Raw genomic sequence first — 57,671 nt, forward strand, 5'->3', positions numbered from 1 at the left:
CCGCTTTCAACCACGGGCGAAGAACTCACTCCCTATCAATACATCACCAACTACAACAACTTCTACGAATTTGGCCCCAACAAGGACGACCCGGCAAAGAATGCCGGGAGGCTGCAGACGCGTCCCTGGACAGTGACAGTTGAAGGACTCGTGAAGAAACCGAAGACCTTCGATATTGATACGCTGCTGAAGCTGCGCCCGCAGGAAGAACGCGTTTACCGCTTCCGCTGCGTGGAAGCATGGAGCATGGTGATTCCCTGGGTCGGCTACTCACTTTCGGAATTCATCAAAGAATGTGAGCCTCTCGGCAATGCGAAGTACGTCCAGTTCCTCACATTAGCTGACCGCAAGCAGATGCCGGGTATCGGCGAGGTGAATATTAATTGGCCCTATTCCGAAGGGTTGCGCATGGATGAAGCGATGCATCCACTTACCTTGTTGACGTTCGGTCTTTACGGAGAGATCTTGCCAAATCAAGATGGCGCGCCGATTCGCGTCATTGTGCCGTGGAAGTACGGTTTCAAGTCGGCAAAGTCAATTGTGAAAGTACGCTTTGTCGATAAGCAGCCGCACACAGCATGGAACGACCAAGCTTCGAATGAGTATGGTTTCTATTCAAACGTGAATCCCAATGTTGATCATCCGCGATGGAGCCAGAAATATGAGCGCCGCATTGGCGCTCCCGTACTTAAGCAGCGGCGGCAAACACTGATGTTTAATGGCTACGGCGATCAGGTGGCGAGTCTCTATAACGGCATGGACCTGCGCAGATATTATTAATGTCAAATCGCTCGATTGTTTTCGTCAAAGTGCTGGTGCACGTTGCCTGTCTTGCGCCTGTTGCGTGGCTGGTCTTTCAGTTCTGGCGTGCCACCACGACGGTGCCCGACGCACTCGGCCCCGATCCAATCTCCTTCGTTACGTTTTTCACCGGCAAGGGTACGCTGCGCCTGCTGGTGATCTCGCTGGCCATCACGCCCGTGCGGCGCATCCTTCCGAAACTCTCGTGGCTGATCCGCTTCCGCCGTATGCTCGGGCTCTACGCTTTCTTCTATGCGTGTATTCATCTGAGCATTTATGTCTGGCTCTACTCCAACTTCAGCTGGAGCGCCATGGTCGATGACATCAGCCAGCGGCGGTTCATTACCGCAGGCCTCACGGCGTGGCTGCTACTGCTGCCACTGGCGCTCACGTCAACGACATGGTCGATTCGCAAGCTCGGCGGAAAGCGCTGGCGCGCGCTGCACCGTCTTGTGTATCTGGCCGCCGTTGCCGGAGTGGTGCATTACTGGTGGGGAGTGAAATCAGGTGTCCGTACGCCGCTTGAGATCACGATCGTCCTTGGGATTCTATTGCTGGCACGGCCTGTGCTGAGTCTTGTTTCGCGGCGATCCGGACCCCGTACTTCGCCTTCGGCTCAGGGTGCACCCTAGACCTCGTCTCGCGTAAATTATCGCAACAAATAATTACTTTAGGCGCGATAATCGCGCAACAAGTTGCAGGCCCGTTGCAAGTCTGCATCGCGCTTGGCAAAGCAAAAGCGGAGGATATTTTCGCCACGGCCTCCAGTAAAGAAGGCGGTTCCTGCCACGCCTGCGACTCCAGTACTTGCCAGCAGATTGCGAGCTTTCTCCTTAGCCGTGGCGCCGGGAACGGAACTCACATCAGCCAGCACATAGTACGCCCCCGGCGGAATCGATGGAGTGAACCCGGCATCCTGCAACGCACCACAAAGCAAATCGCGCTTCGCCTGATATTCGACGGCCATTTCATTGTAGAACGTGTCCGTCATCTCCACCAAACCAGCAGCAGAGCCGTATTGAAACGGCGAGGGAGCGCAGACATAGGTCAGATCGTGAAAGTATCCGATCGATGCCAGCCAGCGCTTGTTCGCCGTAAGGTATCCAATACGCCACCCGGTAATGCTGAAAGTCTTTGAAAGCCCGGAAATCGTAATCGTGCGCTCAGCCATTCCCGGCAGCGACGCCGGCGAGATATGCTTCGTGCCATCGAAGAGAAAGTATTCGTAAATCTCATCCGTCAGAATAAAGAGATCATGTTCTTCCGCCAGAACCGCTATCTGTTCCAGCTCAGAGCGGGTGAAAACCTTGCCGCACGGGTTCGATGGCGAGTTCACGATGATGGCACGTGTCCGTGGAGTGATGGCTGTACGCAATACATCGAAGTCAATCTCCCATGTGTGCATGGCCATGGGCACGGCTATGGGCTGAATACGCAGGCTTAAGAGCGTGTTCACGTGATAGCCATAAAACGGCTCGAAGAGCACCACCTCATCGCCGGGATCGAAGAGCGCAAGGCACGCCGCATAGAGTGCGCCCGTCGCGCCCGATGTCACCAGCACCTCAGAGTCGGGATCGGCCTGGATACCGTTATAGTGCGCAAGCTTACGCGCTATGGCCTCACGCAGTGGCGCAATTCCATCGAGGCGGGTATAGATATTATGACCATCATGGATTGCCTTGATCGCGTTTTCAACCACGGCCGAAGGTACTTCTGTATCGCATACACCCTGCGCGAGGTTGATTCCACCAAGGCGGTCGCACTCCACCGTCATCGAGCGAATCTCAGACTGCATGATGCGGGGGGAAATCTGGCTCAGGCGCAGTTTTTCCGTTGCAGTTTCCATGCCCTACATCTAATCACGAGTACGGTAAAAATAGACAGCGGTTGTAGTCCTCTGCATCTTTTCCAGTTAGTCATTAGTCTGTAGAACAAGTACGAGGAGACTTTCATGAACCTGAATCGTCGGCAATTCAGCGTGCTGGCAGGCGCGGCACTCGCGGCACAATCTCTTCCAAACCTCAGGGCGCAGGCGGAAGACCGCCGCATCGGCTACTGCATCGTCGGCCTCGGGCGCATATCCATGGATCACTTTATGCCGGCGGTAAAGTTATCGACTCAATCAAAGATCACCGGGATCGTCAGCGGCCATCCCGACAAAGCCCGCAAGATGGCCGCGCAGTACGGCGTACCGGAAAACTCCATTTACAGCTACGAGACCTGCGACCAGATACGTGACAACAAAGCGATCGATGCCGTCTACATTGCGCTACCCAACAACATGCATGCCGAATATACGATTCGCGCTGCGAAGGCGGGCAAACATGTGCTGTGCGAAAAGCCAATGTCGACCAGCGTGGCCGACGCGAAGGCGATGATCGAGGCCTGCAAACAGGCGAATGTAAAGCTCCTGATCGCCTATCGCTGCCAGTACGAGCCGACGAATCTGCGTGCTATTGAACTCATTCGCAGCGGCAAGCTGGGCACTGTGCAGGCCATTGAAAGCGCAAACGGTTTTAATATTCGCGCTGGCGAATGGCGCCTGAATAAGAAGATGGCCGGAGGCGGTCCGCTGCTTGATGTGGGAGTCTACTCATTGAACGCCTGCCGTTATCTCACAGGCGAAGAGCCGGTAGAGGTGAAGGCATACTCTTCGACCATTGACCATGATGGCCGATTTAACGAAGTCGAGGAGAACACCTCGTGGGCGATGAAGTTTCCCTCCGGCATTTTAGCCAGCTGTAACACAACCTATGGAGCCAACATGAATGGCTGCTATCGTGTGCATGGCTCGAAGGGCGTGATCGATGTGGAATCAGCCTTCGGCTATCAGGGGCAGTATCTCAAGGCGAGCTTCGATGACAAGACGAGCCTGGACGAGCCAAATCCCGCCAAGGACCCCTCGCATTTCATCCGCATGGGCGACTACTTCAGCAATTGCATTTTGAAGAATGAAACACCCAAGACAGCAGGCGAAGAAGGCCTGCGCGACATGGAATGGATGAGCAAGATTTACGAATCGTGCGGGCTTAGTTTGTAGCGGACAGTGAGGCGTGGTATTGGTCAACGGTCGCCAGAATCCGTTCGGCCATGCTCTCCGCCTTGCGAACAAACAGGTTGGCTGTCTCCGTAGGGAAAAGCCCTGAGGTAGTCTGCTTCCAGATGGCGAGCCAGCGATCAAAATGTTGCAGGCCAAGACGCGGCAGCATCAGATGCACCATCATTGGATTGCCTTTGTACCGTCCGCTCGTAAGCATCAGTGACGACCAGAAATTGCGCATCGTTTGAAGGTGCGGGCCCCATTCATCACCAACAGCATCGGCAAAGATCGGACCAAGGAGCTCATCCTTGCGCACGCGGGTATAGAAACGATCGATTAATAATGAAATCGACTCTTCGTTCACCCCGTCCGGCTTTAAGAAAGATACAAGCATGCCTATACGATGATACTTCGTCCGCGCGGATGAAGTATTTTTGATATCGGCTTATTCACTGATTACAACCATGAAGCAAACCCGAACCTTTCTTATCTCGATTCTGATGCTGCCGCTTCTTGCCGGCACGCTACATGCGCAAGTCCAGCACGAGCAATTGGTCTGGAGCGATGAATTTAACAGCACATCATCACCAACCCCGCCGAATTCATCGAACTGGACATTTGAGACCGGCGGCAATGGCTGGGGAAACCATGAACTCGAGACGTATTGCGCGTACGACTCTTCCCAGCCGCCCTGTGATGCTGCGAAGCCGAATGCTTTTGTCGGTGGCGACGGCTATCTTCACATCGTGGCACGCAGCGATGCTCAGGGGCAGTACACTTCAGCGCGGCTGAAGTCTGAAGGACTGCAGAGCTTCCAGTACGGGCGGATCGAATCGCGTATCAAAGTCCCTAAAGGACAGGGGTTCTGGCCTGCTTTCTGGATGCTTGGCGACAGCGAGACGACCGCCCACTGGCCAGCGTGCGGTGAATTGGACATCATGGAGAACATCGGCAAAGAGCCGGCAACAATTCACGGCTCGATCCATGGAATCGGCTTCATCGGAACGCCAATCAGCCTGACTTATACGCTGCCAAAGCAGCAGGCATTCGGCGATGACTTCCACATCTTCGGGCTGATCTGGTCGCCGGGGAAGATTCAGTATTATGTGGACGATCCCGCGAATATTTATGCGAGCTTCACCCCGGCAGATCTACCCAAAAACGCAGTGTGGCCATTCGATAACGGAAAGTTTTTCTTTCTGCTGAATTTTGCCATTGGCGGCGACTGGCCAGGGAATCCGGATGCGGCGAGCAAGTTTCCGCAGGACATGCTGGTGGACTATGTGCGTGTCTATGCGATGAGCAAAAAATAAGCCCCACACCCTGCGTGCAAAGTGCGGAGCCGGGAGCCGTCTCTAAGAAAGCATAATTGCCAGCTTGCTCACAGACATAGGGGGCACCCTGAAACTCACTGTCGATCCGTTCGCCGTTGCCTGGGCTGATTTCGCCCGCACCGCGTCCGGCTGCTCGAAAGTATTGTGCGCGTGGATATCGCCCGCAGCCAGCACGGTCGCCGTCACCGACGCAGTGCTGCCTCCGCGAATGGCGATTTGGGTATCGCGCTCATCGGTTAAATGCGGATTCACGACGGTCAGCGTCAGCTGCTTGCCCTTCACCGATGCCGACCCCATCAGGCCGGTCAGATCCCGCTGTACGGAATGCGGGCCTCCGCCGCGTTGTGGCCCCCAGCGATCCGGCTTCTGAATGTCGTTGAAGCTAATCGACGGCGCAGCGATCTCAGTGCGTACGGCCTGCGCTCCCTGATGCGCCGCATACATTTCAAAAACATCGAAGTTCGGCGTCGAGATGAACTTATCTTCGTGCGCCAGGAAGAGCGAATCGATGCAGTTGATAAGCTGCGCGCAATTTCCCATGCAGACTTTTTCCGCATGGCGGTTGAAGATATCGAGAGTAAACGCGGTAACAATGGCGTCGCGCATCGTGATCTGCTGACCGAAGATGTGCGTGGGATCGACCTCGGTTCCCGCGCCGTACCATGGGCCATATTCATCGACGACCAAGCGCGTGTGATGCTCGCGATCAAAGACGCCCATCGCGATCCACATGTTCTGGATGATCTGCTCGGTCGATGTTCCCTGATAGAAGAGTGAGTACGCATCCTGATCGTTGAAATTCAGGGCTTCGAGCTGGTTGGTATAGTTGTGCACTGACCAGCCAAAGGGCGGATGAATCGGCCGGCGATGCAGGATGTCTTCGAAGAACTGCGTAGTCCAGTCCACGTCGTCCTGGTTTGGTCCCGATGCTACGTACTTTAGACCGACGCCATATTCCGGCACCCAGGCGGTAAAGCGACGGTATTCGTTGGAATACTCTTCTGGCGTAAACGTTCCCCCGCAACCCCAGCTCTCGTTGCCAATGCCCCAGTAGCGAACGTTATAAGGATCAGGCGAACCAGCCGCGGCGCGAATGTCGGCATAGGTGGTGCTGTGCGCGGGCGAGTTGCAGTATTCCACCCACTGATCGAATGAGAGCGGCGGCAGGCTGCGCAGATTTGCTGCGACATACGGCTCCGCATTGCTCAGCTTGCAGAAACGGACGAATTCATCGGTACCAAAGGTGTTCGGCTCAAATTTCTGAACCGAGTCGTTTGGCAGCTTGCGCGCCTGGCCATCGTCGACCCAGAAATTTGTGCGGCGCGGACGTTTGTCACGCGGGCCGATGCCGTCCTTCCAGTCGTAGCTGTCAGCAAAGCAACCGCCCGGCCAGCGAACGACCGGAGCCTTGATCGCTTTCAGCTTCTCGACGAGTTCTTTGCGGATTCCGCCGATATTGGCAACCTTCGATTTTTCCCCTACCCAGACACCGTCGTAGATCACCCCCCCAAGATGTTCTGTAAAGTGCCCATAGATTTCCGGCGCAATCGTGGCAATCGGCTCGTTGACCAGGACCTCGATATGCGCATCGGCCGTGGCGGCAAGGGCTCGATTGCGAAGCAAAAAGTAGGCAGAGCCAGCCAGAGCGCTGGTTTTCAGAAACTCACGTCGTTGCATGCATCCCTCAAGTGTGGCGGTGGGCTCGCGAAGAGCCTGCCCGAGAATGAGAAAACATTTACTTGAATTTCGTCAATAGCTCTTTCTCGTCCATTTCTATCCATCCTACCGAACGCTGCCGGCAACAGTTGTTTTTTGCTGGAATTCTACTCGGGAATCCATAACCGAACGGAGCCGTAAACGCGCCACCCGCTCCCAACACTCGCTCGCCGCATGCTTACGTGAAGAGTAGACACGCGGTCTTGCATCGAAACGCAGTCTGGCATGCGCATTCTTTCGGCCCATCGCCCCAAGTAAATGCGGGAGAAATTTCAGATCTCCGTAGTAGCAGAAATCGGCCTCACTGGCATCGTCCGCGCCGAAGCTGATGGCAGACGCGCTGACAGCGGATTCAGCCTCAACCGCTGGCTCGAAGAGGAAGGAGTGAAACGGCAGCAGCGTGGAACCGTCTGTGCTGGTGCCTTCCGGAAACAACACTACCGTCACTCCCTGCCGCAGCGCGTATTCAATTTCAATGGCCGTTTCGGTGGCGCTCGATCGATTCCCTCGCTGGATGAAGATTGTTCCTCCGTATTCTGCCAGCCGTCCTACAATCGGCCACGCGCGGACATCCGACTTAGAGACGAAAATACGTGGACCCGCTGCGGCATGCACCAGGATGTCCAGGTAGCCGAGATGATTGGAGACCACCAGGCCAGGCGCTGCGGGAGGGTCTTCTATACTGACTGAAATCGCAAGGCGGCGAAGCATCAGAGAGCACGATGCGCTCATCCAGTGGGCGCGGTCAGCAAGCGTAAGGGAGCCTTTCCGCAAGCGCAGCCAGCCAAAACGCAAAAATAACTCGCCAAATGTCACTAATAAGGCAGCCAGGCGCAAACCACTGCGACAAAAGCTTCTTATTGTTCTCCGTCCGGTAGAAATCGGTTCCTCGCAGCGGGCGTCAACTGTCGCAGATCCAGCAGGGTCAGAAAGTCGATGGTGCCGAATTCCCTGTCCCAGGCTGGCTCCCCGCAGATACGCGCTCCGACACCAATATACGTCTTCAGCAGTTTAGGAATCTTCGAATTTTGTGGCTGGCCGCTCCCGGTCGGTAGTCGGTATCCCGGCGTTGGCCAGGTGCAGAACTGCGAAGAAGCAAGAAAAGGCTGCAGCTGGCCGTAAACGGCCCACCCCTCCGCCGGATCCTGCGAATTCAGGGAGGAGCAGCCAATCAGATAACGGAGCCCGCGATATCTGCAATACTGCGCAATCCCTCGCCAGAGCAGCGTCAGCACTTCGCTGGAGCGATGATCACAGTCTACCGACGCCCGTCCCAACTCCAGCACCTGTTCCCGCAATGGCTCATACGCGGCAAAGTCAAACTCACGCGCACTGTAATATCCGAAACTTCTCGCCGCTTCGCCGCCCGACTGCATGCGATAGGTGCCGACGACCTTCCCGGAGGACCGATCTTCCACGATCAGATGGTCACATACATAGTCAAACTGGTCTTTATCTATTCCGGTCGAATAGGAAGAGATAAGCCCCTCTCCAAGTTCAATATTAAAGACCTTGAATCGGAGGCGACACGCAGCTTCGCGTTCCGCTTCAGACGCCGCGAGCCGGATGCCATATCGTCCCAGTTCACCGGAAATATGAACCGGAGACGTGACGGCTATCGCCGTATCTGCGATCAATTCCCTCGGATACTCCGGAGAAATGGAAGTCGGAGCTGTGGCGTTGCCAGTCTGCGAAGGGCGCGGATAGGTGAGCACGCCATCATCATGCTACGCAAACAAGAAATCAACTTTACAGATCAGAGAAAAGCCTGCGAATTCCTGATAAATGTCCCACCAAAGCCATGATTGAGCGACGTTGTTTCCGTTCAGAATGGGCCGTGTTGTGCAACTATCTAGGTCGCAGAAGCAACTCAAAGTTATACCTGAAGACCGGCGAACTTAGGGAAAACCAATCACGTTGGGTAATATGGATGAAGGTTTCCCAGCCTGTACTTGAATGACTTCTATCGAGGATAAGAGAAAAAATGACAAGAGAAGAAATTGTTGCTGCAATTGACGAAGAAATCCAGCGCCTGGAGAAGGTGCGCGCGCTTCTGCAAGGCTCCGCCAGCAGCAAGATATTGGCATCGGGCGCAATCTCGCCCGTCCGCAAAAAGCGCCAATTGAGTCCTGACGCGCGTAAGCGCATTGCCGACGCTCAAAAGCGCCGCTGGGCCAAGCAAAAGAAACAAGCCAACTCGGCTGCGAAGTAGCAAGGGAGTAAAAACCTGCACCGATGATTAAGGTACAGCTATTGCACCCCGATGCACGCGTTCCCAGCGTGAACTATGCCGGCAGCGACCTGGGCTTCGATCTTTACTCGATTGAGGACATCACACTCGAGCCAGGCGTACCGGTGAAAGTTAGAACCGGTATTGCTGTCGAAGGTCCTGAAGGACTCGGCTTCGTTCTCGGCGACCGCTCTTCGATGGCGGCCAAAGGCGTTACCTATGCCGGAGGCCGCATCGATGCTGGATACCGGGGAGAAATCCTGGTCTGCCTCGTCAATGTAAACCAGCCGAAATATTCGCTCGATCTGGTCCGCGACGCACAGGGCGCTGTCACGGATGTGGAACTCAGGCGGACAGATGCCAGTGTTCCGATCCGCAAGGGCGATAAGATCGCGCAAATGTCCCCTTTCCAGTCCATGACGCATCTGGAGATTGACGCAGTCGAAACCCTCAGCGATAGTACGCGTGGCGCAAAGGGCTTCGGCTCAAGCGGCAGGTAAGTTACTTTCGCAGATAGGCATCGGTTCCCTGGATCCAATCCGCTCGTGGCGGGGCAAATACGTCGAGGTCGATCGTATCTTCAAGAGCCTCGGCGCTATGCTTCACGTGGGGAGGAATGACAAGCATTTCTCCCGCAGCCACAGTCACAACCTCGTTGCCGTTAAGAATAAAACGGAGCGCTCCTTCGAGAATGTAGCTGATCTGTTCATTGAGATGACTGTGCTCAGGAACGATGCATCCTTTGCGCAGCAGCAGCCTCGCCAGCATCGCCTGTTCCCCATGAACGAATTGCCGCTCAAGTAGCGGGTTCAGCTGTTCGACAGGCACGGTTGAAAGACTCGCATGCTTCCATCCACTTGATGACATTCAAATGCTCCTTGGTGGCTATTCCGCCCCCATCTTACTTGAAGCTCCGATAGTATAAGAGCCACATGGACACAGGACTGAAAGACCGCGTCGCCATCGTTGCCGCATCGAGCCAGGGCATCGGCAAAGCCACAGCTCTAGCCTTCGCCGCAGAGAGCGCTCATCTGGCCATCTGCGCACGGCAAAAAGAGCCACTCGAAGCAGTCGCGCGCGAAGCTTCAGAACGCTTTGGCGTAAAAACATTCACGGCTGCTTTTGATGTGAGCAACGACGCTGCCGTCCGCAGCTTTGCGCAGGATGCTCATCATCACTTCGGCAGGCTCGATGTCTGTGTCACAAATGCAGGCGGGCCTCCAGCCAAGCCATTCCTCTCCACCACCATGGATGAGTGGGAGCGCGCCTGGCAACTGAACCTCCGCAGCATCGTTTCTTTCGCGCAGGCGGTATTGCCTTTCATGCAGCAGCAAAAGTGGGGACGCATCGTAACCCTCACCTCTTACACCGTGAAGCAGCCGGTACCGGAATTAGTTCTCTCCAACTCCATCCGCGCCGGCGTCATGGGCCTGGTGCGCTCGCTTGCCGGCCAGTTCGGTCCTGATGGAATCACTGTGAATAACGTAGGACCCGGCTTCACTGCGACCGACCGTTCCCGCGAAATCATCGAAAAAAGAGCGGCAGCCAAAGGAATCACTTTTGAAGAAGCTGAACGCGCCATGGCGCAGGAGATTCCTATCGGCCGCATGGCAACACCGGAAGAAGTGGCCGCAGCCATTGTCTGGCTGGCATCGGTACCTGCAGCCTCAGTCACCGGCCAGACGTTGCTCGTCGATGGAGGCTCGTATCGCGGTCTCTAGTTCTCGTTGAGAATCACTTAAGTATCTGCTTCGCCGCCCGCAGCCCTGAACCCAGAGCGCCGTGCACTGTTCCCCAATGCCCGGTGATGTCGGTGTGTTCACCGGCAAAATACAATGTTCCCTCCACTGGAGCAGTCATCGCCTCGGATGCACCCAACGCGCCAGCAGGGGCATAGCTGTACGCACCCAGGCTGAAAGGATCGTGCTGCCAGTCATGCGTGTGCCAACCGACTAACTCCGCTCGCAAATTCGCCTCCGGCATATGGAAGATAGTCGCAAGCATCCGCAACCCGGTCGCAGCAAATTCCTCATCGCTCATCGCAGCCGTATTTAAAGCTGAAGTGCCGCCCGCCCATCCCGTCAGTATTGGCGCTCGATTCGGCGCAGGAGTCCACCACACGCGCGGCAAGCCCTCGTCTGCAAACAAGAAGCCCATTCCATCTGCGCGATCTTTCCAGAAAAGGTCGCGGAAAACATATGACACCCGTCGGGCACGCCCCATCGCAAGCTGGGAAGCTGAATCGAAAATCGGCTGCGGGACAGGATCAAACACCACGCTGCCCGCCTGCAGAACACCGAGGGGCAGAGTCACCACGCACTTTCGCGCAGAAAATTCTTCCTGTGCCACACGAACGCGAACCGAGCCCCCCTGCCAATGAACAGCTTCTACCGCGCAGGAAAGACGAAGCTCCCCGCCTGCTTCTTCAAATTTCTTCAACAGGTACGCAGGCAGTGCTGCGTAGCCATCAAGAATACGAAAGGCGCGGTCTCCCTCGATTGCATCTTCCGCCTTCTGCTGGCGCGCAAGCGCCGCCGTGCCGATCTTTCGCGCATCCGCCGCGTTGAATCCTTCAACGAAACCGATCGCTGCTTGTATGGCTTCCTCGGGTAAGTGTTTCTCAGCAATCCAATCTGTAAAACTCATGTCTGGGGCGTTCTCAGAAAGCTCTTCGAGAACATCAAATGTTCCCTCGCGCGAGCATTCTGACAACGCTCCTTCTTCAAAGCACATCTGCTTGCCACCCAGCTCGTAGGTGGCCAGACCGGCTTCATCAATCAGCGACCACAAATCATCACTGCGCCCATGCACAAACTCCGCGCCGAGCTCCACCGGCAGCTCGCTCTCGCTCAGGCGTTCGGTGAGGATGCGTCCACCAACCCGCGAACGGCCTTCGAGCAGCAGCACACTCTTTTCCGCCTCGGCGAGTGCGCGTGCAGTGGCGAGTCCGGCCACGCCCGCACCGATCACAATCACGTCATATCTTTTCAATTCGAACATGCAGAATAGGATGCGGCCATCTCAGGCATCTACTGTCGGTTTGCGCCCGGCTGTCTTCTTCTTTGCCGCAATCCGTTTTGAACCGGCTTTCGATAAAGCACTCTCTTTTACCTGTGCCGATTCCGCCAGCTTCAGGTGCTTCTCCATCACTGCGCGTGCCTCATCTGCATTGCGTGAACGGATAGCACGGTATATCTCGCGATGAATCTCCGCAGCCTGCTTCAAACTCTGCGACCGCTCCACTGTTCTTCTGCGTTCCTCATATAGCGCGGCCGTGATCGTTTCCATCAGTACGGCGAGAATTGGATTGCCGGCAGCCTCTGCAATGGTGCGATGAAAGCGCATGTCATGGATCAGATATTCCTGCGGCTCATGAAATGTGGCATACATCTCCGTCACCTCTTCCGCCAGCGCGGTAAAGTGCTCGTCCCGGCCGCGCTCAGCGGCCAGCGCCGCCAGATGGCTCTCAAGAATGAGACGCGCTTCAAACATCTGCCATGGCTTGAACCCATGCAGCACACTCAGCAGCGCAAGCGGCTCTGTTCCCAGTGTTGGAGGACCGTCGGCAACGAATGTCCCCACACCGTGACGCACATTCAGCACACCCATCGCCGCCAGATGCCCGATACCCGCCCGCAGGCTTGCGCGGCTGATCTTGAGCTTCTTCGCAAAATCGCGCTCCGGCGGAATCTTGTCCCCCGGGTGCAGCGTTCCATCTTCGATAAGCGAGCGGACGTGGTTGACCACCTGCATCGTAAGGTGTGTTTCGCTGTTACGGTATGCGTGGTTCGCCATATCGCCCATCTGCATGCAGCAGCTTAGCACTTCTCCGTCTCATTTACGCGCCTCTTTGCTTGACCAACAACCCTCTCGCGGCGATAGACTCAAGCGTGGTGGTCGGACCACGCCCACCATGACCCATTTCAGGAGATTCCGTGGCCATTCTTCACCCAGACCGGCTCTTTCCCGCCGACCCGGATATGCGTTCCATCGCGCGCCGTCTTTACGATTCCATCTGCGACCTGCCCATCGTCAGCCCGCACGGCCACACCGAAGCAGGCTGGTTCGCGAAGAATGAGCCTTTCCCCGATCCGACCCAGCTGCTGATACTGCCCGATCACTATCTCTACCGCATGCTCTACAGCCAGGGCATTTCTATGCAGGACCTCGGCATTCGCCAGACCGGATCCATCGATTCCCGTAAAATCTGGCGCATCTTCGCCGAACATTATTACCTCTTTCGCGGCACGCCCACGCGCATCTGGCTCGATTACGAATTTGAAATGCTCTTCGGTTTGGACCAGCGGCTCTCCGCGGCGACTGCCGATCATTATTTCGACGTTATTGCAGAGAAATTGCACCAGCCCGAGTTTCTTCCACGTGCGCTTTACGAACGCTTCCGTATCGAGGTTCTCGCCACAACCGATTCGCCGCTCGACTCGCTCGAAGATCATCGCGCTCTTCGCGAATCTGGATGGAAAGGCCGCATCATCCCAACTTTTCGCCCTGACTCTGTTGTCGATCCCGCCTTCCACGGCTTCCGCCAGAACATCGCAAAACTCGGCGAGCAGACAGGTGAGGATACGACAGCATGGCCCGGCTATTTGAATGCGCTGAGCAAATCACGAGCCCGCTTCAAGGCCCTTGGCGCTACCGCCACCGATCACGGCCATCCAACCGCGAACACTGCCAATCTCAGCACCGCCGAAGCCGAAAAACTTTTCGCCACGGTCCTTTCCGGCAATGCAACTGCCGCGCAACAGGAACTCTTCCGCGCGCAGATGCTCACAGAAATGGCGCGTATGAGCGTCGATGATGGACTCGTCATGCAACTGCACCCGGGAAGCTTTCGCAATCACAATCAGAAAGTCTTCGAACTCTTCGGACGCGACTCGGGAGCCGATATTCCCACTGCAACCGATTACGTCCACGTCCTCAAGCCTCTGCTCGATCTCTTCGGCAATGAGCCGTCTTTCACCTTCATCCTCTTCACACTCGACGAATCCGCCTATAGCCGCGAACTCGCGCCGCTCGCCGGACACTACCCATGCCTGCGTCTCGGGCCTCCGTGGTGGTTCCACGACAGCCCCGAAGGCATGCTGCGTTTCCGTGAAATGGCAACTGAAACCGCGGGCTTCTACAACACCGTCGGATTCAACGATGACACCCGCGCCTTTCTTTCCATACCTGCGCGCCACGATGTCGCCCGCCGCAGCGATTGCGCTTTCCTCGCGCGTCTCGTTGCCGAGCACCGCCTGAATGAAGATGAGGCCTTCGAGCTGGCGCAGGATTTGACCGTAAATCTCGTCCGCAAAGCATACCGCCTGTAGAGACGTACACCGCATTCGTCTTGTCTACGTGTATGCGGCGCAGATATAACCAAGCGGAAGCTATTTTTTGTACAAGAAGCTGATAGACGTCTATGACTGCCTCCGGCAATTCGATCAATCAACAATACGTCGCCGATGATCCTTTGACTTCGCGGCCACAAAAGAGCCACGTGCGCTGGACTGTCTGCGCCATGCTCTTCGCCGCCACCTCGATTAACTACATGGATCGCCAGGTGCTCGGCATTCTCGCTCCCGTGCTACAGCACAGCATCGGATGGACCGAGGCTCAATACGGTTACATCGTCAGCGCATTTCAGTTCGCCTATGCCATCGGCCTCATCCTTGCCGGGCAGATGGTCGACCGCTTCGGCACACGCATCGGCTACGCCATCGTCATGGGCATCTGGAGCATCTCGGCGATGTGTCACTCTCTCGTGAACACCGCGCTTGGCTTCGGCGTGGCGCGCTTTTTTCTGGGCCTGGGTGAATCAGGAAATTTTCCCGCAGCGATCAAGTCCACGGCGGAGTGGTTCCCGCAAAGCGAACGCTCTCTTGCCACAGGCATTTTCAATTCGGGCACAAATGTCGGCGCTATCCTTGCCCCTGCCATCGTCCCCTGGGTCACGATTCGCTATGGATGGCGCGTTTCCTTTCTCATCACAGGGGCTTTCAGCGCAGCCTGGATCATCTGGTGGCTCACGCACTATCGCAAGCCGTCTGAGCATCCCAAGGTCAGCCGCGCCGAGCTTGAGCTGATCCATCGCGATCCGCCTCAATCAGCTGCAAAGCTTCCGTGGAAGAAGATCATCGGCTACCGACAGACCTGGGCGTTTTCGCTCGCAAAATTTCTCACCGATCCCATCTGGTGGTTCTATCTCTATTGGCTGCCGAAATTCTTCGATGCCCGCTTTCATCTCGGCCTATCGCATCTCGGCCTGCCCCTGATCATCGTCTACAACGCATCGGCAGTCGGCAGCATCGGCGGCGGATGGCTGCCCTCTTTCATCCATCGCAGCGGCATGTCAATGGTGAAAGCGCGCCTGCTCACCATGCTGCTCTTCGCCTGCGTCGTCACCCCGATCTTTTTCGCCAGCCGCACCAATTCCGAATGGGTCGCCGTTGGCCTGCTCAGCCTCGCCGCCGCCGCCCACCAGGGCTGGTCGGCGAATCTGTTCACCACTGCATCCGATATGTTTCCCAAGAGCGCCGTCGGCGCTGTCGTCGGCATCGGAGGCATGGCAGGCTCTGTGGGCGGCGTGCTCTTCTCGCTCAGCACTGGCTGGGTGCTCCAGGTGACGCACAGCTACTCGTCCCTGTTCGGAATCGCAGCCAGCGCGTACCTTATCGCATTGCTGGTGCTTCGCATGCTCGCGCCGGGATTGCAAAAGGTGGAAGTTCCTGCGTGAGCGGGATGGTCTGACCACGGCGTGCGAGCGTAAACTGGAAAAAAGCTATCGTTCATGAGCCTCTATCTCAACACCGGCAGCAGCACGACCGAACTCACGCCGCAACAACTGCATGACCTGCTTTTTCAGGCACTCGCTGCGCTCGGGGAACGCAAGCGCGTCCTCATCGTGCCTCCAGATCAGACGCGCGCCCACTCCCGCGCAGGTGAGCTCGCCCGCTATGCCTATGAGTATTACGGAGACAATCTCCAGGCCATCCTGCCCGCGCTCGGCACCCATTCCGCCATGTCACCATCAAACCTCACGCGTATGTTTGGGAATGTGCCGCACTCGCTCTTCCGCGTGCACAACTGGCGCACCGATGTGGAAACACTGGGCGAAGTTCCGGCTGAATTCATTCACGAGAAATCGGAAGGCAAGCTCAACTATCCGTGGGCGGCACAAGTCAACAAGCTGATTGCCCGCGGCGGATTCGATCTTGTGCTTTCCATCGGGCAAGTGGTGCCGCATGAAGTCATCGGCATGGCCAACTACAACAAAAACATTCTTGTCGGCACCGGTGGACGCGAAGGCATCAACCGCAGCCATTATCTTGGCGCAGTTTATGGCATGGAACGCATCATGGGACGCGCCGACAACCCCGTCCGTCAGGTGCTCAATTATGCATCCGATCACTTCCTGAAAGACATCCCCATCGTCTACGTGCACACCGTTGTTGGCCGCAACGCACAGGGCAAGCTCGCCGTGCGCGGACTTTTCATCGGTGATGATGCCGAGTGCTTCCATCGCGCCGCTAACCTTAGCCTCGAAGTCAACTTCGAAATGCTTGACCGGCCTATTCAGAAGGCAGTTGTTTACCTCGAACCCGGCGAATTCAAAAGCACCTGGCTTGGCAACAAGGCCGTCTATCGCACTCGCATGGCGCTTGCCGACGGAGGCGAGCTGATCGTGCTCGCGCCCGGCGTCAAGGAATTTGGCGAAGACAAAACCATCGATGCCCTCATCCGCAAGTATGGCTATCTCGGCACCCCCGCAACCCTCGCGGCAGTCGAAAAACATCCCGATCTTGCATCCGATTTGAGCGCAGCAGCACATCTCATTCACGGTTCCTCGGAAGGCCGCTTCACCATCACCTACTGCCCCGGCTCGCTCACGCAACGGGAAATTGAAAGCGTTGGCTTCCGCTACGCCGACCTCAAAACAATGTCTGAGCGCTACGATCCCGCAAAGCTGAAGAACGGTTACAACACGGTGGATGGCGAAGAAATCTTCTTCATCTCCAATCCGGGCCTTGGCCTCTGGGCCTATCGCGGCAGGTTCACAACATGAGTCTCACTCTACCCAGATATTCCATCGGCGTCGGCGACCGCTTTGCCCATCAAGCCAAGGCGCAGCTTCGCGCTTGCATGCTGGCGGCAGAAGCCGGTATCGAAGTCATCCCCGTCTGGAACAAGTCGAATCGCGAGCATACCATCATCGGCTCCGAGCCATCTTCGACGCGCACGGCAGCCGACGTAGCAGTGAAAGCTCTCGGCTGGGAGAAACCTTATTTCTGCGATGCCGACCATATCGGCATGGCAACAGTCGATCGCTTTTTGCCTGCGTGCGACTTCTACACCATCGACGTAGCCGACTTCATCGGCAAGGTCGCCGAAGCAGTCGCAATCGACGCTTTCATCGAGCGCCATCCCGAGTTACAGAAGCCAATCGAGATCGAAGGCATCGCATCGCCTCTCCATCTCACACAGGAATTTGCTCGCAGCACTGCGAATAAATTCCTTTATGCCGTTCAGCAGGCGGCCATCATCTATCGCAAAATCGAATCGGCAAAAGGGCGCGGCAACTTCATCACTGAAGTATCCATGGACGAGACCGACTCGCCGCAAACTCCCGCCGAGTTGCTCATCATCCTCGCAGCAGCCGCCGATGTAGGTATCCCGCTCGACACCATAGCGCCAAAGTTCACTGGACGCTTCAACAAGGGAGTCGATTACGTCGGCGACCTGGCACAGTTTGAAAAAGAATTTTCTGCTGATGTGTCCACGATTGCCTACGCCATCAAATTCTATGGCCTGCCGCAGAATCTCAAGCTCAGTGTCCACTCCGGCAGCGACAAGTTCTCCATCTATGCCCCCATACACAAAGTGGTTCAGACATCGAACGCGGGCGTACACCTCAAAACCGCTGGAACCACATGGCTCGAAGAACTGATTGGGCTCGCCGAAGCAGGCGGCGATGGCCTCGCTTTAGCAAAAGAGATCTACGCGCAGGCCTATGATCACCGCGAAGAACTCTGCGGCCCATACGCAACTGTTATCGACATCGATCCGACCAGTCTGCCCGCTCCAACAGAAGTCGAGCAATGGTCCTCGGACCAATTTACCTCGGCTCTGCGCCACGATCCGCGTTCGTCCGCATATAACAGCAGCCTGCGTCAGCTTCTGCACGTCGGTTTCAAAGTCGCGGCAAAAATGGGCCCGCGTTATCTCGACTTGCTCGAAGCAAATGAAGCCGTCATCGCCCGCAACGTCACAGAGAATCTATTCGACAGACATATCGCGCCTGTATTCCTCGGGCGCTCTCAACAAGAGAAAGGTCAGTTGCATGAGTCATCCACTCAGCCTTGAAGGAAAAACAGCCGTCATCGTCGGTGGAACCTCCGGCATTGGGCGTGCCCTGAGCCTCGGCCTCGCCGACGCAGGTGCGGATGTCGTCGCCTCGGCTCGGCGTAAAGAGCAGGTCGAAGAGACCGCCGCCGCGATCGAAGCCAAAGGCCGCCGCACACTACGCGTCCCCTCAGATGTAAGCGACCGCGCCTCGCTGGAAAATCTCCTGGCGCAAACAGTCGAACAATTCGGCAAAGTCGATATCCTCATCAACTGCGCAGGCAAGATCAAGCGCGCTCCCACACTCACTTTCCCGGAAGATGAGTGGCAGAGCATCATTGACACCAACCTCACCGGAACTCTGCGCGCCTGCCAGATTTTCGGCAGGCACATGCTAGACCGCGGCTATGGGCGCATCATCAACATTGCTTCACTCAATACTTTTGTCGCGTTTTCTGAAGTTGCGGCCTACGCCGCCAGCAAAGCCGCCGTCGCATCGCTCACGCGCTCGCTTGCCGTCGAGTGGTCGCGTCACGGCGTCGTCGTCAATGCCATCGCACCCGGCGTCTTCCGCACCGCGCTCAATGCAGAACTTCTCGACAGCACCCCACGCGGCAAAGAGCTGCTGATGCGCACGCCCATGGGCCGCTTCGGTAAAACGGAAGAAGTCGTTGGCGCAGCCATTTATCTTGCATCCGACGCAGCTTCCTATGTCACCGGACAGGTTCTCGTTGTCGACGGCGGTTTCCTGGCCAGCGGCGTCAATCAATAACGGTCGTTCTCGTAACATCTATAGTCCATTCGATCCATAGCATCTGTGCATGTAATCGCTTACCATTACTGCATATCTGCGTTTTGGAGTGGGTCCGTGAAATCAGCAGGGTGGTCTTTCAGCCGTCGTACATTTTGCAAGCAGTTCAGCGCTGCCGCATTCCTGGCCACCAACGCACGCGCGTTCTCATTTTCTCCCGTAGCGGCTGACACCACCCCACAGAGCGTCATCGGCAATCGCAGCCTGCTCGCCGCCAATGCCTTTGACATGTTGCCGCTCGGAGCAATCCGACCTGCTGGCTGGCTGCGCGCGCAACTCGAAATTCAGGCCAACGGCCTCGGCGGCCATCTCGACGAAACATGGCCCGACGTCGGCCCCAACTCCGGCTGGCTCGGAGGCACAGGTGAATCCTGGGAGCGCGGACCTTATTTTCTCGACGGCCTCATTCCACTCGCGTATTTGCTCGACGACGTACGCCTCAAATCCAAGGCGCAGAAATACATTGATTGGACACTCAACAACTCCCAGCCTAACGGCATGTTCGGCCCGCGCTCGAACGATGACTGGTGGCCGCGCATGGTCATGCTCAAGGCGCTCACGCAGTATCAGGAAGCGACCGGCGATCCCCGCGTCATTCCGATCATGCAACGATACTTCGCATATCAGCTCGCGCAGTTGCCCACACGTCCGCTTCGCGACTGGGGCAAATTTCGCTGGCATGACGAAGTCGTGAGCGTCCTCTGGCTTTACAACCGCACCGGCGATCCCAGGCTGATCGAACTCGCAAAGCTTCTTCACCAGCAAGGCTACGACTGGCAAGCCGAATTCTCTGACTTCAAATACACGCAACGCATCACACCGGAATTCATCAAGCTCAACGAGCACAATGGTCTGAGCGACACCGCGCTCGCGACCCACGGTGTCAACAACGCCATGGCCCTCAAAGCGTCTCCCGTCTGGTCGCTCCTCAGCGAAAATTCTTCAGACCGTCAGGCGCTTCTCCACCAACTCTCCGAACTTGATCGCTACCACGGCCTGCCCACAGGCATCTTTTCCGCAGATGAGCACCTTGCCGGGCTCAATCCATCGCAAGGCACGGAACTATGCACTGTAGTTGAAGCCATGTACTCGCTCGAAGTGGCCCTCTCCATCATGGGCAATCCGGAGTTAGGCGATCGATTCGAACGCATCGCCTACAACTGCCTCCCTGGAACATTTACCGATGACATGTGGGCGCACCAATACAATCAGCAGCCCAATCAGGTTCAATGCAGCCTGAACCACAAGCCCTGGACGACAGACGGCCCTGAATCAAACCTATACGGCCTCGAACCAAACTTCGGCTGCTGCACCGCTAACTTCCACCAGGGCTGGCCTAAGCTCACAACGAGTCTCTGGATGGCGTCCGCCGATCATGGCCTCGCAGCTGTTGCATATGCTCCTTGCGAAGTCCACACGATTGTGCGCGACACTCCAGTGCGCATCACAGAAGAAACCGACTACCCATTTCGCGATACGATCCGCATCACCGTGCACCCTGAAAGACCATTGAGCTTCCCCTTGCAACTCCGCATCCCCGCATGGACAAAAAACAGCAGCATCCGCGTCAACGGCCAGCGTCAATCTGAGCCACAGCCCGGCAGCTTCGCCCGCATCGAACGCACGTGGAAACCCGGCGACACAATCGAAATCACGCTTCCCATGGAACCTCGCGCCAGCAAAGGCTTCAACGATTCCATCGCCATCGAACGCGGGCCGCTCGTCTTCTCCTACCCGATTGGAGAAGACTGGCTGAAGCTACGCGATCGCGGCATGACAGCAGACTGGCAGGTCTATCCCACCACGCAATGGAACTACGGATTGAATTCCGCTTCCATCAAAGCCATCGAGAGCTCAGTTGCGCAAGGCCCCTTCACACTCAAGGGAGCGCCCGTAAAGATCGAAGTGAAAGGCCGAAAAGTACCTGTCTGGATGGCAGAAGACGGCGTTGCGAATCCAGTGCCGCAAAGTCCCATAGTCAGCGATCAGCCGGAGGAAACAGTTGAACTCGTTCCTTATGGCGCCGCAAAGCTGCGCATCACATCTTTTCCGGAATTAAAGAGCTGAAGTAGCGAACCTGTTAGTCCTCAAGCATCGTCCGCAAAGTATTTTCGAGCAGCGCCGTAATCTCTTCGGCGGATGCGTTCCTGTCGATCTGCATAGGCTCGCCAACGCGGATCGACAACCTGCCCGAACGAAACCAACTCGCTTTGCGCTGTTTCAGCTCGCCAAGCCCGCGAAGAGCAACGGGTAGCACTCCTGCTCCTGACTCCTGTATCAGCAAGCCAATGCCGGAGCGAAAATGCTCCAACGTGCCCGCAGAGCGGTGCCCCTCCGGAAAAATCAACACGTTATATACGCTATCGAGCGCCTTACCCATATGCGCGAAGCTGTTGCGGAACCCCGCACCACGTGGCAGCGGAAACACATTAAACAACGCCGTGATGAGCCAGTAAGCTGCGGGAGCCAGAGCATTCAAAGCCCAATTCCCCTGGCCACGCGCATGGCGATAATCGTCGAGCATATTTGCGGCCATCGCAATCGCAACACGTCGGCGCATCCTTCCCGGAAGCGCATACAACACCAGCGCGCCATCATACGCAGTCACATGGTTAGCAATTATCAGCATCTGTGCATGCGACATCGTCTCTGGATCAACGCGCTCAACGGTGGGTGCAGCCAGCAGCCAAACCAGCGGCCGCATCGCGCATTCCACAAATACAACGCGCATTGCCTGTACAACCGCAGACCACGGCCAGCGAGGATAAACAGCATCTTGCACCTGAGCCGGACTGGAAACCGCTTTCGCAATCCCCGGACTGCTAGTGCTTGACGCAGCTGAAACAGAGGCGTCGAATCCTATCACTCCGCGCAGATCGCCGAGTGTCTCCAGACTCGCAAATGTAACATCATCGATTACAATTCCCATGCGCTGCTCAATTTCACTCTGCAATTGCACGCGTCCTAAGCTGTCGAGATAGAAATCTTCATCGAGACGCGCATCGTCGCTTACGCTCGCAGGCGTGGTGCGTGCGATCTTTGCAATAAGCTGCACAAGCGCGTCGCTGCTCGTCTCCCGCTCACTGTTTGCGGCCACGTGTGCAGCCGCCCACTGCGCAACTTTCCCACGCTGAATCTTTCCCGTCGACGTTCGTGGAAAATCCAGTTCCGGCCACACTCTCCAATAGCGAATCTTCTGATACTCCGCCAGCGCAGCATTCGTCTGCCGTATCGCCGCTGCAGCATCTGCTTCGGACCCCTGAAAGAGAAGCACGGCCATCGCTTCGGTTCCACCCGGCATATGCAACGGCACGACAACCGAGGCGCGCACTCCAGTCTGCCGATTCAGTTCAACTTCGATATCTTCCGGATGAACATTCAGTCCGGAAGCAGTCACAATAACCTGGCTCTTGCGCCCAAGAAACTGCAGTTGCCCCTGATCGTCACTGCGCGCCAGATCGCCCGTCGCCAGCCACGTATCTTTTGACTGTTGCAGGCGCCCCTGCTGCCACGTCGCAGTCGATACCATATCGCCGCGCACCAGAATTTCGCCATCATCGCCGATGCGTACCTCCCGCCCCGGCAGCGCCTTGCCGATCGTGCCCTTGCCAATCTTGAACGGATGATTCAACGTGATGAGCGCCGTCGTCTCCGTCATTCCATAGCCTTGAATCAGGGCAAAGCCAAGCGTATTCCAGAAGCTCTCAAGGTCCGGTGGCAGCGAGGCGCCCCCACAGACAAACGCCCAGAATTTATAACCCAGCAGCCGGTGAATTTTCCGGAAACGCCACCATCTGCGCCACACCGATTCGCCCTGCGCTTTCTGTATTTCGTCATCTAGCTTCGGATAGAGACCGAGCAGATGCGATCGCATCAGATCAAGTACACGAGGCACCGAGGCCAGAACAGAAATCCGCTCACGTCGTATCAGCGCCTGTAGGCGCGGAGCCTGCAGGCGCGATTCGAAATGCACTTCCGCTCCAAGCAGCACCGGCAGCCACAATCCCATGAACTGTCCGAAAACATGACTCAGTGGAAGCGTATGCAAAAAGCGCAGTGGATGAACGAACCGCTCATAGCGCAGATATTTCTGCATCTCACGCTCGATCGGAGCTACGCTTGCCAGTACATTGCGATGCGTGTGCACCACACCCTTCGGCTCAGCCGTCGTGCCCGAAGTGAAAAGAATCTGTAATGGGGTATCGAGACTTGGAGGTGAAACAGGTCTGCCAATCCCCACGGACTCAGGTAGCCGCGCAATCTCATCAAGTGTCATCGCAGGAATGGAACCGGCAAAATGGGCAATCAGCGATGGATCGCCAACAATAAGCTTTGGATTCGTTTCCGCAGCAACCCGCCTGGCAAATTCCACACCACCACCTGCGTCAAGCGGCACCACGAGAACACCTCGCAGAACACAGCCAAAAAATGCGCCGATCCACTCTGCGCTATTCTGCCCCCACAAAAGAAGACGTTCACCTGCTACGATTTCGCGCCGTTCCAACTCCGCAGAAAAGTTCTGAGCGAATACGGCGATTTCGCCGTAACTTGAAACAACGCGCCGGTTGCCGCGATAGGTAACCACGGCCGTGGCATTCCCGAGGCGGCGAAAATCATCGACGAGCGTACCAAGATCGGGGCGCATAGTGGTGGACGCTAGCTCCGTGCGAAGTCGATGTATCCGCGTTCGGGATCAGTGCGCACCAGCGTGACGTTGATTTTATCGCCTACATCTACGCCCTTCTGTCCATGCACCAGCATGCCTTCCACCGCAGGCTGAATCGTCCTCACAAAAGAACCGTGCTCATTCACGCCCGTAACGATAGCGGCAAATGTCTGCCCAATCCGGCTTTGCATCACTACAGCCGCAATGCGCTTTCGCATATCCCGCTCTACCTTGCGCGCCGCGTCTTCCTGCTTCGTGCATTGCTTCGCAATCGCAACCAGATCATCATCGGAATAGGACTGCTTCTGCTTTGCCAGCATTGCCTTGATCAATCGCTGTGTCACCAGATCCGCATAACGGCGGTTTGGCGCGGTCGAATGCGTGTAATCCTGCACCGCCAATCCAAAGTGGCCCTCGCTGGTTTCTCCTGCACGCTCCAATACGTATTCACCCGCGCCCAGCAGCTTCACAATGGAAAGCGAAAGATCAGGAAAATGATCTGGATCGACCGCACGTCGATTGCAGAGAAACTCCTGCAATGCTTTGGAATCCGGCGTCATCGGCAACTTCGTTCCAAGCTGCGCCGCAATCTCCACAATGCGGTCCCAGCGTTTCGGAGTTCTCACTACCCTGCGTATCGAAGAAAAGCCAGCGCTCTCCAGACTCTTCGCCACTACTTCATTCGCGGCAATCATAAAATCTTCGATCAGATCGCTGGCTGGGCTCCGCTGCTGCCTTTCAATATCGACCGGCTGCCCGTTCACCACGAGCGGGTGCGTTTCCACCGTTTCAAGATTGAGCGCACCGCGGCGATACCGCTCTTTGCGCAAGCTCTGCGCAACCTGGTTCTGTAGGAGCAATTGATCTTGTAGCTCGTGTGAATCGGTAATCTTCGCAGGCGCATTTTTTTCTGAAGCGAGCCACGCGCCAACAGATGGATACGCCAATTGTGCCCTGTTTACTACGCTCGCCTGATAGATATCGTTTGCGTTCACGCACCCATTTGCATCCACTGCAAACTCGCACACAACCGCAGCCCGTTCTTGCCCTTCAAGCAGCGACGTCGCCCCTGTCGACAACTCCTCCGGCAGCATGGAAAAGTTATGCACGCCCGTATACACAGTCACCGCCTGCTCCGCGGCATATCGATCTATCGCAGAACCGGCCGGCACATAAGCATCTACATCCGCGATTGCAATCTGAACCCTGACGGTTCCCTCCGTCAACTTCTGGGCATATTCAATCTGATCAAGATCGCGCGATGTATCGTTGTCGATCGATGACCAAAGAAGAGATCTCAGATCGCGCGATGACACAGGCGGATGCGATTGCAGCGACCCTATCTCCCGCTGTACATCTTTCGGGAAATCCGGATGAAAGCCGTGTTCCAGCATTGACTGACGTGCGGCAGCTTGCAGATTTACGGAGTGAATGTCGTTCATAAGCTCCAGTTCAAGGTACAGACATATTCAAGGTACAGACATAGGATGCCATCGCGCAAAGGCATTGATTATGAATAGAATCCGGGCATCGTCTTGCCTCGCTCACGCTTCCAATGAATGCATGCCACTGCCCAAAATCAAGTTGCCCGTTGCGTCCGACGACCCTTCCGCATCGGTACAACGCGATCTCGACCGCCCCACCGCCTCCGAGATTTATCAGCAGGTTTCGAAGAATGCGCGGCGCGAACTTTCCCGCACCAACCTGGCATTGGCCGTCTCCGGCATCGTTGGCGGACTCACCATGGGACTCACCGGCCTAAGCGTTTCTCTGGTGCGAACGCAGCTCGGGGGCGGAAGCATCGCTGAATTTATCTCTTTGTGTTTTTATCCCATGGGCTTTATGGCGGTCATTCTCGGCCGTAGTCAGCTCTTCACAGAAAACACGCTATATCCGGTCGCATTGATGCTGACCGAACGCCGCCACTTTTTGAGCACCGTGCGGCTTTGGGCCGTCGTATTCGCCGCCAATGTCATCGGCGCATTTCTCTTCGCCATGCTCGCCGTCAGGACGGGCGCGCTGCAACCCGAATACGTCAGTACGCTTTCAGCTCTGGGAATGCAGGCCGTAGGTTTTCCCGCAAGTCATATCTTTTGGAGCGGCGTGGTCGGCGGTTGGATCATCGCCATGGTGGCATGGTTGGTAAGCGGCAGCCATTCGATCACCGGATCCGTCATGCTCATCTGGTCGCTCACCTTCGTCGTCGGCCTCGGGCACTTCGCGCACTGTATTGCTACCAGCGGCGAGATTCTGGCCGCTGTGCTTCATGGCCAGCTCGCGGCCTCACGTTACTTTTTGTGGCTCGGCCCAGCCGTGCTCGGCAACATCACCGGAGGCGTGCTCCTGGTAACGCTGCTCGAATACGGCCAGGTCAACCTGGAATAACTCTAAGCAGATTTCCCCTGCCGCTCTTTGAGATCTCGCAGCAGGCCTTCGATCCGTTCCTCGCGCTCGAGCAGCGCGAACTTGTCTTCCAGCGAATCGCCGCCCAGCAGCTCATGATGCGCAGCATTTTCCGCTTCCGCCCCAGCCACGCGTAGCTTTAGCCGGTCGATGCTCGCGCCCTTTTGCGAAGCATCGATCTTCTGCCGCGCCTGGTTCGCTTTACCCACAATACGGGCGCGTCTATGCTGCGCAATCAGCATCTCGCAGCGGCTGCGTGTCTCCGTCAGTTTTTGCTCCAGCTTTCGCAGCGCAGACCGCAGCGAATCAGCCTCATGCGTCTGGTCTTCAATCTGCTGCGCAAAGCCGGTTGTCATCTGTTCGTGACTTAGAGCGCGCTCCAGCGCAGCGCGCGCCAGGTCATCTTTACCTTTGCCTACCGCCAACTCTGCTTTCTTATGCCACTCCTCGGCAGAGCTTTCATGTTCTTTTCTCTTCTTCTCCAGAAGATGCTGATCGGCAATCGCAATTGCCACTTGTGTCTTTACCTGTAGCAGCTGGTTCTCCATATCGAGTACCAGTTGCTTCAGCATCTTTTCCGGATCTTCCGCTTTATCGATCAGGTCATTCACATTCGCACGCAGCAGAGCTGAAACGCGTTCCAGGAGTGCCATATCTTCCTCCTTATTTTGAAAAAAGTTAGTGGGCGGAGCCGCAAAGCCCCGCCCTGAGTAAAAGTTTCGTTACTTGCCATCGACAGTCGCAGCGCCATTCGGACGCGCGCGCATCCCCTTCACATTGCTCATCAGCTCGTTCATATCCATACCAGAAAGCGCTTCAAACAAGGCAGGAACCTGCGCAGCGATCTTAGTGATGTCGCCAGTCAGCTTGTTTACCCCAGCCGCAGAATCGTTTCCGGTAGACACAATCGTGATCTTGTCCACCTTCGACAGCGGCTCACACATCGCCCGCACCACATCCGCCATGTTGCTGATCAGCCTATCGACCACCGCAGCCTGATTCCAGTCCTGGTAAGCCTCAGCCTTCACATTCATCGCCTTGGCTTCAGCTTCACCCTTCTGGAAGATAACTGCAGCCTCAGCCTCGCCTTGCACGCGAATCGCAGAAGCGCGACCTTCAGCCTCGATCGTCAACCGCGACTTCTCCGCCGACGCAAGATTCTCGATCCGCTGACGCTCAATCTCAGCCTGTTTCAACACGGTGGAGATCAGCTCTTTCTCATGGCGCAGAATTTCTGCCTCTTGCACCTTGATCTGCTGTTCTTTCTCCACCTGCTGCACCTTTACCTGTTCGGCCACTACCTGCTGCTGCATCACGTTTGTCTGCAGCTCGTAGGCTTTGTCGGCCTGAGCTTCCTGCTTGCGGCTCTGCTCGGTAAACTGCGCTTTCTGGATATCGAGATCGCGCTGCGCCTCTGCCTGCTTCGCCAGCGAAGCCGTCTCCGCTATCACGCGGTCCTGATCTGCCGCTGCCTTTGCAATCGCAGACTCGCGCAGCGCATTCGCTCTGCGAATCGCCGTGTCGCGCTCTGCTTCCGCAGCAGCTACATCAGCATCGCGTCGAATGCGCACAATATCGGGCCGCCCCATGTTGGTGATGTATTCGTTCTTATCGCGCACCTCCTTGATGGTGAACGAAACCACCTCAAGACCCATCTTGCTCATATCATCGGCACATGTGCCGCGCATGCGGTCGGCAACCATCTCCGGCTCTTTTACGATTTGCTCCACCGTAAGCTGTCCGATGATGCCGCGCAGATGGCCTTCCATCACCAGCCGAATCAAGCCCTCGCGCTGCGGAGGCGTCTTCGTCAAAAACTGCTCCGCTGCCGTAAGAATCGATTCCTGATCTGAGCGCACCTTGATCTGCGCCACAGCTTCGACTGTCACAGCGACACCTTGCTTCGTGTAGAGGTCCTGCTGCGGAGCCACATCAAACGACATCAGCTCCAGGGAAAGCTGGCGGCAGCTTTCCACCATGGGAAAGATCACCGTGCCGTGTCCCTTGATCACGCGCGGCCCGCGAAAACCGTAAACAATCAGCGCCTCGTTCGGGCCGGCCTTGCGAAACATCTTCGCCAGCAGTCCGGCAAGAACAATAACGGCCAATAAACTCAATCCAACAATGATGATGATCGTGTTCGTCATAGTGATCCCAGTCCTTTCACCGGGAAAACTCTTGTAAGTGAGAACTTCAAGCAACGCCGTGGACTTACTTCAAATCGCCAACGACTTCATCCCAGCGTCGCACCCAGGCAATGCCCTGCTCATAGCGCATCACCACAACTTCTACATCACGCCCGATCGGCAGGCCGTTTTCGCTGCGTGCGGCAGCAAAGCGGCGGCTGCCATTCTGCGAAAACAAAATCTCGCCCGTGCCGTGACCGCGAATCACACCGCTCACCCGCCCAATCATGCCAATCGTCGCCGTCTCTTCCGCGGTCAGCGCATGCTCATGCGGAGCCAGCACGCGTGCCATGAACCAGAACAGCGCCGATGCCCCGGCAATCCCCGCAATCGTCGACAGCAGCAACACTACCGGCACTAAAAATCCGCCATACCGCTCCAGCAGATATCCGGCACCGCCAAACCAGCAGAGAAAGATCACCAGCGTGAATCCGTTGATCGGACTCATCGTGTTCGTATTGCCGCCGTGTGCATGTCCTGTGTGCCCCGCATGCAGATGAATGTGGCCGATATGAAAATGCGAAAAGCCACCGACAAATGCAATTGCGCTGAGACAAAGCCCAAGGGCGAAGCAAAACAGATAGAAACCTTCCCAAGTCATTTACGCCTCTCCTTTCCGGATTTGCTTCTTCGGCGTTGGCTCCATCGCCTTCAACGATTCCGCCGGCGCGGGCCTCAATACTTCCAGCAGCCGATCCACAAGTCCCGGCGTCTCCATCACGGCCTCCAGCATCAGCAGGCACTGTCGCGTATCCTTGTGCCGCGCCAGTGCCAGCAGAGCCCGGCGAAGCGCAGGGTCACGCCGGAAGCGTTCCGCGCCGCTCACCAGCCAAAGGTCCAGCTTGTCTTCGAGCGTGCGTGCATCACTCAACAGCTCCGAGTGGTAGCCTTCCGGATCATCCACCAGGTATCCCGGATGCACCTTGAAAAATTTCGCCAGCAACTGCCTGGTCGTGTTCGTCAGGTGCGGACGCGCGCCGCTCTCAATCTGCGACAGGTAAGACTGGCTCATCGGAGCTCCAAGTTCGGATCGAATCGCCTTCAGCAATTCCTGCTGCGTCATGGCCCGGTTCAGGCCCCGCAAATTGCCTTCGACTTCACGCAGATAATGGATTTTCTCGCCAAGTTTCATATTGCAATCCGCAATATTTATATCGCTGATTGCGATATATGGCAACAAAAATCGGCGAGACCCTGTGCAAATCCGTTTATATGGCTGATTTTGGACTACTTAAAAAGCTGGTTGACGCGCTGAATCAACCCCTGCGCGTCGAATGGAGCGCGCACTTTGGCGTCATTGTCAAAGTAAACATACACATCGCGCTTCTCGCGCTTCTTCGCGGGGAGATCGCTGGCGCGCTCCTCACTGGCAGGCTCGTCGCCCTGTGCCCATGCCGCTACGCGGGAAGCCCATGCATCCAGCGCTTCATCGTCGTAGCCACTCGAATACAGCACCTCGGAGCCGTGCAGCCGGCAATAGACAAAATCTGAGGTCACGTCCATCAGCCGCGGCCACTCCACCGTATCGGCGCACACCATTGCCACGTCATAACGCCGCAGCAGCGCAATAAATTCCGGAGTTACAAAACTTTTATGCCGGATCTCCATCGCATGGCGCACCTTTACCTTCACCTCCGGCTCAGTGAAGGCTCGCTCTTTCATCCACGGTTCATGGCTCTTCGCCAGCATCCCAGCTTGCATAGAGTCTCGCGGCAGAAGCGCAAAAAATGATTCCACCAGTTCATGGTCGAATTTGAAGGTCGCCGGAAATTGCCAAAGGATCGGCCCAAGTTTTCTGCCCAGCTTCAGAAGTCCTGATGCAAAGAAGTTCGCCAGCGAAACCTCAACGTTACGCAACCTCTGGATATGCGTGATGTAGCGCGATCCTTTGATCGAGAAGACAAAATCCTTAGGCGTCTCCTCTGCCCACCTCGTGAAAGACGCAGGCCGCTGTAGAGAATAGAACGTTCCGTTCACTTCAATGGAAGGGAATGTCTTCGCCGCATACTCCAGCTCGCGTTTCTGCGGCAATTTCTCCGGATAGAACACGCCTCGCCACGGCTTGTAGTTCCATCCCGATATCCCGATGCGCACTGTACCGTGCATCACTTCTCCCGTAGGCTACTGCAGACTGCGATAAAGGTTGCCTTCTACCTGATTTACTTATTTTCAAGTGCAGCAGTCATAAGATGCCACTTATCCGCATCCTAGAGTACGTGTTAGTAAGCACGTCTCTTCCCAGGAGTAAAGAAAACCATGAAACACTACAAGCAACATAAATTGCTGGCGGCATCCGTCACCGTGCTCGGCAGCGCACTGCTCATCGCCGGATGCAACAGCAAGCCCGCCCACCCGGACGAAAAGGCAGCTGTTACCAACGCACTCAATAGCAGCAATCTAAGCAACGTCAGTGTCTCGCAGGATCAGGACAAGGGCGTCATGACTCTGACAGGAAACGTTGCCTCGGCTGACCTGAAGAGCCAGGCAGAAGCTGCGGCAAAGCAGGCAGCACCGGACTATACGATTGCTGATGAGATTGGTGTGCAGCCACCGGGTGCCGAAAGCCAGGCCAAGGCAGTCAGCTCCAACCTTGACAGCGGCATCGAAGACAACTTCAAGGCATCGCTGAAGGCGAACAAGCAGCTCGACGATCAGAGCATCGACTACTCCGCCAAAAACGGCACACTGGTTCTTAAGGGAACCGTGAAGACTCCGACGCAAAAAGCAGAGGCAGGAAAGCTGGCGAAAGAAGTACCGAATGTTCAGCAGGTCGTAAACGAAATCGAAGTAAAACCCGGCAAGCACTCCACTGCAAAATCCTAATCCGTTTCAGTCAATACATGAGGGCCCGTCACCGGGCCCTCATGCTCTTTCATCATCATCCCTTTCCGCCCAATACGCATCTCACACACAGATATGCAAGGTCGTTCCCAAACAATTTGTTGGTGGAAGGTGCGGATTAGATGAGCCATCTAAAAGGCAAAGTCGCCATTGTTACCGGATCGAGTTCCGGAATCGGTCAAGGTATAGCAAAACGTCTCGCATCGGAAGGCGCAAACGTCGTTATCAATTATTCAAAACATGGCGACGGCGCAGACGAAACTCTCAAAATGGTTGACTCTGCAGGTTCCCAGGGGCTGATTGTGCAAGCCGACGTTTCGAACGTCAGCGAGGCTCAATCCCTTATAGAACAAGCATGGCAGAAATTCGGCTCCGCCGATATTCTCGTCAACAATGCGGGAGTCGAAACAGAAAGCTCTTTTCTCGACACCAAAGAAGAAGATTTTGACCGCATCATGAACGTCAACCTCAAGGGCCCCTTTTTCGCCACGCAGGCAATGGTTCGTAAACTGACTGCAGCGAAAAAACCCGGACGCATCGTCAACATCAGCTCCGTGCATGAAGATATGGCCTTTCCCGGCTTCGCTACCTATTGCGCCAGCAAGGGGGGCCTGCGCATGCTCATGCGCGATCTCGCCGTTGAATTGGGCCCGCAGGGAATAACCGTCAATAACATTGCGCCCGGCGCCATCTCAACTCCGATGAATAAATCGCTGCTCGAGGACAAACCAAAGCTGGATGCGCTGCTGGAGAAGATTCCCCTTCGCCGCCTCGGAACAGTAGAGGACGTGGCAGCTCTTGTTGCTTATCTGGCCTCAGATGAGGCCGCCTATGTGACCGGTGCAACTTACTATATAGATGGCGGGCTCTCTCGCGATTACCACGAACAATAAAAAGGAAGAGAACGATGGGGCATCGCTTCAAAGTCTGGGCGCCGAAGGCGGAGACTCTCGGCGTTACGATCGATAACACCATACATCCAATGCAACAGACTGTCGGAGGTTGGTGGCAGGCTGACGTCGAAGGCGCACGCGCCGACACGGATTATGCTTTTGTCATCGACCGCAGTGAGCCTGCCGTGCCCGATCCTCGCAGCGCATCGCAGCCACAGGGCGTGCATGGCCCTTCGCGCGTCCTAGATCACGCATCCTTCCAGTGGACAGAAGCACAGTGGCAGGCTGCTCCGCTTCCGAGCGCCATCATCTATGAGCTGCACATCGGCACATTTACGCCGGAAGGTACATTCGACGCTGCGCAACAGCATCTTGCATATCTCAAAGATCTCGGCGTCACCCACGTGGAGCTGATGCCGGTGAACGCATTCCCCGGCAATCATGGCTGGGGATACGATGGCGTCGATCTCTTCGCCCCGCATGAGCCCTACGGTGGCCCTGAAGCGTTAAAGCGTCTCGTCAACGCCTGTCATGAGCACGGGTTGGCGGTACTGCTTGACGTCGTCTACAACCACCTCGGCCCATCCGGAAATTACCTCGGTAAATTCGCACCCTACTTCACACATCTGCACAACACCCCGTGGGGAGACGCCGTTAACCTTGAGGACGCGGGCAGCCATGAGGTGCGCCGCTTCTTCTGCGACAACGCCCTCATGTGGCTGCGCGATTACCACTTCGACGGCCTGCGCCTGGACGCCGTGCACGCCTACATGGACCGCTCTGCCATCCATTTCATGGAGCAGCTGTCGAAAGAAGTACGCGCGCTCGAAGCCGAAACCAGCCATCGCTATGTCGTCATCGCCGAAAGCGACCTCAACGACCCGCGCCTCGTCACTGCGCCGGAAGCCGGCGGCTACGGAATGGACGCGCAGTGGAGTGATGATTTTCACCACGCGCTCGTCACCGTGCTCACCGGAGACCGCAGCGGCTACTACTCCGATTTCGGCACCATCGCCGATCTTGCCAAATCGCTGAAATCAGTCTTCGTCTACGACGGAATTTATGCGTCCCACCGTGACCGCATCCACGGTCGCCCCGTCGAAGGCTTACCGGCATGGCGCTTCCTCGGCTATGCGCAGGATCACGATCAGATCGGCAACCGCGCAAAAGGCGAGCGTCTCAATCACCTCACCAGTGAGAGCCGCACAAAAATCGCCGCCGCTCTTGTCTTCACCGCGCCCTTTGTTCCTATGCTCTTCCAGGGTGAAGAGTGGGCCGCAAGCACGCCTTTCCAGTACTTCACCGATCACGAGGATAAAGAGCTGGGCCGCCTCGTCTCAGAAGGCCGAAAGAAAGAATTCGCTGCCTTCGGCTGGACCCCGGATGAAATCCCCGACCCGCAGGATGAACAGACGTTTTTGCGCTCCAAGCTAAACTGGCAGGAGATCTCCGAGCCCGCGCACGCACAGATGCTCGACTGGTACAAGCAGCTCATCGCTCTACGCAAATCTCATCCCGAGCTGACAAGCGGCTCTCTTGAAGAAATAAACGTCGAATACAGCGAAACTGAAAAGTGGCTGCTACTGCATCGCAAAGATCTCCAGATCATCGTCAATCTCGGCGGCAAAGAACTGAAGCGTGAGATAAAAGGCGCACAGATGCTGCTCGCCTCCGATCCCGCAATCTCATTCGCACAGACAACCCTTTCCCTGCCACCAGATTCCATCGCAATTCTCAAAACCGCAAAATAAAAACAGGCAGAAGCATCCCATGGGTCCCCCATCCTGAGCCGCAGGCGAAGGGTGGGATAAAGCCGGAGCGAATCATGCCGGGTGCCCCATCCTTTCGCGCACTTTGCGAAAGAGTGGGAGACCACAACTCTTTACCACAAAAAGTCGAGACACCTTCCAGAAAGAAAAGCAGGGTAGAAGCACCGGGCTTTAGCCCGGTGAAAATGCCACGTCCAAATAGAAGGGGCTTCAGCCCCGGCCCTCCCACGAAGTTCAGGGAAGAAATGTTGTACGCTGGTTCTGCCACGATGCATACGCTTGAATTTTCAGGTTGGATATTCCTAAGCTCGATACTCGCCGGACTCCTCGGAGCACTCACTGGCCTCGGTGGCGGCGTTGTCATCGTTCCCGTGCTCACGCTGCTCTTTCATATCGACATCCGCTACGCCATCGGCGCATCGCTCGTCTCCGTCATCGCAACCTCATCCGGAGCAGCGGCAGCTTATGTACGCGAAGGCTTTTCCAACGTCCGCATCGGCATGTTTCTTGAGATTGCAACCACCTTTGGCGCGCTCCTCGGTGCATACCTCACAATGATCGTCTCCACGCATGCCATCGGCTTCATCTTCGGCGCCGTGCTGCTCTACTCTGCATATGCGTCGTTGCGAAAACATCCCGACGAAACTCACAAAGAGCCGAACCAGCTAGCGCTGAAGCTCCGGTTACATGGCAGCTACCCCACCCGGAACGGCCCCGAAAGCTATGTCGCGCAGAATGTCCCCGCAGGCTTCAGCCTCATGTTCGTAGCCGGTGCGCTCTCCGGCCTGCTCGGAATCGGCTCCGGAGCTGTCAAAGTGTTAGCCATGGATCAGGCCATGCGCCTGCCCTTCAAAGTCTCGACGACGACCAGTAATTTCATGATCGGCGTCACTGCCGCCGCCAGCGCCGGAATTTATCTCAGTCGCGGTTACATTTCACCTGCCCTCGCCATGCCGGTCATACTGGGTGTGCTTCTCGGATCACTTACCGGTTCCCGCATGCTGGTAAAAGTAAACGTAAAGACCCTGCGTATGATCTTCGCCGTAGTCATCGTTCTGCTCGGAATCGAAATGATCTACAACAGCTTCACAGGAAGGCTCTAAGAATGAACGACCAGAAAATGGAAGTCATGATGGGCTACCTGCTGCGCACCGGAGTACTCATCGCCGCAGCCGTCGTCTTCATCGGCGGCATACTCTATCTGAATCAGAATCGCGGCCCACGACCCGACTACTCCACCTTCCACGGCGTAGCCGCCGAGCTGCGCAGCCCCGGTCAAATCATCAGGCAGATTCCCACCGGCAACACGAACGCCATCATCCAACTCGGACTTCTGCTATTGATCGCCACGCCGATCGCTCGCGTTATCTTCGCCGCCTTTGGCTTCTTCGCGGAAAAAGACAGGCTTTACGTCGCGGTCAGCCTCATCGTACTGGCAGTGCTGATGTACGGCCTGCTCTACCATCACTGAGCCGGAACAACTCGGTTATCATCCTCAGCGCAGAACGGAATGAAGCCGAAGGACTTGATTTTTCCTTCATCCGAAGTCACGGCAAATATCCAAAGAATGAAAAACGTCATTCTGAGCCGCAGGCGAAGAATCCCCAACCACCTTCGCGTGAGATTCTTCATCCCTTCGCTACTCAAAATGACGCCGTTCTTAGCTGAAACGAAAATCAGCCGATCCCGAAACCACCAAACCTACTGAGCTGGAATCACCAGGTACTGCTCCAGCCTCCCATCCGGCATCGTATAAGTCGTCACGCGCACCCGCTGCGAACTATTCTTAAAAGTGACCGCAAATACGCGAAATGTCATCCCGCCGCGCAATTCCTCCGCCAACTGGTGAAAGCTGGCCGTCTCACCCAGCGGCTTCAAGCTCGAAGAAAAGTCGCCAAGCCCCTGCGCATCGAAATAAGCATTGCAGTTATCCGTAAACAGCGAGCGGTCAATCTGCCCCTGCTGCAGCCCCTTGAAGATCACAAGCCCCTGCCCCTCAGCCTGCGATGCCGACTCCGCATCCATACCCAGCACCATCGGAGTCAGCTCGCGCCCAATCGCTGCCGCCGCCGGAGAAGCATCCTGATTCGTCAGCACCACAATCGCCGCCTTGTCATCCGGAAACACAATGTTCTCCGACACAAAGCCCGACACCTCGCCCGAATGCTCGAGCGCCGCATGCCCTGACCTCGGCGTCGTAAACATGCCCAGCCCGTAGCCGCTGTCCGCGCCATCTTTCAGCTTTACTGAAGTAAACATCTGCTTATACGAATCAGCCGAAAGCAGCGAGCGGTTCATCACGCTGATGTCCCACAGCGCCAGATCATGCGCCGGCATCGCCAACTCGCCCGCCGCAAACATCCAGCCCGCGCCTTCTTTCGGAGCAGGCCGCAGTGGCCCCAGCGCATAGCGAATATATCCGCTGGCATCCGTGTCGCCCAGCTTCGCTACATCCGTGTTGTAAACCGACTTCATATCGAGCGGAGCAAACACCTTCTCCTGCAGCTGCCGCATCAGCGGCTCACCGCCCAGCTTCTCAACAATCAATCCGGCAATCACAAAGTTCGTATTCGAGTACTGCCACTTCGTTCCCGGATCAAAATCGAGCGGCTTCTTCGCCCAGGTATCCACAATGTACTGCGCCGTCGTCGCCTTCCGCATCGGAGGCATCAGATAATCCTCCGGCCAGTAATCCTGGTAGCCCGATGTATGCGACAACAGCATGCGGATCGTCACCTCGTCGCCGCGCGTCAGCCCCGGAATATACTTCGAAACCGGGTCGTCAATCGAAAGCTTGCCCTGCTGCTGCAGCAACAGAATCGCAGCCGCCGTAAACTGCTTCGAGATCGACCCAATCGAATACCGCATCTCGGGCGCAGCCAGCGTCAGCGGCTCCAGCCGCGCCTTTCCGTAAGCATGCGTGTAAACAATCTGCCCCTTCTGCACAATCGCAACCGAAGCCGAAGGCACTCCCGTGTCCTCAAGAACCCTGTTGGCAGCCGCATCAATCTTGCCACGCAAATCGGCGGATATCGTATTGACTGTCTGCGCACTCACAAACATCGCAGACGCAGAAACAAAACACACAAGAAGCAAAGCAGAAATAGAGCGGCGCATCGTGCTCAAAGAGTAGCAAAGGAAATCGCAGTTGCGACAAAATTTGAAGTGGCCTTTCAGGTAGAAGCCCCGGCCGTTTCTCCAAAGCCGCCAGAGCCGGGTGCCCCATCCTTTCGCACCTTGCGAAAGGGTGGGAGAGCGAAAATCTCCACTCCCACATAAGCAAATACCCGGGTGCCCCATCCTGAGCCGCAGGCGAAGGGTGGGATAAAGCCAGAGCAAAACCCATGCCGCCAGGACCGGATGATATGCTGCCACCAATGACGACCCGCCGCGACTTCCTTTCACGCAGCGCAATGACCGCAGCCAGTCTCAGCGCAATCACGCAAGCCCCAGCCCAGCAAAGCCAGACCGCCGAAGGCATCAAGCAGCTTCCGCCGCCGAAGAAGCCCGTCATCGTCACTCGACACACCGGCGACAACTCCGTGGACGAGGCCTACAAGATGCTCCTCGACGGCACCGACACGCTCGACGCCTGCAACCACATCTGCCTCGCGCGCGAAGATGATCCCAACGATCACAGCGTCGGCTACGGCGGCCTGCCCAATGAAGACGGCTTCGTCGAGCTCGACGCCTGCTGCATGCACGGCCCCACGCGCGCCGCAGGCTCCGTCGGCGCCATTCAGAACATCCGCCACGCCTGCCTCGTCTCGCGTCTCGTCATGGAGCGCACCGGCCACGTCATGCTCACCGGCAAGGGCGCCGAGCACCTCGCCGTCATGCACGGCCTCAAGCGCGAAGACATGCTCACCGACGACGCACGCAAAATGTGGCTTCTCTGGAAAGAAAGCCGCACCAGCCAGAACTTCTGGGGCCCGCCCATGCTCGCACCCGGCGGTAAATCGGCGAACCCGGCGCCTGAGCTGCACCCGCAGAAACACAGCATGATCCCGCGCCATCCCGGCCTCGAATGGGCCGACGAAATCCGCACGCGCTCGCAGCAGCTCACCGCCATGGCCATCGACCTCGGCATCCCCGAACGCAAGCGCGCCTTCGCCGTCGAGCAGATGCTCTGGCCCACCACCGGAACCATCCACGTCTCCTGCGTCAACACCAAAGGCGAAATGTCCGGAGCCACCACCACCTCCGGTCAGGCCTTCAAAATCGCCGGCAGACTCGGCGACTCGCCCATCATCGGAGCAGGCTGCTACACCGATCAGGACATCGGCTCCGCAGGCGCAACCGGCTCCGGCGAAGAGAACATCAAGGTCGCCGGCGCGCACACTATCGTCGATTGCATGCGCCAGGGCATGAGCCCCAAAGAGGCAGGCCTCGAAGCCCTGCGCCGCATCGTCCGCAACTACAACGGCGACATGGCAAAGATCCGCTACCTCGACATGATCTACTACATCGTCCGCAAAGACGGCGCCTACGCCGGCGTCTCTCTCTGGAGCACCACCGCCAACGGCACCCCCAAAGTCTTCTCCGTCCACGACGGCCAATATCGCGTAGAAAACTGCGCCTGGCTGTTAGAAGGCACCACGACAAACTAAAAATGCTGTGGTGCCCGGTGCCGGGTGCCCCATCCTTTCGCGCACTTTGCGAAAGGGTGGGAAAGAGCACACATCTCCAACCACGAATATCAGCACAGATAGATGCCGCGAAAACGCTCGAAAATCAAAACCATGGTAGAAGCACCGGGCTTTAGCCCGGTGAATAGCCAGAAAAAAGAAGGGGCTTCAGCCCCGGGCCTTTCTCCAACCTTCCCAATCTGCCGGGTGCCGGGTGCCTTTCGCGTACCTTGCGAAAGGGTGGGGAGAGCACCCTTCAACCGTGAATCCCAGCATCCTCTCAAATCCGAAAACAGGGCTTCAGTCTCCGCCTTCACTCTGCTAAAACAGAAGCAGCCATGAAAAACCTCCTCAAGGGATACCAGCGCTTCCGCAACGAAGTCTTCCCTCAAATGAAGGACCACTTCCGCCAGCTCGCCGAGGTCCAATCCCCGGAAGTCCTCTTCATCACCTGTGCTGACTCGCGTATCGTCCCCAGCCTCATTCTGCAAGCCGAGCCCGGCGACTTATTCGTCTCCCGCAGCGTAGGCAACATCGTTCCGCCCTTTGGCGAAACCCCCGGCGGCGTCACCTCCACCCTCGAATACGCAGTCAAGGTTCTCAAGGTACGCCACGTCATCATCTGCGGACACTCCGACTGTGGCGCGATCAAAGCCGTCGTCGGGAAAAAGGATCTTTCCGGCCTGCCCAACACCGGCGCATGGTTGAAATACGTCGACGCCGCCTGGCAATACTGCGATCCCGGCTCCACGCCGAAGGACCCGAAAGAGCTGCATACCACCCTCATCTATGCCAACGTCATCGCCCAGCTCCACCACCTGAAAACGCACCCCGAAGTCGCCGACGGCCTGGCAAACGGAACCCTGCAGATCCACGGCTGGTACTACGACATCCCCACCGGATCGATCGAAACCTACAACGAGCAAACAAAGCGATTCCACCCCCTCGAAGACCTCATCTCTTAGGCACAAGAGGATTCACAGATCTTCCGCCAACCGCCGTCATCCTGAGCGAACCTTGAGCGTAGCGAAAGGGAAGTCGAAGGATCCGCGAACAAAGTTCGTGCGAAGCCCTTGCGCAAGCAAGGCCCGCTATTTCACATCGATAAGCAACAACACTGGGTGCCCCATCCTTTCGCGTTCTTGCGAAAGGGTGGGAGCCAACGCTGCTCCATAGCGAGACGGGTTTCCAGAGCAGAAGAACTGAACGGGGTTTCAGGTAAAAGCACCGGCCTCTAACCCGGTGATAAGCAACACTGGGTGCCCCATTCTGAGCGCAGCGAAGGGTGGGGAGATCACTTAGACGTCCATTATGAACAGGTTTTCAGATAGAAGCACTAAGCCTCTAACCCATTGATAAGCAGCAACACCTGGGTGCCCCATTTCTGACCCTGAAAGGGAAGGTGGGGAAACCATGAGACATCCACAATGAACAAGGTTTTTAGGGTAGAAGCACCGGGCTTCCAGCCCGGTGAATCACCAACAAGTCTCCAAGGGGCTTTAGCCCCGGGCAATCCCCAAAAATCTTGTCAAGCCCCCGCCGCAATCTAAAATCCCTTAAATCAAACATTCCAAAGGAAAAATTAACCAAAGAAAGTTGGCAGAGTATTATGCCCAAAATTGCTATCCTGAAATAGAGGGGAAAAAAGAGGTAACCATTCGAAACCGATTACCCCGTAAGTCATTGAAAACAATAGAATCGACTTAACCCATTAAGAATGAGCGAGATAGCAGGGGATGACCCCCCGCTAAGCTATTGAAAACAATAGAAAACGGAACTAGGACCCAGGGGGGAGGGGGTAGGCCGCCCGCACCAGCGCCAGCCCTTCATCGGTACTGTGAATGTGGCCCTCAAGCTGTGCATCCTCGGCAGCGGCCAGCATCTCCTTAAACCGGGGCCCGGGCTTATAGCCGGCAGCGATCAGGTCCGCCCCCGTCACCAGTAGTTGCGGCTTCACCTGCTCTTCCGGCATCGTCTCAAAGCGTTCTTTGGCGAATTCATAAAGCGAAAGATCGCCGTGGCTGGAGAGGCAATCGATCCGGTGCAGCGCCAGGTGCTCAGCAAAACGCGACAGCCGGAAAAAGCGCTTCAACGTCGATTCCTTCATCCGCATCACGTCACCGAAGCGCATGTGATTCTCGACCAGCAACGCAATCTGCTCCGTCTCCTCGGTTGAAAACCGCAGCCGTCGGCAGATGCTCTCGGCAATCCGCACGCCCACTTCCACGTGGCCGTTAAACCGAATCCGGTCCGGAGCGCGCTCGAAGGTCGCAGGCTTGCCCACATCGTGCAGCAGCGCGCCCCAGGCCAGCGTTGGCGATACGCCTTCCGGCAGCTTTTCCAGCAGCAGCAGCGTATGCACCCACACGTCGCCTTCGGGATGATACTCCGGCGGCTGTTCCACCCCATGCAACCGGTCAATCTCCGGCAAAACCTGCTTTAAGAGATTCGTCTCGTCCAGCAGCTCAAACGCGCGCCGCGCATGACCTTCCGTCAGCATGCGAGTCAGTTCCTCACGAATCCGCTCGCAGCTCACCATGCCAACTTCCGCAGCATGACTACGAATCGCAGCCAGCGTTTTGGCTTCGATCGCAAACCCGAAGCGCGCCGCGAAGCGAACCGCCCGCAGCATGCGCAGTTTGTCTTCGGCAAAACGCTTCTCCGCATCGCCAATCGCTCGAACCACACCAGCCGCAAGATCGTCACGCCCATCCACGAAGTCAAGCACAGACTGCGCCACATCGCCCGTCTCATTGAGCACCAGTAGATCGAGCAGCATGCCGTTGATGGTGAAGTCACGCCGCAGCACATCTTCCTGCGGACTGTCGGAGAAGCGCACCTCATCCGGTCTCCGGCCATCCGAGTAAGCCCCATCGGACCGGAACGTAGCCACCTCGGTGACAATCTCTGCACCGTCCATCTCATCGGCAACCAGCACCACGCCGAAGTGCGCGCCAACCGCAAACGTCCGTGGAAACAGGTCCAGCACCACCTGCGGACGCGCATTCGTCGCCACATCAAAGTCCTTCGGTTTACGGCCCAGCAGCATGTCGCGCACGCAGCCGCCCGCGAAGTACGCGTCATAACCTTCCGCCCGCAACCGCTGGACAATCCTCTCCGCCGCGACTTGTGCCTTGCTCTTCGTCATACGATCAACATTGTCATCCCGACCGAAGCGCGGAGCGGAGGGACCGGCAGTTATTCGGTCCTGAAACCATCTCGTCCAAATCCCCACACGTCTTGGGTGCCCCATCCTTTCGCGCACTTTGCGAAAGGATGGGATCTCACACTCCACTATCATAGAGACATGGCATCCGGCCTCATCCTCGGCATCGAAAGCTCCTGCGACGAAACCGCAGCCGCAGTCGTGCGCCGCGGAGCCGAGACCCTGTCGAACGTCGTCGCCTCACAGATCGCCACGCACGCCCCTTACGGCGGAGTCGTCCCCGAGCTGGCCTCGCGCGAGCACCTGCGCAACATCGTCCCCGTCGTCCGCACTGCCCTTGCCGAAGCAGGCATCCCCCTCAACGACCTCGACGCCGTCGCCGTCACCGAAGGTCCCGGATTGGCCGGAGCGCTGATGGTCGGCATCACCTACGCCAAGTCGCTCGCCTACGCCCTGGACAAGCCGCTCATCGCCGTCAACCACCTCGAAGGCCACATCCACGCCGTCTTGCTGGAACAGGCCGAGCTCGCCGAAGAACCTATGCCCTTACCAGCGTTGGCATTAGTCGTCTCTGGCGGACACACGCACCTCTACCTCGCCAGGCGCAACGGCGAATCATGGCGCTACCGCAACGTTGGCCGCACCCTCGACGACGCCGCCGGCGAAGCCTTCGACAAGGTAGCCAAACTCCTCGGGCTCGGCTATCCCGGAGGTCCATGGATCGACGCCCTCGCCCCGCACGGCAACCCGAAAGCTGTCCCGTTCTCCTTCGCCCAGATCAAGCCCAAACCTTACCGCAAAGACCCGCATCGCGACGATCCAGCAAGCCAGTTCCTCTTCTCCTTCAGCGGGATCAAGACAGCCGTCCTGCGCTACGTGCAGACACACGATCTCGCAGCCTCCATAGAAGCCCGCCGCAAAGCGTTGGCCGAGATACCTAACCCGAAGCCATCCGACGCGCTCCCGCTCTGCGACGAAGAGACCCTCAATCTCATCGCATCCTTCCAGCGTGCCGTCGTGGACGATCTGCGTCGCAAGACCTTCCAGGCCGCCGAAGCCTTCGACTCAGCCAGCGTGCTCGTCTCCGGCGGAGTCGCCGCCAACCGCGAACTGCGCGTGCGCTTCACCGCCGAAGCCGCCGAGCGCGGCTTGCCCATCGCCTTTCCCTCGTTGGCGCTCTCGACCGACAACGCCGCCATGGTTGCGGCAGCCGCATGGCCAAAGCTCCTTGAAGGCGAGACCGCTCCCGCCGAGCTTTCCGCCGAACCGTCGCTTACGCTTGGCCGCTGAGTGCAACTGGTAGAATCACAGGTGAACCTGAAGCTGCCGCATACCGCACGAATGACCATTCGCCTCTACAACACCCTCTCAAACGCCATCGAAGAGCTTCAGCCATCCGACGGCGAAGCGCTGCGCATCTACGCCTGCGGCCCCACGGTCTACGACTACGGCCACATCGGGAACTTTCGCACTTTTCTGCACGTCGACCTGCTGCGTCGCACGCTTGAGCTCTTTGGCACGAAGGTGAAGCACGTCATGAACATCACCGACGTGGACGACAAGATCATCCGCAACGCTGCCGCCGCCAACATCCCCATCGGCGAGTACACGCCACGCTTCGAGAAGGCCTTCTTCGAGGACCTCGACGCGCTCTCCGTCGAGCACCCGGAAGTCATCGCCCGTGCCACAGAGCACATCGACGAGATGGTCAAGCTCATCCAGTGCCTTGCCGAGCAGGACCTCGCCTACAAGACCGAGGACGGTTCCTGGTATTTCCGCATTGCCGGCTTCCCAGCCTACGGCAAGCTATCCAAGAAGGACTTCAGCGGCATCACCGACGGTGCCCGTGTCGACGTCGACGAGTACGACAAGGACTCCGCCCGCGACTTTGCCCTCTGGAAGGCCCCAAAGCCCGGCGAGTACCACTGGCAAACACCGCTCGGCCCGGGTCGACCCGGCTGGCATATCGAATGCTCCGCCATGGCCATGGAATACCTCGGCGACAACTTCGACCTGCACGCCGGTGGCGAAGACCTGATGTTCCCGCACCACGAAAACGAGATCGCACAGTCAGAATCGGCAACGCACAAGCCCTTTGCCCGGCACTGGTTCCACGTCCGCTTCCTTCTCGTCGAAGGCCGCAAGATGTCGAAATCCGAGGGCAACTTCTATACCCTTCGCGACCTGCTACTTAAGGGTTACAAAGCCTCGGCTATCCGCTTCCTGCTTACCTCGGTTCCCTACCGCCAGCAGCTCAACTTCACTTTTGAGGGACTGGGCGCGGAAACCGGTGCCGTAGAACGGTTGCGCACCTTTTATCAGCGGCTGAAGAACACCCAGTGGCCTGAGAACTGCAATGCCACCGCTATTCAGGAGGCCGCTTCAACCGCCAAAGGAAAATTTCTGGCAGCGCTGGCAAATGACCTGAACACAGCCGAGGCCCGCGCCGCGATCTTCGATCTGGTTCGCACGGTCAATGCCGCTGCCGATGCAGGCTCTCTTTGCCGATCGAGTGTCGCAGCCGTTCTCGATACACTTGCCGACTTCGACAGGATTTTTACTGTCCTCGAAGACAACGACTCGCATTGGACGCGCTTTGCCCTCGAATGGGCGGAGAAAGAAGGCCGTCTTGACGAAGCATCTCCGGAAGTACGTGCCCAGATCTCTCTCAGCGATTCGCAGATTGACGCTCTGATCGAGGAGCGAAATCAGGCGCGTCGCACCCGCAACTTCGCCCGCGCGGATGCTATCCGCAAAGAGCTATTGGAAAAAGGCATCCTGCTGGAAGATTCAAAAGAGGGCGTTCGCTGGAAGAGAAAATAGCAGAAGACAATAAAAAGGCAGCCGCTCGGCTGCCTTTTTTATTTTGAGCTGAGATAAATTTATGCAGGTGACGGGCTGCCTTCTGGCAGTCCACCTCCACGATTCGGCTCTGGCTTCAGAACCTGCTGCACATCGCCCGTCGCAGGAGTACCGCCGCCGCCATTCGTCTTCAGCGGAGGAAGCTCCTTGTCTTCGATAATCGCGCGAATGTCGCTCGCATCGATCGTCTCGCGTTCCAGCAGAGCATTGGCCATGCGATGCATGATGTCTTGGTTGCTATTCAGCGTTTCGTAGGCAGCCTTATAAGCCTCATCCACAAAGTTGCGGACTTCGCTGTCGATCTGCCGCGCCGTCTCTTCCGAGAAATCCCGATGCTGTGCAATCTCACGGCCGAGGAAGATCTGCTCTTCTTTTTTGCCAAAAGTCAGCGGACCAAGGCGGCTCATGCCATACTCGCAAACCATCTTGCGGGCAAGGTCTGAGGCGCGCTCGATGTCGTTGCCTGCGCCGGTTGTCATCTGCTTGAGGAAAATCTCCTCCGCAATACGACCGCCCATCAGAATGGCAAGCTGCGTCTCGAGGTAATCCTTGGTGACGGTGTGCTTGTCATCTTCCGGCAACTGCATCGTCACGCCAAGCGCCATGCCACGGGGAATGATCGTGACCTTGTGCAGCGGGTCGGCATGAGCGCGCAGGGCTGCAATCACAGCATGTCCCGCTTCGTGATATGCCGTCACGCGCTTCTCTTCATCGGTCAACAGCATCGACTTACGCTCAGCGCCCATCAGGACCTTGTCCTTGGCCTGCTCGAAATCAAACATGACGACAGCCTTGCGATTCGCGCGTGCCGCGTTCAGCGCAGCTTCGTTGACCATGTTGGCCAGATCGGCGCCGCTGAATCCCGGTGTGCCGCGAGCCATCACTCGCAGATCGACATCCTCGGAAAGAGGAACCTTCTTGGCATGTACACGAAGCACTTCCTCGCGTCCGCGCACATCCGGACGGCCCACCACCACGCGGCGATCGAAGCGTCCCGGACGAAGCAGCGCGGGATCGAGCACATCGGGCCGGTTCGTTGCAGCGACCAGAATCACGCCGTCATTCGACTCGAAGCCATCCATCTCAACCAGCAACTGGTTCAGCGTTTGCTCGCGCTCGTCGTGTCCACCGCCGAGGCCAGCGCCACGGTGACGGCCAACTGCATCGATTTCGTCGATAAAGATGATGCAGGGCGCATTCTTCTTGCCCTGTTCAAAGAGATCGCGAACACGGCTAGCGCCAACACCGACAAACATTTCTACGAAGTCGGAACCGGAGATGGAGAAGAACGGAACATTCGCCTCGCCGGCAACGGCACGCGCCAGCAAAGTCTTGCCGGTTCCTGGAGGTCCAACCAGCAGCACGCCCTTGGGAATGCGTCCGCCGAGCTTTTGGAACTTCTGCGCCTCGCGCAGAAACTCGATAATCTCCTTCAGCTCTTCCTTGGCCTCGTCAACACCAGCCACGTCCTTGAAGGTGATCTTCTTCTGCTGCATTGAGAGCAACCGAGCGCGGCTCTTGCCGAACGACAAAGCCTTGTTTCCGCCGCTCTGCATCTGCCGCAGCATAAAGAACCACAGCGCGCCAATAATAATGACCGGCGAGAACTGGATGAGAATGCTCAGCCAAGCGCTTCCCTGCTGGTCCTTCACTGTTACCGATACCTTATTGTCAGACAGCACATCATAGAGGTGGGGATAGTTGGCAGGAACGGTAACGTGGAATTGCCCCTTGTCATTCTTGAAGTGGCCATGCACTTCGCCGCTGCTGAGCACGGTCACGTCGTTGATCTGCCCTTGCTGCGTGTCCTGCAGAAATTGCGAGAAGGCGATCTCCTGGTCCTTGCCGCTGCTTGTGCTCTTCTCGAACACCTGCCAGAGCAGCACCAGGCATGCGAATACAAATACCCAGAAAATGATCGTCTTGACCGTCGAATTCACGAATTAACCCTCGATTCTCTCAAGCGCCCCATATAAAAAATAAGATTGGCGCTCACAATCCAGCGCGAAAAACGCTGCTTACGCTTACTTCCTGCTGCATTAGACGCCGCTTTCATCCGGAAAGTGCCAGCTAAATCGTTTCCAGTTTTGCGTCTAGTTACGCATTCTTTATTCTACTCCCGGAACCTCATCGGAAGAAATTTCTTGTCCGCCAGCAGGCGGCATCTTTTCCGCCAAAATTTTCAGCCCTGCAGCGGAGGCGGCGGGACTTTCGATTTCAGCTCCCTGCATCCACACAATTTCACCCTGCCACTCCAAAACCGGCCAGCTCTTCCGCTCTCTTGGAGCGATTTGCATCCGCTCCAGAACTTCTTTGATCCTTTTTGGCGCAGCCGTGTAACATAACCGGACACGATCCCCTGCCTTAGGAAACCTCAAGATGGCTGATGGCAAAGCCGCCGCCGCGATGTTCGCCTCGGTAGTCATTCTTAACCCAAAACCATCCGCTTCCACTCTGCCCGGAACAGGCACCCTCAACTCAGTCGCTTGCGCGAACTCCGCATTCCTTTCGCGAAGAATACGCAACTCGCGTGGCGTCCGTTCCACCTTGACTTCCGCAGTCAGCGTCTCCCGTCTTCCCGCCTTGCCCTCGCACATTGCCATCAGAAGCTCGGTTTGTTCAAAATTCAGAACGCAGCCAGTTTGCTCCGCCGCAGCTCGCAATATCCGCCGCCGCAGCGCCGGATGCAGAGTCCGCAGCCTTTCGACTTCTATGCCGACCGAAGCCTCCTCAGGATGGGTCGAGGAAGCGCGTCCACCGCCACGTACCGACCGCCCCGGTAGCAAAAGCGAGGGCAGAATCCGGGCAAGCTCCATCTGCCAGTACGCGTCTTCGTCCCGTGCGATATCAGCGAGATGGCCGAGCTGAGACGTTATCCGAGGGTTATATTTAGCCAGAATGGGCAGCAATTCATGCCGAATCCGATTCCGGTTGTAGGCCGTGTCTCGATTCGTCGCATCTTCGCGCCATGGCTGCTTCAACGCCTGCAAATATTCTTCAATCTGCCCCCGCCGGGTCTCCAGCAAAGGGCGCAGAATCTCGCCGCCGGGCCGCTCTACTATAGGGAAAATGCCCGCCAACCCTTCGGTCCAGGTGCCACGCAGCATCTTTTGCAGTACCGTCTCCGCCTGATCGTCTAACGTATGGGCGGTCGCAACGGCATCCAGCTCACGCGCCGCCAGCAGGCTTTCAAACCACGCATAGCGCAGCTTTCGCGCTGCCTCTTCCATGGTCTCCGCTTCTTGTTCGGCGCGAGCGGGAGTATCCACATCGCGACGCAAGAAGCGCAGGCCAAGCTCACCGGCAAGTGCGGCAACAAAGGCTGCATCACCATCAGCCTCTTCCCCGCGGATCCCATGGTGCACATGCAGAACCGTCAGCACCAGCCCCAGTTCCTGCCTTCGCACGTACAGACTTTTCAGTAATGCCACGGAGTCAGCTCCCCCGGAAACCGCCACGCCCAGGCGCATTCCGGGCCGAAAAAGCCTGGTCATCAGCGGCAGCGAATTCTGTTTCGACGAAGGCATATGTCCCGAGACTCATCCTATCGTCTTATACTGGCTCACGTATGCTTGAGACGCGCACCGCCACCGCCACCGACGCCGCCATCATCACCCACCATCGTCATCGCATGTTTGTGGATGCCGGACGCCGCGACAATCAGGTGCTCCAGGTCATGTCTCAGCATTTCGAACCCTGGCTCGTGCGCATGATCAATGAAGGGAAATATCTGGGCTGGCTGACGGAGGACGAAGGCAAAGTGGTTGCGGGCGCCGGATTGATGCTTCTCGACTGGCCTCCCCATCCGCTCGATCCGCTCTCCACTCAGCGCGGCTATCTGCTGAATGTCTATGTCGAGCCGGAGTACCGCCGCCGGAAACTGGCCAGTCATCTTATCGAATACGCTCTATCCGAGGCACGCCGTCGCAAAATTCGCGTTGTCGCCCTGCACTCGACTGATGAAGGAAGACCGCTGTATGAGAGCACCGGCTTCCGTCAGACGAATGAGATGTTCTACGTCGAGCCGATCGAAGCTTGAGTCGAATCTTGCGACACCCTCACAGCCATTAAGAAACCGTCATTCGGCCCTTGGGCAGACCGACGCGCGCACGATATGCCAGTCAGAGGCTCGCGCAGCCATCAACAAGCCGTCATTCTGAGCCGCAGGCGAAGAATCCAGAGAATCTTTCGCTCCCCAAATGCAGCCGGCGAATTTCTCAACTTAACTTCACTCACCTCTACAGTTTTACTTCTTCGGACGGAACATTCTTGCCGCAGCACCTGAGACCATCCGGCGCGGCATGAATCGCTGCATAAAAACCATGACCTTTCCGGCTCCATATGGAATCACCCACGGCTTCCCTGCAAGCAATCCTTCAAGGCCCAAGCGGGCTACATCTTCCGCCGATTGGCGCCCACGTCCGAACTGGCTGCGAGTCCCGGCTACCTCGTGAAATTCAGATTCCGTGGGACCAGGACACAAGGCGCTCACCTTGACGCCATAATCTGCAACTTCATGCGCCAGGGCCTCGGCCAGAAAGCGGTCGAAGACTTTGGTGGCCGCGTAGGTCGCCATGTAGGCTACGGGCTGATATGCGGCAGTAGATGCCACGATCATCACGTATCCGCGCCGCCGTTCGATCATTTTGGGCAGAAAAAGCCGCGTCAAGTGCACAACCGCCGAGCAGTTCAAATCCACCATCTGACGCTGCCAGGCCGCATCACCCTCGGCAAATTCGCCGTAATACCCAAATCCGGCATTGTTGATGAGGATGTCGATCGCCAGCCCGGCTTCTTCTGTAGCAGCCAGGAGCTGCTGAGGAGCATCGGGAAGCGCGAGATCCACTGCAATGGTGCGCGCTTCGATTTTGTATGCGCTTTTCAGGCGTGTTGCCAACGCTTCCAGCCGGTCAGCGCGACGCGCCGTCAGGACAAGATTTGTACCTGCGGCAGCGAGCTGTTCGGCCAGCGCCGTACCGATTCCGGCGCTGGCTCCGGTTACTAGAGCCCATTTGCCTTTAGCAGCGGCGCTAAGAACTTTGGAAACCTGCATGCAGCCTCCTACGCCGTTACCGCGGTGGGCTGCTCAAACTCTTCGCCAATCCAGCGCACGAAGGCTTCCAGGCTCTGTTCACGCCCGAGGAATTGCTGAACGATCGCTTTGCCGGGAACCGATCCGCCCGGTTCGAGCACCGTTTGACGGTAGCGCATGGCAATCGGGTCTTCGAGCAGGCTGCTGCGATTGAATTGGTTAAAGAAATCGAGCGCAATCACCTTGTCGTAGAGGTACGTGTAGTAATTCGATGAGTACCCGACGAGGTGCGTAAAGCTGGCATACATGCGGTTGCCGTCGATCCACGTATAAGGCAGGAACGTCGTGTAGTCGGCCTGCATTAAAACGGCAAGATTCATCTTTTCCGGGTCTTCGTAGTGCGTATCCAGCGAATAACTGGTGTAGAAGAGCTGCGTTCGCACCCAGTCGGCACGGCCAAAGGCTCCGGCGCTGTTCATTTTTTCCACGAGCTCGGCGGGAATCGGTTTCCCTGTCTGATAGTGCCTGGCGAAGCTGGCCAGAAGATTCGCATCGCGGAAAAACTCCTCCAGCATCTGCGATGGTACTTCGACGAAATCTCCCTCCGTGGCAATACCGCTCACGCCAGCCCACTTCTGCTGTCCGCCGAGGATCGCGTGCATGAGATGTCCAAACTCATGGAAAAAGGTAACGACATCGGAATACTGCATTAGGCCGGGGCTATCATCCTTTGGCTCAGGGAAATTGCAGATCAGCGCTGCCTCCGGCACCTGCTTTCCGGCGATACCAGGAATTAACGGGTGGGCGCTGAACCACTTATCCTTGCCCTCGCGCGGGTGCATATCAAGGTAGAAGCGTCCAATGCGCTCACCGGAACCCGTATTCAGCCCGTTGTAAACGTCCCAGGCGCCGACCGATGGATGCCACACATCGGGATTTTCTACCGGCTGAAATGTGACCTGAAAGAGCTTCTCAGCAGTCTCTAAAACACCTTTTTCGATCGGTTTATAGGGAAAATACGGCCGTACTGACTGCGAATCGAAGGCATATGCCGTTCGGCGATACTGTTCATACCAGTACGCCCTGCTGTCGGCGTCGATGGAGACCATAGTCGGCTTTTCACGCCGCGCAAATTCAAGAACAGTCGCATATTCGCGCTGCGCTCCATCCTTCGTCGCCCTGTCCAACTCCGCCAGAAACGCCTTGAGATTGGTCGCCGAACCCATCATCTGGTCGGCCATTGCCAGATCAGCCCAGGTTGGAAAACCGAGAATGTTTGCGATTTCGCGGCGGATCTTCAGCAGATCAAGCAATACCCCTTCATTGGCTGGGAAGGCTCGCGTGTTGTAAGCGAGGAACATGCGCAGTCGCAACTGGGCATTTTTGGCGAAAGTCATTACCGGCATGTAATCCGGATAGTCGGTGGTCAACGTAATCTGACCATGCTCATCGGGTGCATGAGCGCTGATGAAGTCCTGCGGAAGCCCTTCCAAGTCCTTCACATTCTCAATCGTTACGCGGTTCACATGTTCCTGAACGTTGCGGCCAAATGTGAGCGAAAGCAAGGTCGCTTTATCCTGTAACTCCCTGATTTTTTGGCGTATCGCGTCGTCTTTGTCGACGCCGGCAAGACGATATTGCAGGAGCGTCCTCTCCACATAATGCCGGGTAGCCTCATCGGCCTGAGTCAGATCCATGGCCGATAGCGCGCTATAAACGCCTTGATTGAGGGCAAGCAATGTGCCGGCCTCGGCGATTTTCTGGGTCAGGGCCTGCGCCTTGTCGCGAATCTTTTTTTCGGGATGAACACTATCGAGCAGTCCGGCCTGCGAGCCGGCAGCGCCCAGCTCAGCGATGGCCTCGTCATAGTAGTAAAGAGTGTTCTCAAGGGTTCGTTGGCCCGGGGCACTTAACAACTGTTCGATTGCCTTTTCGTGGCGTTCCAGCGCGGAATTTACCCATTTTTCCAGGCTGGATTCATCCACAGAGCCTTGGCCTGCCGGGTTCCACGGATGACTGATTTGCGAGACGGGTACAGCGACAGAATTTGCCACGAATTCACTCCCATAAAATTCTTTTAAGAATGCTAGATAAGAGTAGCCGATTTCAATCTAGGTGATAGTCTGATAGCCGTTGTCTCATATTTTCGGCTGTAAACTTGCATCCTCAAAAACTACTCGGTAAGATGCCGCAATTGCGCTCATGAATCACGTCGCTCAAGTTCTGTCGCCCCAATATCTCCGCTCCCGTATCGGCAAAGTTTGTGTAGCCATCATCGGGTCGACTCCTGCGGAAATGATCGAACGGGCGGAACTAGCCATCCGCGAGAATCCGTTTGTCGAATTTCGCCTCGATTACCTGGAAAAGCCATTAGCGGCGCTGCCGAAGCTTAAGACTTTTCTCGCTGAACGCAGCGAGGTAACCGCCGTCGCCACCTGCCGTCGCGTGGCTGGGGGAGGCAAATTCAAGGGCAAAATCGCCGATGAGTTGGAGATTTTGCAGAAGGCGGCTTCGTCCGGCTTCCACATGGTCGACATTGAATTACAGACCGCCGAGGCTATCAAGGCTGCTGGCGTGGAAAAGCTGCGCGCGCGGGGCGCGGCTCTCATCATTTCTTACCACGATTTTGTAGCCACCAAGGATCTGGACGGCATCTTCGAGCGAATCCGGCCCTATGAGCCTGAGTTCATCAAGATTGTTTCCACCGCCAGGAATCTGGTCGACAACGTCACCATGATGCACTTTCTCGAGCGCACCCGGGACATGGCTAATCTGATCGGCATCTGCATGGGCGATCAGGGCATCATCAGCCGCGTCCTGGCCATTCGCGCTGGCAGTGTTTTTACCTTTGCCGCCGCCACGCCCGGCGAAGAGACCGGGCCAGGCCAGATTGCGGCGCGGACGCTGCACGAAACGTACCGTATCGATCAGCTCGATGTTTCGACAAAGGTCTACGGCGTAGCCGGAAATCCGGTCCGCTATTCGCTCTCACCCCTGATGCTGAACACCGCCTTCCGGCGCGAAACCGTGAATGCCGTTTTTCTGGCCCTGCAAACGAATAAGATCAACGACCTGCTGACTCTCGTGCGCGAAGTGCCTGTTCATGGGCTGGCAGTGACGATGCCGCTCAAGGAAGAGATCCTCAAGCATTTAGAGAAAACCGACCCAATCTCGGAAAAGATCGGGGCCTGCAACACCGTTGTTCGCGCGCAGGATGGCAAGCTGTACGGCTTCAATACGGATGTCGCGGCGGTAGTACGCCCGCTGGAGCGGCGCCTGCACTTGAAAGGCGCCAAAATTCTTGTACTTGGAGCGGGTGGAGCGGCGAGGGCTGCCGTTTTCGGCCTGAAAGAAAAGGGCGCCGAGGTCTTCATTCTCAATCGCACGACGGAAGATGGCCAGAAGCTCGCGCGACAAGCCAAAGCCAAGACCTTCAAACGTGAGCAACTGGCGAAATCGCAATTCGATGTCATCCTGAATGCGACGCCCGTAGGTATGCACGGCGTTAAGCCGAACCATATTCTCGAGCCGAAAGAGATCAACGCACGCCTGGTCTTCGAGATGGTCTATAACCCCATCGATACGCCACTGGTGCGTATGGCCCGCGAAAAAAATATCCCGGTGATTACCGGCGTTGAGATGTTCGTCCATCAAGGCGCACGCCAATTCGAAATCTGGACCGGCAAACCTGCGCCGGAAGAAGAAATGCTGCGCGTGGTGGTGCATGCGCTCCGTCACCAGGCGGAAGCTGCGGCAGTCGAAAACAAGAAAAAATGATAACGGCTTTTTTTTTACTTCTAGTGCGGACTTTGCGTCGCATCCTGCGGGCGAATTTCAATCGTGCGCATCAACTCCACAGACAATTCCTGCTGCTTATCTTTGAGAGCATTAAAACGCTTCTGCTGCTCTTCGCGCCGCGGATCTCCTGTACGTGCATATAGTTGCAGCAAACCAAAGTTAGCCGCCGAATTGTCCGGGTTTAAGGTAAGAGCTTGCGACAAGTGCTTTTCTGCGTTGGGATAATCCTTGATTTGAAGGTAGAGCAGGCCCAGTTCCGCTAACGTTTCAGGGCGGTTCGGTTCGAGTGTAAGTGATTGTGTAAGTTGGGTTTTGGCCTCGTCGATCTCGCCGTTGTGGCGCGCGATCCGGCCCAGATAGTAATGAGCGGTGGCTGCTGTTTCGTTGCTATTTGTGGCATTTTTCAGCCATTTTGAAGCCGTTTCGAAGTCATTTGCGCGGAAGTACGCTTCCCCTAATGCGAGAACTCCGGCTGCATCCTCCGGCCGCAAAGCATGGTATTTGGTCAGATATGGCAGCGCGTCGGCTGGACCGCGATCGAAGCCGGTGACAATCCCCATCGCATAGTTATAGGAGGCGTTCTCGGGCTCCAGGTGAACGGCTTCGTTCAACGCCTTGCGCGACTCGTCGAGCAGCGACATCTTCAGGCAGATCACTCCGAAGCGGTAGGCATAAGTCGCATCCTTTGGAGCCAGATCGCGAGCATGGGCCAGGTAGCCGAGAGCGCCCTTGAGATCGTTGCGGTCTCCGGCGATACGGGCCAGATCGGAAAGAGTTACAGCGGAGCTGTCGTCGGCGGCAAATGCACGTTCCAGTGCCGCCTGCGCCTCGGGCAGCTTGCCCTGCGCCGCCTGTGCCAGACCAAGCATATGCAGGCCGGTGACTGAAAGAGGCTTGCGGGATGCCACCGCTTTCAGCAGGGATTCGAGCAGGTCAGCGTTGTGGCCGGATCGGAATGCAGGGACCAATTCCAGTACGTCCGCCTCCGTCATGTCAGGCTGAGCCACTAACGCGGTGGCATCGCGGCTGGCTTCGGCAGTATGCCCCAGGGCGGCTTCATCCCCACACGCAACCACCAGCATATTCAAGGCTTGCTTATCCTCCGCGCTGAGCTTTTTGACATGCTCCAAAGAACGGGTATAGTTGCCCGTGCGCATAAGCAGAATTGCGACGTAGTAATTCGCCTCTGGGTCGGCAGGCGACATCGAGAGGACCTTTTCGTAAATGCGCAGCGCCTTTGCTTCGGAGGCGGGATCATGCGGGCCTGTCTGCATATACAGCCGACTTAGGTTCAGGTAAGCGCTGGTGAGACCCGGGCTGTGCCGGATCGCCGCAGAGAAATCCTTCTCGGCTTCGTCCTTTTTTCCCTGCTGAATGGCGATGACGCCCTTGAGGTTTTCAATCCCGCCATTTGCCGGATAGGCTTTCTCTGCTTCAGTGATGAGCGACTGTGCTTCTGAGAGATTCCCAGACTGAATCTGGTTTTGAATAGCCAGCAGTGTGCGCTCATAGTTGTTGGTCGTCGTTTGCGCCGTCGCAACAGTGGTCAGAAGCGCCATCACGCCGATCCATCTGCACATTCCTGTTCGCGCACACATCTGGCGCTTTACACTAGGGATCAGCATGTTTCGTTCAGGCAAGTTACCATCTTACTGGCTTCTTGCTGCACTCCTCTTTGCTCAGATTCTCGCATCTGCGTCGGGTCAGGTGCGCACCGATCCACCGTCCCCGGCTTCACCATCGATCGAATCGCTGTCGCTTTCATCGGAAGAAGCCCGCCAGTTGGATCAGGCGGTAAAATTGCGCGATTATCCTCGCGCGGAGAAGCTGCTTCTTTCAGAGATCGACAAGGATCCACATTCCCCGCGCTCGGCGCAACTGCTGGCCTATATCGGCAGCATCTATTTCCTCGACCAGGACTTCCTCAACGCTGCTGTTGCCTGGAAAAAGTCTCAAGTCATTGCGCCCCTAAATCCCTCACTCCGGTTTTCGCTTGCCATGGCATATATCCGCATCGGGCATCCGGATTGGGGGCGATCGGAACTCAAGTCGCTGGCAATGGAGCATCCTGCCGACGCCCTATACCCATACTGGCTGGGGCGCCTGGATTACGACGCGCAAAACTATGATGGGGCGATTCACTATTTTCAGCAGGCTCTCGTACTTGATCCGGCGATGGCGCGGGCCTATGACAATCTTGGCCTCTGCTACGCGTACAAGAACGACAGCACGCACGCAATCGAGAATTATCAAAAGGCAATTGAGGCCGACAGGAAATCGCCGAATCCATCGCCGTGGCCTCATCTGAATCTCGCCCTCTCTCTTCAGCTTTTGAATCGGATGGATGAAGCTGAAACTCAATTCCGTGAAGCCATTCGGCTCGATCCGAAACTGGCACCAGCGCACTTCCGGCTGGGCAATCTGCTGGAGGACCGTGGCCGAAGCGATGCCGCCATCCCAGAATTGAAGGAAGCAGCCCACCTCGATTCGAGCTACGCCGAGCCGCATTTCTCACTGGCGAGGATTTACCGAAAAGCTGGTCAGACATCGGCTGCCGATGAGGAGGTGCAGATCTACCTGAGCCTTCATTCCGACTCTGGCTCGCCCGCACCTCAATCATCCAAACCTAAATAATTCACCCGGCGCGCCGTATAGCACGCCCGGGTGACATGGTAAAAGCTTTAGCCGCGAAGACTGGCTTCGCGCCTAAAACTCCAGACGACCGTAGAACTGGATCGTACGCGGTGTGCTTACTGATCCGTTCCACTGACCGAAGCCGGAGGCTCCTACAGTTGTGTTGAAGGCATACGACGCACCAGTATTCCCTCCCTGGTTGACGAAGTAATGGTTGTTCCATGCGTTGAAGAAGTTGGTGCCAAACTTGAAGTTAAGCCGCTCACCGAACCGGGTGTCCTTGGTTAAGGAGACATCGGTGTTCTTAAAGCTTGGCCCATAGATATTGGTCACGGGTGCGCCGTAGCCTGTGTAGCCGAACTGACTGAAGTTCGTCTCAAAGGCATCTTCGTTGATATATTGGCCATCGCCCTTGGATGGATTGAAGCCATTGCGGCCGTGGGGTAATACCTGTTTTCCGGGAATGATGCCCGGCAGACAGCCCTGACGGGTTTGGCCTATGACATTGCAGCTTGCGGAGTGAAATGAGAGCGGGATGCCAAACTCGTACCGGTAAATCGGACTCACCTTCCACCCTCCGGCAAAACCGGAAGCTATGCCGGAATTCAAATAGCGGTGATGGCTGCCCAGGGGCAGTTCATATACAAAAGCCAGCGAACCGACGATTGGCGTGTTGTCTTCTGAGAGGGCGCGCAGCCGCTTGATATCGAACGGAGAGAAGATGTTGTCTCCGCCGGAACCATCGTTGTTTGCCTGAGTCGTTTGTGACGCGTCGGTGATCAGCTTTGACCAGGTGAAAGAACCAAGGATGTACAAGCCGGCCTGGAAGCGGCGCTCCACGCGTGCCTGCAGCGAGTGGTAGATGGAATTTCCGTGCCCTTCATTGAGACCCTGCAGCGTACCGCAATATTGCGGAAAAGGCGTGAGCGCCTGCGCCAGCGTTGGATCGCAATTTTTGAGCCCGGTGCCGTAGCCGAGGAACGGCGGAGCGACATTGTTCTGCGCGAAGACAGTGGGACCGTCATAGCCGTCTGTCGCGATGGTGGCGTTGTAATTTGCCTTCAGCACCGTATCTAACAGCACCGTGCCGCCGGGACCGAGTACCGGGGTGGAAGCCAGCGTGTTGAAGGTTCCGGTAAATGGATTGACGACGTTGATGGGGCTCTTTTGCGATGGGAGGTGCGTACCCTTGGTACCCACATACGACGCACTGACGAAGAGGTTGCTCGGCAATTCACGCTCGATGGTGAGGTTCCATTGCGACGAGTAAGGGCGGTGGTTGGCATCACGCGGCCGGTACAACGGCGAGATACCGTTATCTGCGCCTGCACTGATGTCTGACGTTACCGCAGGAGCAAACGGTGCAAAGCCATTGTAGTTGAGATACATTTGCGGCTGTTGGCGGTTTCCAACCTGAATCTGCGAAACCTGCGCGGTTGTATTGAATCCGTCGAGACTCATGCCGCCGCCCCAACCCGGATAGAATGCCTGTCCGTAATAAACACCATATCCCGCACGG

At 56.8% G+C, this 57,671-nt stretch carries 49 protein-coding genes (1 of these 49 running past the window's edge); 26 read left to right on the top strand and 23 right to left on the bottom strand.

Annotation, left to right across the window (positions count from 1 at the left end; translation table 11 throughout):
* Together msrP and GSQ86_RS13440 are read left to right on the top strand one after the other, a co-directional pair.
* On the top strand, positions 1 to 780 hold a 780-nt coding region (gene msrP / locus GSQ86_RS13435), incomplete at its 5' end, for a protein-methionine-sulfoxide reductase catalytic subunit MsrP (protein ID WP_158750471.1).
* A complete protein-coding gene (locus GSQ86_RS13440) occupies positions 780 to 1,433 on the top strand; it encodes a sulfite oxidase heme-binding subunit YedZ (RefSeq protein ID WP_158750472.1) in 654 nt (217 codons plus the stop codon). The genes msrP and GSQ86_RS13440, both read left to right, overlap by 1 nt.
* Before the next feature lie 38 nt (positions 1,434 to 1,471).
* Here the strand turns inward: GSQ86_RS13440 and GSQ86_RS13445 are convergent, their stop codons facing one another.
* A complete protein-coding gene (locus tag GSQ86_RS13445; RefSeq protein WP_158750473.1) occupies positions 1,472 to 2,647 on the bottom strand; it encodes a pyridoxal phosphate-dependent aminotransferase in 1,176 nt (391 codons plus the stop codon).
* 105 nt (positions 2,648 to 2,752) lie between these two features.
* Between GSQ86_RS13445 and GSQ86_RS13450 the strand changes: the two genes are divergently transcribed.
* On the top strand, positions 2,753 to 3,841 hold the full coding sequence (locus GSQ86_RS13450; protein WP_158750474.1) for a Gfo/Idh/MocA family protein: 1,089 nt from the start codon (positions 2,753 to 2,755) through the stop codon (positions 3,839 to 3,841).
* On the opposite strand, the gene GSQ86_RS13455 is transcribed toward GSQ86_RS13450, so the two are convergent.
* Entirely contained in the window at positions 3,831 to 4,235 is a 405-nt protein-coding gene (locus tag GSQ86_RS13455; protein WP_158750475.1) for a group III truncated hemoglobin, read from the bottom strand. The genes GSQ86_RS13450 and GSQ86_RS13455 overlap by 11 nt on opposite strands.
* Positions 4,236 to 4,305: 70 nt before the next feature.
* Between GSQ86_RS13455 and GSQ86_RS13460 the strand changes: the two genes are divergently transcribed.
* Positions 4,306 to 5,154: a family 16 glycosylhydrolase gene (locus GSQ86_RS13460; protein ID WP_158750476.1), complete on the top strand. Its 849-nt coding sequence runs from the start codon at positions 4,306 to 4,308 to the stop codon at positions 5,152 to 5,154.
* Between the two features lie 42 nt (positions 5,155 to 5,196).
* Here GSQ86_RS13460 and GSQ86_RS13465 read toward each other — a convergent pair whose 3' ends face one another.
* The 3 genes from GSQ86_RS13465 to GSQ86_RS13475 all read right to left on the bottom strand — a co-directional run bounded on the left by GSQ86_RS13465 (position 5,197) and on the right by GSQ86_RS13475 (position 8,606).
* Positions 5,197 to 6,852 carry an alpha-N-arabinofuranosidase gene (locus tag GSQ86_RS13465; protein ID WP_158750477.1) on the bottom strand — a complete coding sequence of 552 codons (1,656 nt, stop codon included), beginning with the start codon at positions 6,850 to 6,852 and terminating at the stop codon, positions 5,197 to 5,199.
* Between the two features lie 105 nt (positions 6,853 to 6,957).
* A complete protein-coding gene (locus GSQ86_RS13470) occupies positions 6,958 to 7,602 on the bottom strand; it encodes a lysophospholipid acyltransferase family protein (RefSeq protein ID WP_216841147.1) in 645 nt (214 codons plus the stop codon).
* 146 nt (positions 7,603 to 7,748) lie between these two features.
* Positions 7,749 to 8,606, bottom strand: coding sequence for a GNAT family N-acetyltransferase (locus GSQ86_RS13475; RefSeq protein WP_254062369.1), 858 nt, complete (start codon positions 8,604 to 8,606; stop codon positions 7,749 to 7,751).
* A 269-nt stretch (positions 8,607 to 8,875) separates the two neighbouring features.
* On the opposite strand from GSQ86_RS13475, the gene GSQ86_RS13480 reads away from it, so the two are divergent.
* Positions 8,876 to 9,103, top strand: coding sequence for a hypothetical protein (locus GSQ86_RS13480; RefSeq protein ID WP_158750479.1), 228 nt, complete (start codon positions 8,876 to 8,878; stop codon positions 9,101 to 9,103).
* A 23-nt stretch (positions 9,104 to 9,126) separates the two neighbouring features.
* The gene (locus tag GSQ86_RS13485) at positions 9,127 to 9,621 is read left to right on the top strand and encodes a dUTP diphosphatase (RefSeq protein ID WP_158750480.1); all 495 of its coding nucleotides are present in this window, start codon (positions 9,127 to 9,129) and stop codon (positions 9,619 to 9,621) included.
* 1 nt (position 9,622) lies between these two features.
* Here the strand turns inward: GSQ86_RS13485 and GSQ86_RS13490 are convergent, their stop codons facing one another.
* Positions 9,623 to 9,988 (bottom strand): cupin domain-containing protein, encoded by a 366-nt coding sequence (locus GSQ86_RS13490; protein ID WP_158750481.1) that lies wholly within the window; start codon positions 9,986 to 9,988, stop codon positions 9,623 to 9,625.
* A gap of 65 nt (positions 9,989 to 10,053) precedes the next feature.
* Here GSQ86_RS13490 and GSQ86_RS13495 point away from each other — a divergent pair, with 65 nt between their 5' ends.
* Positions 10,054 to 10,842, top strand: a complete 789-nt coding sequence (locus GSQ86_RS13495) for an SDR family oxidoreductase (RefSeq protein WP_158750482.1) — start codon at positions 10,054 to 10,056, stop codon at positions 10,840 to 10,842.
* Between the two features lie 13 nt (positions 10,843 to 10,855).
* Here the strand turns inward: GSQ86_RS13495 and GSQ86_RS13500 are convergent, their stop codons facing one another.
* Together GSQ86_RS13500 and GSQ86_RS13505 are read right to left on the bottom strand one after the other, a co-directional pair.
* A complete protein-coding gene (locus GSQ86_RS13500; RefSeq protein WP_158750483.1) occupies positions 10,856 to 12,121 on the bottom strand; it encodes an NAD(P)/FAD-dependent oxidoreductase in 1,266 nt (421 codons plus the stop codon).
* Between the two features lie 21 nt (positions 12,122 to 12,142).
* Positions 12,143 to 12,916, bottom strand: coding sequence for a FadR/GntR family transcriptional regulator (locus GSQ86_RS13505; RefSeq protein WP_158750484.1), 774 nt, complete (start codon positions 12,914 to 12,916; stop codon positions 12,143 to 12,145).
* Between the two features lie 146 nt (positions 12,917 to 13,062).
* On the opposite strand from GSQ86_RS13505, the gene uxaC reads away from it, so the two are divergent.
* From uxaC to GSQ86_RS13535, 6 genes are all read left to right on the top strand, one after another.
* A complete protein-coding gene (uxaC, locus tag GSQ86_RS13510; RefSeq protein WP_158750547.1) occupies positions 13,063 to 14,451 on the top strand; it encodes a glucuronate isomerase in 1,389 nt (462 codons plus the stop codon).
* 92 nt (positions 14,452 to 14,543) lie between these two features.
* Complete coding sequence (locus GSQ86_RS13515) at positions 14,544 to 15,857, top strand: MFS transporter (protein ID WP_158750485.1); 1,314 nt, start codon at positions 14,544 to 14,546, stop codon at positions 15,855 to 15,857.
* A gap of 54 nt (positions 15,858 to 15,911) precedes the next feature.
* Positions 15,912 to 17,186, top strand: coding sequence for a lactate racemase domain-containing protein (locus GSQ86_RS13520; protein WP_158750486.1), 1,275 nt, complete (start codon positions 15,912 to 15,914; stop codon positions 17,184 to 17,186).
* Entirely contained in the window at positions 17,183 to 18,484 is a 1,302-nt protein-coding gene (locus GSQ86_RS13525; protein WP_158750487.1) for a tagaturonate epimerase family protein, read from the top strand. Before GSQ86_RS13520 ends, GSQ86_RS13525 begins: the two co-directional genes overlap by 4 nt.
* A complete protein-coding gene (locus tag GSQ86_RS13530; protein ID WP_158750488.1) occupies positions 18,462 to 19,235 on the top strand; it encodes an SDR family NAD(P)-dependent oxidoreductase in 774 nt (257 codons plus the stop codon). The genes GSQ86_RS13525 and GSQ86_RS13530 overlap by 23 nt, the downstream gene beginning before the upstream one ends.
* A gap of 96 nt (positions 19,236 to 19,331) precedes the next feature.
* Positions 19,332 to 21,341, top strand: a complete 2,010-nt coding sequence (locus GSQ86_RS13535) for a beta-L-arabinofuranosidase domain-containing protein (RefSeq protein WP_254062370.1) — start codon at positions 19,332 to 19,334, stop codon at positions 21,339 to 21,341.
* A 13-nt stretch (positions 21,342 to 21,354) separates the two neighbouring features.
* Here GSQ86_RS13535 and GSQ86_RS13540 read toward each other — a convergent pair whose 3' ends face one another.
* Both GSQ86_RS13540 and GSQ86_RS13545 read right to left on the bottom strand, forming a co-directional pair.
* Entirely contained in the window at positions 21,355 to 23,919 is a 2,565-nt protein-coding gene (locus tag GSQ86_RS13540) for an AMP-binding protein (RefSeq protein WP_158750489.1), read from the bottom strand.
* 11 nt (positions 23,920 to 23,930) lie between these two features.
* The gene (locus tag GSQ86_RS13545; protein ID WP_158750490.1) at positions 23,931 to 25,382 is read right to left on the bottom strand and encodes an RNB domain-containing ribonuclease; all 1,452 of its coding nucleotides are present in this window, start codon (positions 25,380 to 25,382) and stop codon (positions 23,931 to 23,933) included.
* Positions 25,383 to 25,503: 121 nt separating this feature from the next.
* On the opposite strand from GSQ86_RS13545, the gene GSQ86_RS13550 reads away from it, so the two are divergent.
* Positions 25,504 to 26,325 carry a formate/nitrite transporter family protein gene (locus GSQ86_RS13550; RefSeq protein ID WP_158750491.1) on the top strand — a complete coding sequence of 274 codons (822 nt, stop codon included), beginning with the start codon at positions 25,504 to 25,506 and terminating at the stop codon, positions 26,323 to 26,325.
* Between the two features lie 2 nt (positions 26,326 to 26,327).
* On the opposite strand, the gene GSQ86_RS13555 is transcribed toward GSQ86_RS13550, so the two are convergent.
* From GSQ86_RS13555 to GSQ86_RS13575, 5 genes are all read right to left on the bottom strand, one after another.
* Positions 26,328 to 26,996, bottom strand: coding sequence for a PspA/IM30 family protein (locus tag GSQ86_RS13555; RefSeq protein ID WP_158750492.1), 669 nt, complete (start codon positions 26,994 to 26,996; stop codon positions 26,328 to 26,330).
* A gap of 69 nt (positions 26,997 to 27,065) precedes the next feature.
* The gene (locus GSQ86_RS13560) at positions 27,066 to 28,490 is read right to left on the bottom strand and encodes a flotillin family protein (protein ID WP_158750493.1); all 1,425 of its coding nucleotides are present in this window, start codon (positions 28,488 to 28,490) and stop codon (positions 27,066 to 27,068) included.
* Positions 28,491 to 28,554: 64 nt separating this feature from the next.
* Positions 28,555 to 29,130: a hypothetical protein gene (locus tag GSQ86_RS13565; protein ID WP_158750494.1), complete on the bottom strand. Its 576-nt coding sequence runs from the start codon at positions 29,128 to 29,130 to the stop codon at positions 28,555 to 28,557.
* Complete coding sequence (locus GSQ86_RS13570; protein WP_158750495.1) at positions 29,131 to 29,661, bottom strand: helix-turn-helix domain-containing protein; 531 nt, start codon at positions 29,659 to 29,661, stop codon at positions 29,131 to 29,133. It lies immediately after the preceding gene.
* 95 nt (positions 29,662 to 29,756) lie between these two features.
* On the bottom strand, positions 29,757 to 30,635 hold the full coding sequence (locus GSQ86_RS13575; RefSeq protein ID WP_158750496.1) for a DUF72 domain-containing protein: 879 nt from the start codon (positions 30,633 to 30,635) through the stop codon (positions 29,757 to 29,759).
* Between the two features lie 150 nt (positions 30,636 to 30,785).
* Here GSQ86_RS13575 and GSQ86_RS13580 point away from each other — a divergent pair, with 150 nt between their 5' ends.
* The 5 genes from GSQ86_RS13580 to GSQ86_RS13600 all read left to right on the top strand — a co-directional run bounded on the left by GSQ86_RS13580 (position 30,786) and on the right by GSQ86_RS13600 (position 35,503).
* Entirely contained in the window at positions 30,786 to 31,352 is a 567-nt protein-coding gene (locus GSQ86_RS13580; protein WP_158750497.1) for a BON domain-containing protein, read from the top strand.
* 140 nt (positions 31,353 to 31,492) lie between these two features.
* On the top strand, positions 31,493 to 32,263 hold the full coding sequence (locus GSQ86_RS13585; protein WP_158750498.1) for an SDR family NAD(P)-dependent oxidoreductase: 771 nt from the start codon (positions 31,493 to 31,495) through the stop codon (positions 32,261 to 32,263).
* Positions 32,264 to 32,277: 14 nt separating this feature from the next.
* Entirely contained in the window at positions 32,278 to 34,014 is a 1,737-nt protein-coding gene (gene treZ, locus GSQ86_RS13590; protein ID WP_158750499.1) for a malto-oligosyltrehalose trehalohydrolase, read from the top strand.
* 287 nt (positions 34,015 to 34,301) lie between these two features.
* Positions 34,302 to 35,135 carry a sulfite exporter TauE/SafE family protein gene (locus tag GSQ86_RS13595; RefSeq protein ID WP_158750500.1) on the top strand — a complete coding sequence of 278 codons (834 nt, stop codon included), beginning with the start codon at positions 34,302 to 34,304 and terminating at the stop codon, positions 35,133 to 35,135.
* A gap of 2 nt (positions 35,136 to 35,137) precedes the next feature.
* Positions 35,138 to 35,503 carry a DUF1634 domain-containing protein gene (locus tag GSQ86_RS13600; protein WP_158750501.1) on the top strand — a complete coding sequence of 122 codons (366 nt, stop codon included), beginning with the start codon at positions 35,138 to 35,140 and terminating at the stop codon, positions 35,501 to 35,503.
* A 230-nt stretch (positions 35,504 to 35,733) separates the two neighbouring features.
* On the opposite strand, the gene GSQ86_RS13605 is transcribed toward GSQ86_RS13600, so the two are convergent.
* On the bottom strand, positions 35,734 to 37,095 hold the full coding sequence (locus tag GSQ86_RS13605; RefSeq protein WP_254062378.1) for a serine hydrolase: 1,362 nt from the start codon (positions 37,093 to 37,095) through the stop codon (positions 35,734 to 35,736).
* Positions 37,096 to 37,409: 314 nt separating this feature from the next.
* On the opposite strand from GSQ86_RS13605, the gene GSQ86_RS13610 reads away from it, so the two are divergent.
* Both GSQ86_RS13610 and GSQ86_RS13615 read left to right on the top strand, forming a co-directional pair.
* Complete coding sequence (locus GSQ86_RS13610) at positions 37,410 to 38,642, top strand: N(4)-(beta-N-acetylglucosaminyl)-L-asparaginase (RefSeq protein WP_158750503.1); 1,233 nt, start codon at positions 37,410 to 37,412, stop codon at positions 38,640 to 38,642.
* Positions 38,643 to 38,998: 356 nt separating this feature from the next.
* The gene (locus GSQ86_RS13615; protein ID WP_158750504.1) at positions 38,999 to 39,625 is read left to right on the top strand and encodes a carbonic anhydrase; all 627 of its coding nucleotides are present in this window, start codon (positions 38,999 to 39,001) and stop codon (positions 39,623 to 39,625) included.
* An 812-nt stretch (positions 39,626 to 40,437) separates the two neighbouring features.
* On the opposite strand, the gene GSQ86_RS13620 is transcribed toward GSQ86_RS13615, so the two are convergent.
* Positions 40,438 to 41,808: a CCA tRNA nucleotidyltransferase gene (locus tag GSQ86_RS13620; RefSeq protein ID WP_158750505.1), complete on the bottom strand. Its 1,371-nt coding sequence runs from the start codon at positions 41,806 to 41,808 to the stop codon at positions 40,438 to 40,440.
* Positions 41,809 to 41,967: 159 nt separating this feature from the next.
* Between GSQ86_RS13620 and tsaD the strand changes: the two genes are divergently transcribed.
* The gene (tsaD, locus tag GSQ86_RS13625; RefSeq protein WP_158750549.1) at positions 41,968 to 43,116 is read left to right on the top strand and encodes a tRNA (adenosine(37)-N6)-threonylcarbamoyltransferase complex transferase subunit TsaD; all 1,149 of its coding nucleotides are present in this window, start codon (positions 41,968 to 41,970) and stop codon (positions 43,114 to 43,116) included.
* 51 nt (positions 43,117 to 43,167) lie between these two features.
* Complete coding sequence (cysS, locus tag GSQ86_RS13630; protein WP_158750550.1) at positions 43,168 to 44,649, top strand: cysteine--tRNA ligase; 1,482 nt, start codon at positions 43,168 to 43,170, stop codon at positions 44,647 to 44,649.
* A gap of 59 nt (positions 44,650 to 44,708) precedes the next feature.
* Here the strand turns inward: cysS and ftsH are convergent, their stop codons facing one another.
* The gene (ftsH, locus tag GSQ86_RS13635; protein WP_158750506.1) at positions 44,709 to 46,628 is read right to left on the bottom strand and encodes an ATP-dependent zinc metalloprotease FtsH; all 1,920 of its coding nucleotides are present in this window, start codon (positions 46,626 to 46,628) and stop codon (positions 44,709 to 44,711) included.
* 168 nt (positions 46,629 to 46,796) lie between these two features.
* Positions 46,797 to 48,215: a tRNA lysidine(34) synthetase TilS gene (gene tilS / locus GSQ86_RS13640; protein ID WP_254062371.1), complete on the bottom strand. Its 1,419-nt coding sequence runs from the start codon at positions 48,213 to 48,215 to the stop codon at positions 46,797 to 46,799.
* A 41-nt stretch (positions 48,216 to 48,256) separates the two neighbouring features.
* Here tilS and GSQ86_RS13645 point away from each other — a divergent pair, with 41 nt between their 5' ends.
* Positions 48,257 to 48,727, top strand: coding sequence for a GNAT family N-acetyltransferase (locus tag GSQ86_RS13645; RefSeq protein ID WP_158750507.1), 471 nt, complete (start codon positions 48,257 to 48,259; stop codon positions 48,725 to 48,727).
* Between the two features lie 207 nt (positions 48,728 to 48,934).
* Here the strand turns inward: GSQ86_RS13645 and GSQ86_RS13650 are convergent, their stop codons facing one another.
* Positions 48,935 to 49,741, bottom strand: coding sequence for an SDR family oxidoreductase (locus GSQ86_RS13650; protein ID WP_158750508.1), 807 nt, complete (start codon positions 49,739 to 49,741; stop codon positions 48,935 to 48,937).
* An 8-nt stretch (positions 49,742 to 49,749) separates the two neighbouring features.
* The gene (locus tag GSQ86_RS13655) at positions 49,750 to 51,774 is read right to left on the bottom strand and encodes a M3 family metallopeptidase (RefSeq protein ID WP_158750509.1); all 2,025 of its coding nucleotides are present in this window, start codon (positions 51,772 to 51,774) and stop codon (positions 49,750 to 49,752) included.
* Positions 51,775 to 51,922: 148 nt separating this feature from the next.
* Between GSQ86_RS13655 and aroE the strand changes: the two genes are divergently transcribed.
* The gene (gene aroE / locus GSQ86_RS13660; RefSeq protein ID WP_158750510.1) at positions 51,923 to 53,497 is read left to right on the top strand and encodes a shikimate dehydrogenase; all 1,575 of its coding nucleotides are present in this window, start codon (positions 51,923 to 51,925) and stop codon (positions 53,495 to 53,497) included.
* Positions 53,498 to 53,517: 20 nt separating this feature from the next.
* On the opposite strand, the gene GSQ86_RS13665 is transcribed toward aroE, so the two are convergent.
* A complete protein-coding gene (locus tag GSQ86_RS13665) occupies positions 53,518 to 55,077 on the bottom strand; it encodes a lipopolysaccharide assembly protein LapB (protein WP_158750511.1) in 1,560 nt (519 codons plus the stop codon).
* A 64-nt stretch (positions 55,078 to 55,141) separates the two neighbouring features.
* Between GSQ86_RS13665 and GSQ86_RS13670 the strand changes: the two genes are divergently transcribed.
* The gene (locus GSQ86_RS13670) at positions 55,142 to 56,152 is read left to right on the top strand and encodes a lipopolysaccharide assembly protein LapB (protein ID WP_158750512.1); all 1,011 of its coding nucleotides are present in this window, start codon (positions 55,142 to 55,144) and stop codon (positions 56,150 to 56,152) included.
* Positions 56,153 to 56,224: 72 nt separating this feature from the next.
* Here GSQ86_RS13670 and GSQ86_RS13675 read toward each other — a convergent pair whose 3' ends face one another.
* Positions 56,225 to 57,671, bottom strand: the end of a protein-coding gene (locus tag GSQ86_RS13675) for a carboxypeptidase-like regulatory domain-containing protein (RefSeq protein WP_158750513.1). Its footprint extends 2,183 nt past the window's final position; the window shows 1,447 of its 3,630 coding nt (coding positions 2,184–3,630); its start codon lies off the right edge, out of view; its stop codon occupies positions 56,225 to 56,227.

Origin of the sequence: Acidobacterium sp. S8 (assembly GCF_009765985.1) — a bacterium.
Taxonomy (GTDB): Bacteria; Acidobacteriota; Terriglobia; order Terriglobales; family Acidobacteriaceae; genus Alloacidobacterium.

Excerpts from the sequence above, each read along its gene's own strand:
- GSQ86_RS13540 (WP_158750489.1), bottom strand. The coding sequence starts at position 23,919 with ATGCGCCCCGATCTTGGTACGCTCGTCGATGATTTTCGCCGCCTCGGG.
- GSQ86_RS13500 (WP_158750483.1), bottom strand. The coding sequence starts at position 12,121 with ATGTTCGAATTGAAAAGATATGACGTGATTGTGATCGGTGCGGGCGTG.
- GSQ86_RS13615 (WP_158750504.1), top strand. The coding sequence starts at position 38,999 with ATGAAAAACCTCCTCAAGGGATACCAGCGCTTCCGCAACGAAGTCTTC.
- GSQ86_RS13570 (WP_158750495.1), bottom strand. The coding sequence starts at position 29,661 with ATGAAACTTGGCGAGAAAATCCATTATCTGCGTGAAGTCGAAGGCAAT.
- GSQ86_RS13465 (WP_158750477.1), bottom strand. The coding sequence starts at position 6,852 with ATGCAACGACGTGAGTTTCTGAAAACCAGCGCTCTGGCTGGCTCTGCC.
- tsaD (WP_158750549.1), top strand. The coding sequence starts at position 41,968 with ATGGCATCCGGCCTCATCCTCGGCATCGAAAGCTCCTGCGACGAAACC.
- GSQ86_RS13445 (WP_158750473.1), bottom strand. The coding sequence starts at position 2,647 with ATGGAAACTGCAACGGAAAAACTGCGCCTGAGCCAGATTTCCCCCCGC.
- GSQ86_RS13495 (WP_158750482.1), top strand. The coding sequence starts at position 10,054 with ATGGACACAGGACTGAAAGACCGCGTCGCCATCGTTGCCGCATCGAGC.
- GSQ86_RS13515 (WP_158750485.1), top strand. The coding sequence starts at position 14,544 with ATGACTGCCTCCGGCAATTCGATCAATCAACAATACGTCGCCGATGAT.
- GSQ86_RS13620 (WP_158750505.1), bottom strand. The coding sequence starts at position 41,808 with ATGACGAAGAGCAAGGCACAAGTCGCGGCGGAGAGGATTGTCCAGCGG.
- GSQ86_RS13545 (WP_158750490.1), bottom strand. The coding sequence starts at position 25,382 with ATGAACGACATTCACTCCGTAAATCTGCAAGCTGCCGCACGTCAGTCA.
- GSQ86_RS13490 (WP_158750481.1), bottom strand. The coding sequence starts at position 9,988 with ATGTCATCAAGTGGATGGAAGCATGCGAGTCTTTCAACCGTGCCTGTC.
- GSQ86_RS13480 (WP_158750479.1), top strand. The coding sequence starts at position 8,876 with ATGACAAGAGAAGAAATTGTTGCTGCAATTGACGAAGAAATCCAGCGC.
- GSQ86_RS13605 (WP_254062378.1), bottom strand. The coding sequence starts at position 37,095 with ATGTTTGTGAGTGCGCAGACAGTCAATACGATATCCGCCGATTTGCGT.
- GSQ86_RS13595 (WP_158750500.1), top strand. The coding sequence starts at position 34,302 with ATGCATACGCTTGAATTTTCAGGTTGGATATTCCTAAGCTCGATACTC.
- GSQ86_RS13455 (WP_158750475.1), bottom strand. The coding sequence starts at position 4,235 with ATGCTTGTATCTTTCTTAAAGCCGGACGGGGTGAACGAAGAGTCGATT.
- GSQ86_RS13450 (WP_158750474.1), top strand. The coding sequence starts at position 2,753 with ATGAACCTGAATCGTCGGCAATTCAGCGTGCTGGCAGGCGCGGCACTC.
- GSQ86_RS13520 (WP_158750486.1), top strand. The coding sequence starts at position 15,912 with ATGAGCCTCTATCTCAACACCGGCAGCAGCACGACCGAACTCACGCCG.
- GSQ86_RS13650 (WP_158750508.1), bottom strand. The coding sequence starts at position 49,741 with ATGCAGGTTTCCAAAGTTCTTAGCGCCGCTGCTAAAGGCAAATGGGCT.
- cysS (WP_158750550.1), top strand. The coding sequence starts at position 43,168 with ATGACCATTCGCCTCTACAACACCCTCTCAAACGCCATCGAAGAGCTT.
- aroE (WP_158750510.1), top strand. The coding sequence starts at position 51,923 with ATGAATCACGTCGCTCAAGTTCTGTCGCCCCAATATCTCCGCTCCCGT.
- GSQ86_RS13575 (WP_158750496.1), bottom strand. The coding sequence starts at position 30,635 with ATGCACGGTACAGTGCGCATCGGGATATCGGGATGGAACTACAAGCCG.
- GSQ86_RS13505 (WP_158750484.1), bottom strand. The coding sequence starts at position 12,916 with ATGGCGAACCACGCATACCGTAACAGCGAAACACACCTTACGATGCAG.
- GSQ86_RS13460 (WP_158750476.1), top strand. The coding sequence starts at position 4,306 with ATGAAGCAAACCCGAACCTTTCTTATCTCGATTCTGATGCTGCCGCTT.
- GSQ86_RS13600 (WP_158750501.1), top strand. The coding sequence starts at position 35,138 with ATGAACGACCAGAAAATGGAAGTCATGATGGGCTACCTGCTGCGCACC.
- tilS (WP_254062371.1), bottom strand. The coding sequence starts at position 48,215 with ATGCCTTCGTCGAAACAGAATTCGCTGCCGCTGATGACCAGGCTTTTT.
- GSQ86_RS13585 (WP_158750498.1), top strand. The coding sequence starts at position 31,493 with ATGAGCCATCTAAAAGGCAAAGTCGCCATTGTTACCGGATCGAGTTCC.
- treZ (WP_158750499.1), top strand. The coding sequence starts at position 32,278 with ATGGGGCATCGCTTCAAAGTCTGGGCGCCGAAGGCGGAGACTCTCGGC.
- GSQ86_RS13525 (WP_158750487.1), top strand. The coding sequence starts at position 17,183 with ATGAGTCTCACTCTACCCAGATATTCCATCGGCGTCGGCGACCGCTTT.
- GSQ86_RS13440 (WP_158750472.1), top strand. The coding sequence starts at position 780 with ATGTCAAATCGCTCGATTGTTTTCGTCAAAGTGCTGGTGCACGTTGCC.
- GSQ86_RS13530 (WP_158750488.1), top strand. The coding sequence starts at position 18,462 with ATGAGTCATCCACTCAGCCTTGAAGGAAAAACAGCCGTCATCGTCGGT.
- GSQ86_RS13610 (WP_158750503.1), top strand. The coding sequence starts at position 37,410 with ATGACGACCCGCCGCGACTTCCTTTCACGCAGCGCAATGACCGCAGCC.
- GSQ86_RS13580 (WP_158750497.1), top strand. The coding sequence starts at position 30,786 with ATGAAACACTACAAGCAACATAAATTGCTGGCGGCATCCGTCACCGTG.
- GSQ86_RS13470 (WP_216841147.1), bottom strand. The coding sequence starts at position 7,602 with ATGCTTCGCCGCCTTGCGATTTCAGTCAGTATAGAAGACCCTCCCGCA.
- GSQ86_RS13485 (WP_158750480.1), top strand. The coding sequence starts at position 9,127 with ATGATTAAGGTACAGCTATTGCACCCCGATGCACGCGTTCCCAGCGTG.
- GSQ86_RS13665 (WP_158750511.1), bottom strand. The coding sequence starts at position 55,077 with ATGGCGCTTCTGACCACTGTTGCGACGGCGCAAACGACGACCAACAAC.
- GSQ86_RS13550 (WP_158750491.1), top strand. The coding sequence starts at position 25,504 with ATGCCACTGCCCAAAATCAAGTTGCCCGTTGCGTCCGACGACCCTTCC.
- GSQ86_RS13670 (WP_158750512.1), top strand. The coding sequence starts at position 55,142 with ATGTTTCGTTCAGGCAAGTTACCATCTTACTGGCTTCTTGCTGCACTC.
- GSQ86_RS13565 (WP_158750494.1), bottom strand. The coding sequence starts at position 29,130 with ATGACTTGGGAAGGTTTCTATCTGTTTTGCTTCGCCCTTGGGCTTTGT.
- GSQ86_RS13645 (WP_158750507.1), top strand. The coding sequence starts at position 48,257 with ATGCTTGAGACGCGCACCGCCACCGCCACCGACGCCGCCATCATCACC.
- GSQ86_RS13560 (WP_158750493.1), bottom strand. The coding sequence starts at position 28,490 with ATGACGAACACGATCATCATCATTGTTGGATTGAGTTTATTGGCCGTT.
- GSQ86_RS13555 (WP_158750492.1), bottom strand. The coding sequence starts at position 26,996 with ATGGCACTCCTGGAACGCGTTTCAGCTCTGCTGCGTGCGAATGTGAAT.